Origin of the sequence: Microtetraspora sp. NBRC 16547, from assembly GCF_030268965.1 — a bacterium.
GTDB lineage: Bacteria > Actinomycetota > Actinomycetes > Streptosporangiales > Streptosporangiaceae > Microtetraspora.
The window spans coordinates 1-57671 of the sequence record NZ_BSSE01000016.1; the positions used below are offsets into that span (position 1 = coordinate 1).

A 57671-nucleotide genomic window follows, 5' to 3' on the forward strand; every position below is an offset into this window, starting at 1 on the left:
CTTCCGCCAGTACGGTCGAGGATGTCGCCCGTGCGGGGCAGGCGATTTTCGAGACCATCGATCCTGAGGGGCGTCTGGCCCGGGCCGCGGCCAAGACCGAGCGCCAGCACCTGACGATCGCCGACACTTTCGACGGGATGGGCCGCGTCAGCGGCCTGCTGGATCCTGAGCTGAAGATGCAGCTCAAAACGTGGCTGGAGCCGTTGGCCGTCAAGACCGACAGCGCCGACACTCGCAGCCACGCCCGGCGGATGGCCGACGCCCTGGCCATCCGCCTCTCGGAGGGCGGACGCCGCACGGTCATGCATGTGTCGGTTACCGAGCAGACCCTGACCGGTGAGTCCGATCAGCCCGCCCATCTGGAGGATGGCACCCCGATCCCGGCTGCCGACGCCCGCCGGATGGCCTACAGCGCCGAGCTGCGCCGGGTGTTGCGTGACGCGCGGGGGATCGTCACCGACTTCGGTCGCTCCCGCCGTCTGGCTTCGGCCGACCAGCGGGAGGCGATCATCGCCAAGTACGGCACCTGCTGCCGTGAGGGGTGTGACGTTCCCGCCTATCTGACGGAGATCGACCACATCGAGCCCTGGTATCCCACCGGTCGCACCGATCTGGACAACCTGGCTCCGTTGTGTGCGCCGGACAACAAGTGGAAATCCCGTCATCCGGACAAGGTCGAGATCATCGATCAGGGCGACGGCACTGTGTCCATGCGGTTCCATCGCTATCCCAAATTGCGTGCCCGGCCCTGGGTGAGCAGACGCTGATCACCAACCACCAACCACCAACCGCCGACGCCGGCAACCGCCGACGCCGGCCACCACCACCACCGTCAACGCCGCCAACGACGTCGGCAACCACCGACGTCGGCAACCACCACCACCGTCGACCACCAATGACCAGCGCCAACGATCACCGGCAACCGCCGACGACGACCGCCGACGACGACCGCGGATCGCTGCTGATCAACCATGCTCGACGGCGGTCAACGATGGGCCAGTCGGTGACGGTGCTGGTTGACGATGGCCATCCGTGATCAATAGTCAGCAGCAGCGCCGTCAGTCCCAGGGGCAAGTAGTGAGGGGCAGCGGTCAATGATGGGTGCCGGTGGCCAGTCGATGGCCAGCGGCGTACGCGGCGATCAACGATGGCCGCTGGCGGGCTAGGTGATCAATTAGGAATTGATCGTCTAGCAGGGTAGGGCGGTGCTGCGGTGAGGCGGGCGGCCGTGACGACACCGGAGATGAGACGGAAAACGTGGGATCTCTCGGTAACATTGGCCGTTCACGACGGTGCGGATCGACCGACGAGCGAGGAATGTTCATGGGGTTCAGCCCGGGTTCATTCGTCGTTGAGCGTGTCAGGGCAGAGTGAGCCCGGCCTCCCCCACCAACGAGGAAGTCGAGATGGATCTGCTGACCAACCCGATCAAGCCCTACCCCTGGGGCTCCCGTACCGCCATCGCGGGGCTGACCGGGAGGGCCGCGTCGGGTCCCGAGGCCGAGATGTGGTTCGGCGCCCACCCCTCCGGCCCGTCGCGGCTCAGGCGGGACGGGACCGAGCTGACCCTCATCGACGCGATCGCCGCCGACCCGGTGTCCGAGCTGGGACGGCCGTCGGTCGAGCGGTTCGGCGAGCGCCTGCCGTACCTGCTGAAGCTGATCGCGGTGGACCGCCCGCTCTCCCTCCAGGTGCATCCGACTGCGGAACAGGCGGCGGACGGCTACGCCAGGGGAGACCGGAACTACTGCGACCCCTGGCCGAAGCCGGAGCTGATCTGCGCGCTCACGCCGTTCTCCGCGCTCGCCGGCCTGCGCGCCCCCGAGCAGGCCGCGACGCTGGTCGAGCGGCTCGGCGTGCCGGCGCTGAACCCCGTTGTCGAACGGCTGGCCGATGGCGACATGCTCGGCGGGTTGCGCGTGCTGCTCGACCTCCCCGGCTCCCGGGCGGAGCTGGTCAGGTCGATCGCGTGGGCCGCCTCGGCCGTCCAGCAGCCGGACTTCGAGCTGATCGAGCGGCTGGCCCGGCTGTATCCCGAGGATCCCGTGGTCCTCGCGCCGCTGCTGATGCGCAGGCACGAGCTCGAACCCGGCCAGGCGATGTACCTCGGGGCGGGCGTGCTCCACTGTTACATCTCCGGGTTCGGTGTCGAGATCATGGGGAGTTCGGACAACGTGCTGCGCGCCGGCCTGACCGGCAAGCCCATTGACGTGGACGAGCTGCTGCGGATCACTGACGCCTCCGCCGTTCCGCTGCCGGTCGAGCCGGACGAGGACGCCTACGTGCCGCCCTGTCCCGAGTTCCTGCTCCGGAGGATCATGTCGGGCACCGGCCGCACGCTGCCCGGAGCGCTGCCGCGGATCCTGCTCTGCGTTGACGGTGTGGTCCAGGCCGGAGACGAGGTGAAGCTGCGGCCCGGCGACTCGGTGTACGTCCCCGCTTCCGAGGGGCCGGTCACGATCTCCGGCGACGGCACCGTCTTCTGCGCGGAACCCCAGATCTCATAGAACCTGTACGGCCAGACCGTACCCGCCGAACGCGGCGAGGACGCCGAGCAGCAGGCTGCCGACGGCGTTCATGGCCGCCTCCGCGAACGAGCCCTCCTCAAGCAGCCGCACGGTCTCGAAGCCGAAGGTGCTGAACGTCGTCAGCGCGCCGCAGAAGCCGGTCCCGGCCAGGGTCGCGATCATGTCGCCGGGTTGGGCCCCGACGAGGAAGCCGAGAACGAACGAGCCGAAGACGTTGACCGCGAACGTCCCCCACGGGAACACGGTGTCGTGCCACCGCTGGACCATCCGGTCGATCAGATATCTCGTGGGTGCGCCCACCGCGCCGCCGAGGAAGATCAGCAGGAGGGTCACGCCCGGCGCCCGACGTAGCGGTAGACCTCGACCGGCTCCACGGTGACCAGCCCCTCGGTGAGGAGCTCGTCCAGATCCGACACGAAATCGGTGATCCGTTCCTCGGTGTCCACGATGACGATCGCCAGCGGCAGGTCCTCGCCGATGGAGAGCAGCCTGCTGGTGTGGATGAGCGAGGACGCACCGAATCCCTCGATGCCCCGGAACACGCTGGCCCCCGCCAGGCCCTTCCTGTGCGCGCGGTGCACGATCTCGGTGTAGAGCGGCCGGTGATGGTACTGGTCGGTCTCACCGATGTAGATCGTCAACCGGCAGGCGTCGCCGTGCAGTCTCATCTCGCCTCCTCGCGGGCGCTCCGCCGTGCCGGGACGCGGGCGGCGAGGCGGGCGATCGCCATGCCGCACCAGACCGCGGTCAGCCCGGCGGCGAGGCTGGCCGTCGCGTAGGCCGCCGCCGTCGGCGCGGGCAGTCGCGTGATCTCGACCGTGACGGTGGAGAAGGTGGTGTACCCGCCGAGGAACCCCACGCCCAGGAACGGCCGGACGTACCGGCGCGGCGGCCACACCTGGAGGACGAACACCATCAGCGCGCCCAGCGCGAAGCAGCCGGTCACGTTGGCCACCAGCGTGCCCCACGGGAAGCCGCTCGTCCCCGCTGGCACGGCGGAGCCCACGAGATAGCGCGCGATGCTGCCCAGCCCTCCGCCGACCGCGATCGCGCTCAGCACGCCGAACGTGCGCCATCGCGCTCGCGCGGGCCGCGTGCGGAACACGTCCCGACCGGCCTCGGATGGCGTCATGGCTCCGATGCTATCGACCAGGGCAGATCGCACTTCCCGGCCCGGCAGAGGCACAGGACCAGGAGGTCCTGCCAGGCCGCGGCCTCACCACGCTGGGCCATGTACTGCCACCTCAGGCCCGCCCTCAGGCCCGCCAACTCAGACCCGCCACCGCAGGCATGCCGTCTCACGTACGTGGTCTCGGCACGCCACCTCAGTTGCGCGTCAGGCGCTGTGCCAGGCGCCGGGCGAGGCGCTGCGCGAGCCACCCGTGGGCCACGACCAGCACGCCGAAGGCCGTGGCGAGCGCGGCGAGCAGCGGCAGCCGCCCGTCGTCAGCGAGCAGGAGCGCCTGCGCGTCCGCGAAGCCGGTTCGTGCCGCGGCCCACCCCGTCACCGCCGCGGTGACCCACCGGCCCGCGCGCCGTACGGCGGGACGCGCGGTCGCGGTCGCGGCGGCCGGTAGGGCCAGCACGGCGAAGACGATGAAGATCCCGGCCGTTCCGGCGAGCGAGAAGGCGCTCTCGGTGCCGATGGTGACCGCGATCGCCCGCATGAGCAGGCGAGCGACGGCGCCGGTCAGTAGCCCGGAACACAGTGCGGCGGCCAACGCCGCTCCCGTCGCCGCTCCCATTGTTACGCCCGACGCCGCACCCGAGGCCGCCACCGTCGTCGCTTCCCCAGCTCCCCCGAGCTCCTCGGCCGCGGGGTCGCGTCGTTCCTTCTCCATGCCCGCCTCCACGTCATACGACGAGAGGCTTTATAGGAGGGGACGTTTCACGGGGGCAATGCCGGAAGAGAAACGCCACCGGCTCGTTACCGATCGCGCCTGGGCCAGGGGGCCAGCCGGGTCGTGGAGACGATCTCGGTCCGATCGCCGGGAAGGACGCACTCGGCCACCTCGACCACGCGTCCCATGGTGTCGATCGAGGTCTTGCGGAGCACCAGTACAGGCAGGTCGCCGGCCACGTCGAGGATCTCCGCCTCCTTGGGACGTGGGAGCCGTACGGTGACCTCGTCCACGACGCGGTCGATCTCGATGCCGATCGTGGAGAGCTGGTGCGGCGTCCCGCCCGGCCAGGGCTCGTTCTCCGGCGACAGGAGAGCGGGATTGGCGGCCACCATGTCGTACACGAGCCAGGATCTGGCCAGGCTCAGCGGCGCGCTCTCCCCGCGCGCCCGGGTCTGGTACGAGCGGCACAGCATCCGCGTGCCCTCGGGAACGCCGAACCACCGGGCCAGCTCAGCATCGGCCGGGACCGAGCCGAACTCCGTGGAGAACTCCAGCTCTTCACGGGTCAGCCCGGTGTCCCGTTCGGCCGCGCCGGCCCGGCGCCGCTCGTCCTCGGACAGGAGTGCGCGGTCTTTCTCCCACTGGTAGCGGTCCGTCGTCCGCCGGAGCCGCCGGCGACTTGCGGTCACAGGGATTTCCTTCCCTGTGAGAGCGTTCTACGCCAGGCGCCCTGACGGGCTCACGACTCATGGCTCATGGAGTCCGGGCTTCATGATGTCCGGGCGTGCGGCGCGTAGGTTCGCGTAACTTCGGGGAGTTTCGGGTAGGTTCGGCGGCACCCGAGCTTACGGCACCGTCAGCACTGAAATGATCTTGTCGATGGTCTTCTCGCCGGGCTTGTGCTTGATCAGGTTCTTGCGCAGGGAGGTGAGCTTGGTGTCGTCCGCGGCGTAGGGCCGGTACTCGATCACCTCGTGCGCCCAGCGGTCGGGGTTGGACACCCCGGCCGCCTTGAGCGCCGCGGTGATCTCGTTCTGCGCGGCGTTGTTCGCCGAGACCTTGCCGGGCTTGGCGTTCTTCTCGGATCCGTGCGTCGCCGCGGCCGGCGAGGCCGCCGTGTCCGACGACCCGCTTGAGGAGCTCGCGCCGCAGGCGACGAGCGAGGCTGAGGCTGCGATCGACACCAGGGCCAACGTCAACTTGGCTGATCTCACTGTGTCCGTCCTTCATGTTCGTGGTTGTGCACCTGAAGGCTGGGGGGACACGCCTTGTTGGATCTCTGCCGACCATGAATATCAGCTCGGAAACGCCGGATCCGGACCTTAATCTCGGTGTCGGGTCATTCCACGGTCAGGGGACGACATTGGTGATCTCCCCGCAGACGGTGCGCGGCCTCGACCACGTTCGCGAGCGCCGCCTCGACCTCCCCATATTTACGGGTTTTCAGCCCGCAGTCGGGATTGACCCAGAGCCGGTGCGCGGGCAGCACCCGCAGCGCCGCCCGGAGCGACTCCTCGACCTCGGCGACGTCGGGCACGCGCGGCGAGTGGATGTCGTACACACCCGGGCCGAGCCCGCGCTCGAACCCACCGACCGCGGGCTCGCGCAACAGCCGAGCGTGCGACCGGGCCGACTCGACGCTGGTCACGTCGGCGTCCAGGGCGTCGACCGCGGCGAGGATCTCGTCGGCGTCGGAGTAGCACAGATGCGTGTGGATCTGCGTCCGGTCGCTCGCTCCCGACGTCGCCCGTCGGTACGCGTCCACGGCCCAGGCCAGGTAACCGTCCTGCGCGGTGCGGCGCAGCGGCAGCAGTTCACGGAGGGCGGGCTCGTCCACCTGGATGATGGAGACGCCCGCGGCTTCGAGATCCCGCACCTCGTCGCGTACGGCGTCGGCCACCTGGAAGACGACGTCACGCAGCGGCAGGTCGTCGCGGACGAACGACCACGCGACGATGGTGACCGGCCCGGTGAGCATCCCCTTGACCGGCCGGTCCGTCAGCGACCGGGCGTACCGCGCCCAGCGCACGGTGATCGGTTCCGGGCGGTGGACGTCGCCGTGCAGGATCGGCGGCCGGGTGCAGCGGGAGCCGTACGACTGCACCCAGCCGTGGCGGGTGACCGCGAAGCCGTCGAGGTGCTCGGCGAAGTACTGCACCATGTCGTTGCGTTCGGGTTCGCCGTGCACGAGCACGTCCAGGCCGAGCCGCTCCTGCGACGCGATGGCCCGTGCGATCTCGCCCCGGACCAGGGACTCGTAACCGCTCTCGTCCAGCCGTCCGGAGGCGAGCGCGGCGCGCGCCTCCCGCAACTCTCCCGTCTGCGGGAACGACCCGATCGTCGTGACGGGGAGCACAGGCAGCCGCAGGTGCTCCGCCTGCGCCGCCGCGCGCACCGCGTACGGGCTCCGGCCTTCCCGGGGGGCGGCGACCGGTTCCGGCGAGAGGGACGAGGAGGTGGCGCGGCTCCCGGCTCCTCGGCGCGCGCCGTCCGGGGCGGAGGTGAGGAGGGAGGCCAGCTCGACCACCTCGGCGACCTTCTGCTCGGCGAAGGCGAGGCGCTCCCGCAGCGCGGGATCGAGGTCGGTCTCCCGCTCCACGTCGTACGGCACGTGCAGCAGGGAGCAGGAGGTCCCGACGACGACCTGCGCGGCGCGCTCCCGCACGGCGAGGAGGGCGGCGAGCGCCCGGTCGTGGTCCGTCCGCCACACGTCGCGCCCGGACACCACGCCCGCGACGATGGTCTTGCCGCTCAGATCGACGTCAGGGGCGGGCAGGGAGCCGCGCACGAGATCGAGGCCGATCGCCTCGACGGGCGTCTCGGCGAGGACCGGCAGCGCCCCGCCCGGGTCCCCGAAGTACGTGGCGACGAGCAGGGCGGGCCGGGCCGCCGCCGCGCCGAGCTGCCGGTACGCGGTCCGTACGGCGGCGAGTTCCTCCGCCGAGCGGTCCGCCACGAGCGCGGGCTCGTCGAGCTGCACCCAGGCGACGCCCTCGGCGGCGAGCGCCGCCAGCAGCCGCTCGTACGCCGGGAGCAGGTCGGGCAGCCGGTCCAGCGGCGCAAACCCGGCCGGGGCGTCCAGGGCCGGTTCCGGCAGCAGCAGGAACGTCACCGGGCCGAGCAGGACGGGACGCGTGTCGAGGCCCAGCGCGCGGGCCTGCCGTACCTCGGCGAGAGGGGCGTCGCCCGCGAGACGGAACGCCGTGTCCGGGCCGATCTCCGGCACGATGTAGTGGTAATTCGTGTCGAACCACTTGGTCATGCGCAGCGGCGCGATCCCGGCGGCGCCCCTCGCCATTGCGAAGTAGGCGTCCTCGGGGGCCGGCGCCCGATAGCGCTCCGGCACCGCGTCGAACAGCACGGCCGTGTCGAGCACCTGGTCGTAGTACGAGAACGTGCCGGACGGCAACGCGCCGAGGCCGAGGGCGTGGAGCCGCCGCCAGGTGTCCTCGCGGAGGCGGGCGCCGACCTTGTCCAGCTCGTCGTACGCGATCCGGCCGCTCCAGTAGGACTCGAGGGCGTGTTTCAGCTCGCGCCCCGGACCGATCCTCGGATAGCCGAGGACGGTGGAGGCGGGGAAGGGCGACGGGCGTACGGCGGTCATGGCGACTCCCTGACGAGACCGCGGGGAGCGGTCGGGCGGATCGGACGAGCCGCATCCTGCCCGCGCCGCCGTGTCCCGCCGCCGATCTATCGCCGTTCCTTATGGCTGGGCTTCGGCGCTCTTACGGAGCAGCAGGTGCGCCTGCGGGAAGCGCCGCTTCGTGTCCTCGCGCCCGGCGAGGATCAGCCGGGCCACCTCGACCATCCCGATCTCCCGCAACAGGCCCGCGACGTGGTCCGGCGACCACCGGTAGGCGAGCGCCACCTGGTGGTCGAACGGCTCCGGCGGCGCCGTCGGCTCGTCGTGGGCCTGGAAGCTGAGCAGCAGGAGGCCGCCCGGGGCGAGCACCCGGTGGAACTCGGCGAATGTTTCCGGCACCCGCTCCGGCGGCGTGTGGATGATCGAGTAGCGGGCGAGCACGCCGCTGAGGGCGCCGTCCGCCAGGTCGAGCTCGGTCATCGAGCCGACGTCGAACCGCAGGTGCGGGTGGGTGCGGCGGGCCAGATCGATCATCTCGGGCGACAGGTCGACGCCGAAGGCGGTCAGCCCGAGCGCGTGCAGGTGGGCCGTCACGTGCCCCGGGCCGCAGCCGAGGTCGGCGACCGTGCCGTCGCCTCCGGCCCGTACGAACCCGGCGAACGCCGCGATCGCCGCGCGGTCCAGGTGCTCTTGCTCGAACAGCGGGCGGGCGAACTCGGCGTAGGTTTCGGCGAGCCGACCGTAGGACTCACGAGTGGTGCGCAGATGGTTGGCTTCGATCATGGCTGCGCATCCTAGCCAGACCGCCTCGGGTGCGACGGCCGCTCGATCCATTGCCGTCGCTTATGGATCAGCGGGCGATACTGGAGCATGGATCCCAGCCCTCCCGTGCGCGATATCCGGTGCTTCGCGCTTGTCGCGCGGCACCGCAGCTTCTCGCGGGCGGCGGCGGAGATGGGCATGTCTCAGCCGGCGATGAGCCAGGCGATCGCCCGGCTCGAACGCGCGCTGCGGCTCCGCCTGTTCGAGCGGACCAGCCGGGAGGTACGGCTGTCGCCGTCCGGGGCCGCGCTCCTGCCGCGGGCGGAGGCGCTGCTGGAGACGGCGGACGCCTTCGGCGCCGAGGCCGTCCGGCTGGCGGCGGCGCAGCGGCCGGCGATCCGGCTGGCGTACGCGCCGCTCGTCGGCGGCCTCGCGGCACGGGTCGCCCGGCGGCTGGCCCGCCGCCGACCGGCGATCGGCGTGGAGCTGCGGGCCGCGGGCTGGAGCGCCGCCACCGCCGCCCTGGAGGCCGGAGACGTGTCCGCGGCGATCCTCGCGGCTCCGTTCCCGCTGGGGCTCACCACCGCCGCGCGGTTCCACGTACCGGTCGGCCACCTGGCGGTCCCGGCGGGGGATCCGCTCGCGACGGCGGCGACGGTCCGTCCGGAGCGGCTGGCCGGGCGTCGCGTCCTGGCGCCGCGCGACCGCCCGCCGGGTGGCATGTGGTCCCGGCTCGCCAGCCTGCTGGGCGGGGCGCACCGGCTCCATGCGGTGGCGGACGAGATCGACGACTTCGCCGCGGCGCTCGACCTCGTCGCGGCCGGCGTCGGGCTGCTGCCGGTGCCGCAGCTGGTCGTGGGCTCGATCCGCCGCCACGACGTGCGCTTCGTGCCGTTCGACGCCGGTGACCTGCGCATGACGTACGGGCTCGGGTGGCATCCGGACCGGGTCTCCGGCGAGCTGATGGCTCTGGCCCAGACGGTCCAGGAGTCGCTCTGGACGAGATAGCCGAGCCATGCCGGTACGCGCGGCGACGGTCGTCGTGCGGAGCCGCACTGAAAGCCGGAGCGACGGCGAGCGCCGGTCGCCGGTCGCCGGTCAGGGCAGCGGGAGCTCCAGGGTGATCGTCATGTGTTCGCTCGCCTCGACGCCGACGGAGTAGACCCCGCGCATCGCCGCGACCTGGGCGCGCAGGCGGCTCGCGGCGGCCTCGGCCTCGGCGGCGCCGCGGACGGAGCGTCCCCCGGCGCTGCCCCCGGCACTGCCCCTGGCCTTCGGCCTGGTGGAGGCCTGGTCGCCGCCCCGGCCGCCGGTGCCGCCGGTGTCCGTGCGGCCGTCGCGGGAGACCGTCAGCCTCAGCGTCCTGCCGGTGGTCATCGCGACGGAGACCTCCCGCGCGTCCTCCACGCGGGCGAGCGCGTCCACCAGGATCCGGTAGGCGAGCCGGGCGAGCTCGTCCGGCACCTCCTTCGTCGGCAGCGCCCACACCTCGACGGGAACAGCCGCGCGTTCCGCCCACCCGGCCAGGAGCGATTCCACCGCCTGCCCGAGATCGCGTCCGGTGACGTCTCCTTCCGGTGCGGACGCATCGAAGATCGATGTCATGTCGTTCCCTTTCATGAGCACACCGCATGTGGTCGGCACGGGTGTCGTGCCAGAGCGTCACCGCCCCTTGGTCCGGTATTCCGGAATTGAACGATTGTGCCGAATAGGGGTGATCTCGTGTGCGAAGTCCCGCTAACTAGGGCGTATGGTCCCGACGATTTGGAACATGGCCGGGACGCGTTCCGGCGAGCCGGACCAGACGCAGTACCGCGGCCAGGCCGTCCGGGGTGCCCGGCCAGTGCCGTACGAGCGCGTCCGGGCCGGCCCGGCGGATGACGGAACGCAGCACGGCGGCGACCACGATGGCGTCGTCCGCGTAGCCGAGCACCGGGACGAAGTCGGGGATCAGGTCGATGGGCAGGGCCAGATAGGCCAGGAGCAGCCACAGGCGCACGCGCACACCGCGCGGCAGGTCGGGATCGCGGGCGAGGCGGGTGACCAGGCGGAGCAGGTCGGGAAGCAGGCGGACCGCCTCACCCAGAGTGCCGCCCTTCGGCCGGACGATCGCGAGGAAGATCACGAGGACCAGCCAGAGCAGCAGCAGGCCCCCGATGACACCGAGCATGACGATCACAGGGGTGGGCACGGCGCTGACCTCGCGATGGTGGATTCAGGCGGGCGGTGGTCCGATGGGGAGCGCCGTCACGGTGGTCCCGATACGCACCGTGCCGAGGGTACGCGGCAGGGCCGGGTGCGGTCTCGGTCCTTTACGGCATGGCCTGGCCGGCGGCGGACCGGCCGCGCCACGCCGGCCGCTCCGCCCCGAGTCCGCTCCGTTCTCCTTGATCATCCGCGAGCCCGCCAACAGCCTGCCCCATGCGGATTTGGCGGACGTCCTCCGTTTGGGGGCACGCGTGAGGACGAACAGGGCGAGGATGGCCGACGCGGAGAGGACGACCAGGACGGAGAGGACGCTCACGATGAAGCCCGCGAACAAGCCCGCGAAGAAGCCCATGATGAAGCCCAAGATGACCGTCGGCGTGGCGGTGACGACGGCCGCCCTCGCGGCCGGGGCACTGGTGAACGTCTCACCCGCCGCGGCCTCCGGCGTACGGGCCTCTGGCGTACGGGCCGGGGCGGCCGCGCTGCCGTCCTGCCCGCTGGTCTTCGGGCATGGCGGTTACCCCGAGGGCGCGGACGCCTGGGCGAAGGACCAGGTGCGCCAGCCCAACAACATCCGCGCCGTCAATGACCAGAAGGCCTGGGGAGCCGACGGCGTCGAGGCCGACGTCCAGCTCACGCGGGAGGGGACCAAGGCCGTGATGTGGCACAACACCTCCACCAACGGGCTGACCGGTCCCAAGCAGAACATCACCGATATCTGGTGGGCGGCCGGCGCCGGGAACCTGCGTGATCGTCGCATCGCGCGTGGTCCGTACAAGGGTGAGCAGGTCTACTCGCTCCGGCAGTGGCTGGACCACGTGCGATCCCAGGGGTTGATCGCCCTGCTGGAGATCAAGCCGGAGACGAGGGCCATCCTCAGCGCCCCCGCGTACTCGGCGAATGCCTGGAAGGAGATCTCGGATCCGATCAAGGAGCGGCAGGGATCCCAGCGGATCCTGGTCTATTCGCAGGACTCCTGGATTCAGGGGGAACTGGCGAAGCGCCACCCCACGCTTCTGAAGGGATCCGCTGCCCGGTGGACCGACAGCGTGGCCTGGAACGAGCCAGCCCCCGCCTGGAGCGGAAACGTGCTCCAGTGGCAGGCCGTGCTCAATCAGGCCCCGCAGAGCGTGATGACGAACTACACGAAGGACTATCGGGCCTGGCTGAAGGGCAAGTGCCGGTAACGGCTCCGCGGGTGATCTCGCACCGAACTATTTCCCGAGACGCGGCATCGAACAGTGCATGATCGGAAAAATTGGTAAAGGTGCCGCACTTGCCTCGGCGTTCGTGACCGCGTCAGTGATGGCGCCCGTGCTCGTCCCCGCGCTGGGCGGGGCGGGTACGGCGCAGGCGGAGACGATCAAGATCCCCAAGGGTTTCCTGCTGAGCGAACCCAGGGCCACCAGGTCGCTCTCCCCCGTAGAGGCGTTCGAAGAATGGTGGGAGATCAGCGACAAGCTGTCCAGGCCGCTTGAGCTCGACCCGTGCGGCTCCAAGAAGAAGCCCCGCGACGGCCGCGTCGCGATGCGCACCGTTGTGCAGGGGACCAGTGGTCCCTCATATTTCAGCGAGCAACTCGTGCTCTATCGGAACGTCGAGGCCGCCAAGGCCGCGCTCGACCGGCTCCGGGTGGATGTGAAGCGGTGTGCCAAGGGGAAGCCGCCGGTGCAGGCGCTCGTAGGGGTGCGACACCGCTATGTCGGCACGAGCATCCGCGTCGGCGACGAGGCACTGCTGGTCAAGGGATATTCCTATGACAAGGGATGGCGTGAGCCGGTCGGCGGAGGACGTTACGTCGTCGCCCGCAGAGGGAGCGCGCTGATCCTTTTCACCGCCGACGACTACTACCAGGTCGACGAAACGGTCAAGACGCTCGTCGGGGAGACGAAGAAGATGGCGAAGAAGGTCTGCGGCCTCCCCGGAGTGTGCGAACCGGAGCCGATCACGCTTCCCGACCAGACCGCGTAGCTTTCCCGGACTCCGCACTTCACGCACCGGCGACCGATGCCGACCGACCGGCGCGACCGGGTGAGCAGGAAGATGTTCGACACGGACGAGGGGAACCCGGCCACCACCTGCGTGAAGATCAGGAGGGACATGCCGTTCCCGACGGCACGGCGGGAGGGGCGAGTGCTCAGTTCGCGGCCGGGGCCTCCACCTGAGCGGACGTCGCCCTGATCTCGGCGAGCGCTCGGACGAGGTCCCGGGACGACAGCCAGAGCTTGTACATGATCGCGGCCTCGAAGACGAGCAGAAGGGCCGCCGCGCCGATGGTGACCGGGACGATGAGGCCGAGCAGCGGGCCGATGATGAACACCGCCATCTGGAACTCGATGCCGCTGACCAGGTGGGTGCGGACCCGGTGGTCGCGCAGCCACTCGCGGACGCCGATGTACCAGGCGAAGCGTGTGCGGAACTCCTCCTGCAGGTCGACGACGTCCAGCGTGCGAAGCCTGATCTCGTCGGCGTCGAGATCGGGATCGAGGTCGAGGTCCAGATCGGGGTCCTCACGGAGCAGGCGCGCAGGCAGGGACGATGAATTGGCCGTGGCCGACTCGTCGTACGCGTTCTTCAGCGTGCGGCGCATCTGGCGCCGGACCTTCGCCACCTGGAGAGCGTCGACATAGCGCAGCATGTCGAGGAAGACGATCCCGATGCCGAGGACCAGGTAGAGCGCCTGGTCGGTCGCCTGGTACTGCCCCCACATCAGGGCGAAAGCGCAGGTGAGCACCCGGATCCGGTCGAAGACGTAGTCCAGCCAGCCGCCCAGGACGGTTCCCGTGCCCTTGAGGCGGGCGATCTTCCCGTCCATGCAGTCGAGCACGAAGCTCAGGTGGTAGAGGGCCGCCCCGGCGAGCAGCCAGGCCCGATCCGCCGTCAGGAAGCACCCGGCCGACCCCAGGCCGAGCAGGAAGGCACCCCAGGTGATCTGGTTGGGGGTGATCGAGGTACGGTTCGCGGTCCCGACCACCAGTCGGCCCGCGAGCGGGTCCACCAGGAACACCGTCCACCAGGCGTCCCGTGCCTTGTAGGTCCGCGACCGTACGTCGTCCAATGTGAACTTCATGCAGAGAAAACCTCTTGATCTGGTTCTGCCGCAGAGCTGCTGGGGGCCCAGGCGATCCGCGCGATTCCGTCGACGATGAAATGGCGATAAATTATGTCAATTCCCGTTGTGGTGGGATGGGTCGGGAATGTCAGAATTCATCATCCAGATCGTCCGGATCATCCGTCTCGTCCAGATATTCGTCCAGGTCGAGCGCGTGCGAGTCGTCCCCCAGGTGCGGGTCGTCGTCGGCTCCGAACAGCACTGCCATTTGCCGGAAAATCATCTTGAGCACCCAACTCGGTATCTTGGATGGCGTTTCGTTGAACTCTTCGCTATCCATTCATTAGCTCACGGAATTTCGTCGCTCGCACGACGTTTCGCCGCGAACTCGCCCCTTTTTTCCGGCGAGCCCTTCCCGTGCCGGTCGCCACACCCGCCGCGGAAGGCCGTGGGAAGGCCGTGGGAGAGCCGGACGAGATCGCCGCGGGAAGCCGACGACCGTGCCGGCTCCCGATCAGCCGAACCCACGGTCCCGTCCTGGTCCCGCGACCGCCCGGCAGCCTCTACACGCCGAAGGCCGGGGAAGGAATGTCGGCGCCCTGCACCAGACTGGGCGGAATGAGCGATGATGTGCGGCTGAGGGACGTCGAAGACGCCGATCTGGAGCTGTTCTTCGAGCAGGAGCATGACCCCGAGACGGTCCGGCGGTCGAGGTTCACCCCCCGGGATCGGGAGGTCTTCATGACCCACTGGGCCACGAAGGTTCTCGGGGACTCCACCATTCTGGTGCAGACGGTCACCGTGGACGGCGAGCCGGCCGGCAACGTCGTGTCCTGGTGGGAGCAGGACAGGCGCTTCATCGGATACGGCTTCGGCCGCCGGTTCTGGGGGCGAGGCATCGGCACCAAGGCGCTGACGCTCTTCCTGGAGCGGGAGCAGAGCCGGCCGCTCTACGCCGACCCCTTCACCGGGAACACCGGCTCGGTGCGGCTGCTGGAGAAGTGCGGCTTCGAGCGCGCCGGGACGATCTGGCACGGCGAGAACGAGCACATCATGCTCGTGTTGCACGATAGCTAGCCCGGCTCCCGGCGACGGCAGCGACGGCCTCCGCGGATCCCGTGTCTCTACGAGCAGGTGACGGTGTCCCACAGGTCGGTACGGCGAGCGTCGACGAGAGCGCCGATGCGGGCCAGGACCTCGGCGGCAGGCAGCGCGTCCAGGCGGCGTCCGTCACGCAGACGCAGGGCCACCTGGTCGTCGGCGGCCTCCTTCGCGCCGATCACCGCCTGGTAGGGCACGAGCCGGGCGGCCCTGACGCGGGCGCCCAGGCTGCCGTCGTCCGGCCCCGCGATCTGCGCGCGCAGCCCCAGGTCGGTGCATCGCCGTACGAGCGCCGCGGCCTGGGGCATCTCGGCGTCGGAGACGGGGAGGACCACCAGTTGGGTGGGGGAGAGCCAGGCGGGGAAGGCGCCGCCGTGCAGTTCGATGAGATGCGCGACGACCCTTTCTATGCTGCCGATGATGCTGCGGTGGACCATGACCGGCCGATGTTTGGCGCCGTCTGGGCCGATGTAGTGCAGATCGAACTGTTCGGGTTGGTGGAAGTCGACCTGAACGGTGGACAAGGTGGCCTCGCGCCCGGCGCTGTCGGCGATCTGGATGTCGATCTTGGGACCGTAGAACGCCGCCTCTCCCTCGGCGGCCTCGTACGCCAGGCCGGAGCGGTCGAGGACATCGGTCAGCAGAGCGGCGGCCCGCTGCCACATCTCAGGGGCGGCGACGTACTTCCCGCCCGCCCCGGGGAGGGAGAGCCGGTAGCGGGCCGGGCGGATACCGAGGGCGTCGTATGCCCGGCGGATCATCTCCAGGGCCGCGGTCGCCTCACCGGCCACCTGGTCCAGGGTGCAGAAGATATGCGCGTCGTTCAGCTGGATCGCCCGTACGCGGGTCAGTCCGCCGAGCACGCCTGACAGCTCCGAGCGATACATCCCTCCCAACTCGGCGATCCGCAGGGGCAACTCGCGGTAACTGTGGGAGCGGGAGCGGTAGATCAGCGCGTGGTGGGGGCACAGGCTCGGCCGTAGGAGGACCTGCTCTCCCCCGAGGTCCATCGGGGGAAACATGTCCTCGCTGTAGTGCGACCAGTGCCCGGAGATCTCGTACAGCTCCCGCTTGCCCAGCACGGGCGAGTACACGTGCCGGTAGCCCGCCCGACGCTCGGCGTCGCGGATGTACTCCTCCAGGGTGTGCCGCACGAGGGCGCCGTCGGGCAGCCAGTACGGCAGCCCCGCGCCGATCAAGGGGTCGGTGTCGAACAGGCCGAGCTCGCGACCGAGCTTGCGGTGATCATGCATCGTGGTCTCCTCGCGGACGGTGAGGCGAGTGACCGAACGACGAAGCCCCGGGGCACTCGCCCCGGGGCTTCGGACTAAGGCATCTGTCAGCGCGCCGGGACACTCTCCGGCGTCGTCGTCATGGCAGCGCGCTTCATGTCGGCAACGCTAGCAGACGAATCGATCTCGATGTGGTCGTTCTTCTCCCGGTCATCACCATCTTCGCGGCATCCGCCACCGTTCGCCGGGGGTCGTTTCACCGCGGTCAGTCAGCGATACGCGACTACTCCGGCCTGGCGGGATCGGGATGGGTAGAGAAGGGGCGCTTACCCTGTGCTACTGGGGCGGTTGGGGAGCCATCTGGCGCCGCTCACCGCTACCGGACTCCACGCGACATTGCCGGGCAAGGTGCTTTTGGAGTTCGAAGTTCCGGAACTGATAGAAAGGCCCCTCGGTTCGCAGCAGGCCCAGACGGTGCGCGTCATCCAGGAAGCACATGGCCCGCAGCGGCAGCCGCCCTTTGGTGGCCAGCCGGGGAACCGTCAGGTTGTAGGCGAGCCACGCGTGATGGCTTCCGAGCATGAGCCCGAACAGAAGTCCCAGCAGAAGCCCACCCACGAGCGCGGTCGGCGGGCTTATTCCGGCATACAGTCCGATGACTCCCCCCATGAGTCCGATGATCAGTCCGCTCAGTGCCCGGATGAGCGTGAGGTTTCTGTCGGCCTGCCAGGTTGAGCGTGGAGATCGTGCTTTGGCCGTATCGGTGGGATATTCCACCCACCGGATCAGGCCGACTGTGAACATGAATCCGAGCCAGGACAATAGCCCGATCATGAGTGCACCGCTGGCCTGACCGCGACTCATGAGCCAGCCCACGAGGGCGCCCAGGAGTCCGACGACCAACCCGTCCCTCAGGGAGCGGACGATGAACAAGAGCCTTCCGTGAAGCCGGAAATCGGCATAGCCGGGCAGTTCCGTGAACCATGATCTGATCATGATCATCACGGCGATCGCGGAAATGAGGCCGGTCGCCGCTCCGGCTACGGGCATCTCCGTCAGGACGCCGATCATGATCCCCACCACGAGTCCGCATGTCAGGCTGACCGCCGTCCGGACTGAACGCGTCGGGGTGTACCGCGCCAGGCGCCACCAGGCCACGTCATAGCTGTCCCTGCCGAGCAGCTGGGACAGGTAGGTCAGCCATTGGCGTACCTGTTCGGGATCCCAGGCATGGCGGGGCCGGAAAGGCTCGGTCGGGTCGTCAGCAGGAGGCCGTGAGCTGACAAGGGCGGGGATGAGCTGGTCGCACAGGTGATCGTTCAGGATGGATGGATCACCCCGTCCGAGCTCCAGCAGCGGACTCGGGTCCTGCCGGGAGGTGATGTAGGCGGCGCGGACCAGCCAGAGCCCGAGAGGTGTCGTCGCGACCTCGGCGAGGGCGGGCGCGGCGCCTCGCCGTAGCGCGTCCAGGACGCGCGGCCAGGTGGGATGGAGGCGGGCGGGAAGGCACGCCTGCAGATAGTCGGCGGCCGCTCTGGTGGAAAGAGGGTGTGACTCGATGACCGCCGCCGCGGCGAGAACGTCACCGACCGCTTCGACGGATTCCGCGAACTGTGTCGTACGGCAGGTGAGGATCAGCTGATCGCTGTCGCACATCGACCGGTTCAGCGCCGTCAGAATCCCGGCCCGGGCTTCGGCGGGCAGCTCGTCCAACCCGTCCAGAATGGGCAATACCTCGCTGCGGGTCGCGAGCGCTCGTGCGGTGTCCGGGCCGAATCCCTCGGCATGCAATGCGGGGTAGTCCATACCGAGGCATTCCGCCAGCCAATCCTGGAGTCGAGGGTGGGTTTCGGTGTTCCAGCGTGTCGCGGACAGCAGTACCGGAACGGGCTCACCGGGGAGACGCGTTCTCAGAAGCTCCATGAGCAGCTGCACGGCCAGAGTCGTCTTTCCCGTCCCCGGCCCGCCGATGATCACCAGACGCCGGCATCGCAGTGCGCGGAAATCTTTGGCCATGTTGGCGATGTGGTCGCTCAGGCTGGGAAAGCTCAGGGCGCCCTTGGCGATCAGGCGTGGGTGGTCCATGAGCTCTGCGTGTTCGGTCGATCGCCATGGGACCGGGATGGGCTGGGGATGCCCGAGCGACCGCAGGACCGTCTCGTTTCTCCACTGCTCGGTCACCAGGCCGGCCAGAACGTCCTTGGCTTTGTCGATGTCGGCAGGGGCGGGAGCGGGTGATGGTTTGGTCGACCTTCGCCACCAGGACGTCAGCTGCACCAACCCGTTCGCCACTCCTACGACGCCGGTCGCCGTCGCCAGGACCTGCGCGATGTTCAGGACCTTGAGCCTGACCTCCCCGCTCGGCAGCGGCACCGCCTTCACCAGCAGAAGGATCAGGAGCGCCAAGAGCAGGAACAGGATCCCCACTGCCACCGAGGCCTTGGGATCAGTTCTCCGTTGCCGGTGAGTCCTTCCCACAAGACCAGCATGCGAGTGCGCGGTAACCGAAAGTAACAAGGAACCCTGAAATGAAGACTTGATTGAGCGGAAAACCTCGCGCATTCACTGATGCGCAGGTCAAGCCTCCGGCATCAGCAGGCACGGCCTGCCGGTCCCGGCCCCAGTGGATCACCAGCTGAACAGCGTTCCCAGTGATCCGGGATCGGATCACTCCATGGGAACCCCAGCGGTAGAAGTCGCATTGAGGTGCCGCATTCAGGGCGGCTGGCTGACGGCGCAACGGCGTGAGCGATCGGCGGACCGTCGTGATGGCCCGATCACGGGGGCCGACCGGCGGGGCATTGGGCGGTTTCGCCGTTCCTCCCCGCACTCGGGAGGGTCTTCGCTCCGGGGTGCGAGACCGCCTTCGTAGCTTCCGGCGGCTCTCTGACTCGCGTGATCCCGGACCTACTCGTCTCCGTCATCGCGTTGCGCGGCATTCAACAGTGATCGTTGGGCTTGGATTCAAGCGTCTGCCCCCGTGTTACTGGGGCGGTTGGGGAGTCGTCTGGCGCCGCTCACCGCTACCGGACTCCACGCGACATTGTCGGGAGAGGTGCTTTTGGAGTTCGAGGTTCCGGAACTGATAGAAAGGCCCCTCGGTTCGCAGCAGGCCCAGACGGTGCGCGTCGTCCAGGAAGCACATGGCCCGCAGCGGCAGCCGCCCTTCGGTGGCCAGCCGGGGAACCGTCAGGTTGTAGGCGAGCCACGCGTGATGGCTTCCGAACCTGAGCCCGAACAGAAGTCCCAGCAGAAGCCCGCCCACGAGCGCGAGTGGCGCTACGAGTGCAAGGTGTGCGGACAGTACGGCTTTTAGTGCAATGCCTCCCACTACGAGTCCGATCATCAGACCGCAGAGCACCCGGAAGAGGGTGAGTTTTCTGTCGGCCTGCCAGGTTGAGCGTGGAGATCGTGCTGTAGCCGTGTCGGTGGGATACTCCACCCACTTGGTCATGCCGAAAATGGCCACGAATACGATCTCACACGCCAGCACGAGCATGACTGCAGCACCTGCAGCACGTGCAGCACCGGCTTCACTAATTGCGAGCAGCAACCCCACGAGTGCGGTCAAGAGTGCGATGATCAGCCCAGGTATCAGGAGGTGGACGAGAAGCGAGAGCCTTCCATGGAGCCGGAAAACGGCATAGCCGGGCAATTCCGTGAACCATGATCTGGTAATGATCATGATGAGAAGCGCGTATATGACGCCGGCCCCCGCTCCGGCTATCACGCTGGCGCACGCGCTGGCTACGGCATTTGTCAGGAAGCCGATCGTAATCGCCACCACAAGCCCACACGAAAGGCTGACCGCCAATCGGACTGAACGTGTCGGGGTGTGCCGTGCCAGGCGCCACCAGGCCACATCGCGGCTGTCCCTGTCGAGCAGTTGGGATAGATAGGTCAGCCATTGGCGTACGTGTTCGGGGTTCCAGGCATGGCGGGGCCGGAACGGCTGGGCTGGGTCGTCAGTAGGGAGCCGTGAGTTGACGAGGGCGGGGATGAGTTGGTCGTGCAGGTGATCGTTCAGGGTGGAAGGATCACCCTGCCCGAGGTCCAGTAGCGGACTCGGGTCTTGCTGGGGGGTGATGTAGGCGGCGCGGACCAGCCAGAGCTTGAGGGGCGTCGCTGCGACCCAGGCGAGGGCGGGAGTGGCGCCTTCCCGTAGAGCGTCGAGGACGCGAGGCCAGGTGTGATGGGGTCGGGGAGGAAGGCACGCCTGCAGGTAGTCGGCAACCGCTTCGGCGGAAAGAGGGGATGACTCGATGACTGCCGCTGCAGCAAGAGCACCGACCGCATCGACGGATTCCGCGAACTCGGTCGTACGGCAGGTGAGGATCAGCTGATCGTCGTCGCACATCGACCGGTTCAGCGCCGTCAGAATCCCGGCCCGGGCTTCGGCGGGCAGCTCGTCCAACCCGTCCAGAATGGGCAATACCTCGCTGCGGGTCGCCAGCGTCCTTGCGGTGTCCGGGCCGAAGCCCTCGGCATGCAATGCGGGATAGTCCGAGCTGAGGCATTCCGCCAGCCAATCATGAAGTTGAGGGTGGGTTTCGGTGTCCCAGCGTGCCGCGGACAGCAGTACCGGAACCGGCTCACCAGGAAGTCGCGTTTTCAGAAGCTCCATGAGCAGTTGCACGGCCAGGGTCGTCTTTCCTGTTCCTGGCCCGCCGATGATGACCAGGCGCCGGCATCGCAGTGCGCGGAAGTCGTTGGCCATGTTGGCCATGTGGTCGCTGAGGCTGGGAAAGCTCAGGGCACCCTTGGCGATCAGGCGTGGGTGGTCCATTAGTTCTTTATGTTCGGTCGATCGCCACGGGACCGGGATGGGCTCGGGATGCCCGAGCAACCGCAGGACCGTCTCATCTCCCCACTTCTCGGTCACCGAGCCGGCCAGAACGTCCTTGGCCTTGTCGATGTCGACAGAGGTGGGAGCGGGCGGTGGTTTGGTCGACCTTCGCCACCAGGACCACAGCAGCGCCAACGCGTTCGCCCATGCCACGAAGGCAGCTATGGTCGCCAGGACCTGTGCGATGTTCACGCCTATTTGCCAGGGGTCCTCGCTCGGCAGCGACAGTCTGGCGTCCAGCACCTTCCTCGCCAGCAGATAGAGCAAGATTGCCAAGACCGAGAACAAGATCGACACTGCCAAGGTCTTGATCTCAGGTCTCTGTTGCCACCCCGCCTTTCTCATAAGACCAGCATGCGAGTGCGTGGTGGCCGAACGTAACAAGGAACCCTGAAACGAAAGCTTGATTGAGCGGAAAACCTCGCGCATTCACTGATGCGCAGGTCAAGCCTCCGGCATCAGCAGGCACGTCACCATTAGGAGCTACGCGTACGGCTCGGCGCGTACGGCCCGCCGGGGAAGCGGGCGTCTGGACGTCACCCCGCAGAAACCGCGGTCGCGCGCGGCGGCCTGTCCGCGGGGGCCGGGCAGGACCAGGTTGCCATCCGTGATCAGCATGAAGCGCTCCAGGCCAGGCACGATGACGTGTACCGCGGTGATCTCCTCTGTGACCGTGGCCACCGTCCGCCAGTAAGGCGTGTAGCCGTGCACGGTCAGGAGGGCGGACAGCTCGCGCAGCTGGCGACGGGGGTGCTCCGGCACCCAGCCGTCCGATATGAAGGGAACCGTGCGGGCGCTCCGCAGGTGATCGATGAGGTCGAAGCGCCCGCATGCGTACAGCTCTGGATAGCCGGCGAGGCCCGCCAGCTCACCACGGTGTGTGGCGTCGGACCACGGCAGGGTTTCCGCCAGGGTGCTCTGAAGGAGTTCGGTGAGGGCCCGCCAGGCGGCGTAGGCGGGGCTGAGCGAGGTGCCCACGCCACGCCGGTGTGGCCGGGAGAGGGTCGGGGCGGCGTAGGCGAGCGTGGTGGGCACTCCCACGTCGCTGACGATGTCCAGCAGATACACCGGCGAGCCGATGAGCTGCTCGGTCGCCGCGTGTACGCGCTCCAGCTCGGTCGGGAGAGTCGCCGGGTCGATCACGGCGGGGCGGAAGTCGGCTGCGCCTAGGAAAGCCCGCAGCAGGAGTAGGGACAGCGCGTCGCGTTCGATGGTCTCGTTGAGCGCGTGCAGCAGTGCCTCATCCGCGGTGACGCCGATGGCCGAGCCGCTGTTGCAGCTGTAGCGCATCAGGTTTGCGTAGTCGCAGGCGTCTCCCGCCTGCTCACGCAGCCGACCGGCATGGGTCTCCACATACCAGGGTGCCGACAAGAACAGCGGCACCGGCGTCCCGGGTCCTCCACCCAGGGGGCGATACCGCAGGCACGCCACACGCTCGGCGGGGGTCCGCGCCAGCAGCACCATGGATGCCTCATCCCGCAGCGGCCCGGCCGTGATCTCGGCTGCCTCGACCAGCTCCACGGTCGCGGGATCGAACACGGCCGGGCCGGTCAGATAGTGCTCAAGCGCCTCGAACAGCGCTCCTACGCGGGCCTCCTCGCGCCGCCCCTTGCCCGTCCCCAGGGCCATCGGCGGCACGTCCCCATCGTGTGTGAGCAGGCGACACGCCCACGCGGTCGGATCGCGGCCCCGGCCCAGATCCGTCAGCTCCGGCTCCAGGCCCAGTTCCCCCAGCGCCGCCGTCACCCGCCTCGCGGCCTCCGGCAGCGGCACCACACGCTCCACCCCGGACGGCGACCTACTCATCCGGTTTCACGCAACTTCCGCATCAGCTCAGCGCGCCTTTTGCCTGCTTCACCCGCATTTGAGGCGCGAGAAAGGGATGATGGGCGCAGTTTGACGGTAGCGCAGATTTCCTGGATCTATTTCGTAATTATTATCGTTTGCTCGTTATTCACATTCAGAAGTTCCTCCAGCTGCTCACGCTCGGCCTCGGTCAGTTCCTGGCCGGTTCCGTCCAGCGACTCGGCTCTTGTGTAGTCGATACCGCGGCCCATGAGGCTCGCCTCCCTCCAGATGTCGTCGCACTCACGATTCCCGGGAAAGTGTCTGACGAAAACTGTAAAGAGGGCATATGCGACAAAAGCTCAATCCATGCGTCGGATCAGATGTCGGTCGTCCGAGCGGGCGGGCGGCGACCAGGCACAGTAAGGACGCGGAGACGGGTCCGCCGGGGAGCGCGAGTTCATCGCTTTGACGGTCGACGCGGTCCTGCCGAAGCGCGGCGTCCAGCGGGTACGCGATCGCGCTCAGCGGCTGCCGGGGCAGGTCGGGCTGCCGGCGGCCGATAGCGGGCGCGGTACTCGTCCCAGTTCCAGCTGTCCAGGAAAGTCGAGGCGGCCACGCGGCCGTTGTTGTAGAGAAGCAGCTTCTGCTGGTCGCTCAGGTCGAAGTCGGTGATGCCGACCGTCTCCGTGTCGACTTCGATGGTGCGGGCCTTGACCCATGGCTGGTTGAGGCGGGTCTGGTCGTGACCGACGATCGCGGTGCCGATGAGGGACATCAGCAGCCGCACCGCGGGCACGCGGGGGGTGCCGACAAGAGGCAGTTTGAGCGCGTCGTCCTGGAACGCGGGCAGCAGCTTCACGCCGAAGGTGGGCCAGCGGGGCTCCTTCCCGTCAGGGCGATCCAGCGTGTCGATCGGGAAGTTGGACAGCACCCCGCCGTCGACCAGGGTCGAACGTAGTCCGGTCTCGGGATTGGTGATGGTGACCGGCTCGAAGAAGAACGGGATCGACATCGAGGCGCGGACCGCGTCGACAACCCGCTGCTTGCCGGGCTCTTTCACGCCATAAACCGTCCGGTAGTCCCATGGCAGGCGTACCAGCTGGCCCAGGGTGACGTCGGTGGCCATCACCACCAGGTTGTATCGCTGATCTTCGCTCATCCAGGGTGCCGGATTCTCAAGCGCCAGATCGTCGAATGTTTCGACACCCAGGTCCGCCAGCTGGTTTCCCAGCCATTCCCGCAGATAGTCACCCTCGTATATGCCCCGCTCGAACAGAAGGGACAGGAGGGAGAAGCCCTTACCGGCGAGCGGAATACGTTCCACAGCGGATTTATCCCGGAATTTGCTCCAATCGACCTCCCCCATGATCTGCCGCATCCGCTCTGCGGGCATGCCTGCCGCGACCAGGGCTCCAGCCACCGCCCCGGCGGAGGTGCCGGCGACGCGGGTGTCGGCGGCACGCCCGAACCGGTACCCGGCCTTTTCGAGCTCATACAACGCCCCAACCAGGGCGAGACCTTTGACGCCTCCGCCTTCGAGTACCAAGTCAGCCGGCTTTTCTCTGTCAGCCATTGGTCGTCGCCTTTCCTGGCTCTCTCCATCGCAACCGGGTATACCGCGATCCGGTCGCGTTCATCCCTGCCGGGTGGAGCCCTGGCGAGCCCGCCGGGCTGAGGCCGTATCTATTCCGGTAAATCCCTGCTCACGATGAAGTGGAGAAAATACGGGCACATGGGCGACCCTTGAGTCCCCTCTTCCAGCGGGACGGAATTCACGCCCCTGAACGGCAAAGATTCGGCATCTGCCATTTTGCTGAAGGAATGAGATCAGGTCGAGTGGCCACGTCCGCGTGATCGGCCGGGGATGATGCGCGTCCCAAGGGCCGGGCCACGGGTGCCCCGGGAACGGGTAAGCGCATGGAGCCGTCACCTGTCTCCGGAGTGAAGAGTCAACCAGCCCGTATTCGTGTTCCGGTAAATAGAGTGACATTCTTCGATCGGGTGGAAGTCTTTGAAAGAATGATATTTCCATCGCTTGTTCCGATATTGCCTGATTCTGTTCTCGTCTCATGGATGATGGAACGGTGGTGTGCTGGGGTGTGAACTGGCGTCCTGTGCGCCTACCGGCCGTACTGGTGATTCACACACCGCCCTGTGCGCTCGCGAGTTCGCGCTTCTATTCGCGCCTGGTGTTCCAAACGGAGGTTGCCGGTATTTCGAACAGGATGGCCGGCCCTGCGGCAAGAGGGCCGCGCTGTCGCCGGTTCCGGTGAACCACGGAATCGCGGAATCGGAATCACCGAAAGAGATCCTTGCGCCGCGCCCGAACGCCCTCGCGACCGATGAGGGCGAGCACCGGTTGGAGAGTCACATGCACGAGACCAAGCGGCACGAGCGCCCTGTCGGCGAAGCTCCGGTGACGCCGGCAGCACCCAAGGCCGAGCTGTACGAGCGTTATGTCGGCGGTTCTCCCGAGGTTGAACGACAGATCTTCGAGAAGCTCGCCCGCGACCTCATGCAGGTCCAGTTGAAGATCATGAAGCGCAGCGGTGCCGCCGGCATCGACCGGACCTTCCACGCGAAAGCGATCCTCGCCGTCGAGAACGCCAAGCTGCGGTTCCGCCCGGACCTTCCCGAAGACCTGCGGGTCGGCTTCGCCAAGCCCGGTGCCGAATACCCGGTCATCGTCCGGCTGTCCAACGCGAGCGGCGCCCGCCAACCGGACTTCGCACCTGATCTGCGAGGTGCGGCACTGCGGATACAGGCAGGGCCCGATCAGGCCCATGACCTCCTCATGACGAGCTATCCGGTCTCCCACGCGCGGAACGCGCGTGAGTTCGTCGCGTTCGCGGAGGCCATGGCAGGCGCGGACTCGACCCTGCGCAAAGGGGTCGCGCTGTTCGTCAAACTGCCCATGGCGGTGGGCTGGTCCACCGCCGCGCGCATGCGGCGGAACGTGACCGCGGGCACCAGGCGCAAGGTGAGCAGCCTCGCGCTCGAGACGTACTGGAGCCGCGGCGCGATCCTGTGGGGGGACGCCGGACCGGTGCGTTACCGGCTCCGCCCCGTCGCGGGCGCGCCGGCGGCACCCCCTCCGTCGCAGAGCGATCCCGACTACCTGGGGCATGAGATCTCCGCGCGGCTGGCAAGGTCGGACATCGTCTTCGAACTGTGCGTACAGCGCTACGAGGACGCCTGGCGCACGCCCATCGAGAACGGCGCGGCCGACTGGACGGAGGAGGACGCGCCCGTCATCCCGGTGGGGACGCTGACGATCCCGCGGCAGGACCTCGACACCGCGGACGCGCGTGCCATCGCGCTCCGCGTCGACCAGCTCGCCTTCGACCCGTGGAACACCACGGACGAGTTCCGTCCCCTCGGCAACCTGAACCGCGCCCGCAAGGCCGCCTACGAGGCAAGCAGCGCCCATCGCCGGGGGTACCGCTTCATCACGCCGCGGCCGAAGCGCAACGTCGTCGTCGGAGGGCTCCTCGAGACCGGATTCAGCGCCCTCGACCGCGTCGTCCCCTGGCACAGGCTGCCGACCTGGCTCGGGCTCCTCAATCTCGAAGCGTTCCGGCAGGTGCTGCGCACCCACAACCTCATCGACACCGAGATACGCGAGGCTCCACCGAAGGCCCACCCGGTGCCGCCGCCCATCGACGAGCACCTGCGGGTCAGGCGCAGTTATGACGGCACCTACAACGACCTGTCCGCACCGATGATGGGAGCCCTCGGCGCGGCCTTCGGCCGCAATCTGCCTCCCGTCTACCAGCCAGATCTCTTCGACACGCCCAATCCGGTGACCGTCAGCAGGGAACTGCTCCACCGCGACACCTTCATCCCGGCACGGTCGCTGAACATCATCGCCGCCGCGTGGATCCAGTTCCAGGTGCACGACTGGGTCAACCACAAGCGCTACCCGGCCGGGAAGAAGAGCGTCGAGGTGCCGCTGCCGCCCGGCATGACCTGGCGCAACAGCCCGGGTGGAAAGCCCGAGAAGGCCATGCGTTTCGCCGAGAACGAGGGCGTTTCCCCGGGCGGCGCTGAGCCGCCGATCCTGTTCGCCAACACCGCCTCCCACTGGTGGGACGGCTCGGAGGTCTACGGCGGGGACGAGGCCACCGCGAAGTCCCTGCGCGAGCCGGACGGCGGCGCGGCGCTGCACCTGGAGAACGGCCATCTGCTGCCCGGCCCGAACGGCATCCCGACCACCGGTTTCAGGGAGAACTGGTGGCTCGGCCTCAGCGTCATGCACACGCTCTTCGCCCGTGAGCACAACGCCGTGTGCGAGGCCCTGCGGAGCGAGTACCCCCGCATGGACGAGGACAGCGTCTACCACACGGCGAGGCTCGTCGTCTCCGCCCTGATCGCCAAGATCCACACGGTGGAGTGGACCCCCGCGATCCTCGCGACCGAACTGATCGATATCTCGCTGACGGCCAACTGGGAGGGGCCGCCGAAGAACTGGCTGACCCAGCTCGGGCTGTGGCTGGTCGACGCGCACGCGCTCACCGGTATCCCCGAGACCCTGCCCGACCACCACGCCGCGCCCTACTCGCTCACCGAGGACTTCGTCACCGTCTACCGGATGCACCCGCTGATCCCGGACGACTTCGAGATCGCCGACCACCGATTCGGCCAGACGCTCGACACCCTGGGATTCAACGACGTGCAGGGCGGCGCCACGGAGGCTCTCATCCGCAAGGTCGGTCTCACGAACTCGCTGTACTCGCTCGGCATCGCCCACCCGGGTGCGATCACCTTGCATAACTATCCGCGCGCGCTCCAGGCGTTCGAGCGGGACGGAGAGGTGATCGACCTGTCCGTGGTCGACATCGTGCGTACCCGCCGTCGCGGTGTTCCGCGCTACAACGACTTCCGTGCCGGTCTGCACAAGCCGCGCATCCGGCGCTTCGAAGACCTCGCCTCCGACCCGGATACGGTGGCACGGCTCAAGGACGTCTACCGTACGGTCGACGACATCGACACGATGGTCGGGCTCTACGCGGAGAACCCGCCCAAAGGGTTCGGCTTCAGTGACACGGCCTTCCGTATCTTCATCCTCATGGCCAGCCGGCGGCTGCAGAGCGACCGCTTCCTCACCGTCGACTTCAGGCCCGAGATCTACACCCCGCTGGGGCTGGACTGGATCAACCGCAACGGCATGAAGAGCGTCATCCTGCGGCACTGTCCCGAACTGGCCGGCTTCCTGCCGAGAACGGCCAGCGCGTTCGCGCCGTGGCGCCCGAGCACGCCCGACAAGCACGTTCCCGACGCCGGGCGCGACTGAGCGCGACTGAGGAGAGCGAGGCCGACATGTCCGTGAAGCGAGAGGTCAAGCAGCAGGGGTTGGCAGATCTCCTCTCCCGGCCACTGCTGGAGACGATCTGGAAGCGACGCACCCACCGGATCAGCCGTGGCGCGTCCGTGCCGGCCGGTTCGATGAGCTACCGGTCCCCGCATCGGCCGATGCCGCTGGAGGAACTGGAGGAGGCGACGCTCATCGCTCTCACCGGCTGCTCCGGCCTGACCATGCCGGACCGGCCGTTCGAGGACCCGCGCGACGGGAAGCCCATCATGGCCAAGCCGAACCTCAACATGGGCGGGCGGACGGCGGGCAGCCCCGACAACGCGCAGGGCACCCACTTCTTCATGATCAACGACACCGGCACCTACTACCTGAGGAAGCTGCCGCCCTCTCCGGACCTGCCCTTCAACGCCGACACGCTGGTCGAACGGGCGCGCCAGGCCAAGGTGAGGGTCCTGGACCACCGTCTCGACGTCGCCGAGGGGATGCGGGACTTCCCGGCCTACCTGGACTCCAACCGCTTCCTGTCCAACCTTCCGGGCACCACGGTCTTCCTGCCGGTCGTCGACCTCTCCCACCAGTACATCAACGCGCTGATGTACCTGCTCACCCAGCCGGATGGGGCCAGGCCGACACTCGTGGACGACCGCAACTTCTACCGGCCGGCCGGCGTGGGGAAATGGGTGAGGAGCGGGTTCCTGAACGCGGATCTCAAGCTGCCGCTGGGAGCCCTGGGGCCGATGCGTACCCAGATCGAGGCCGACCTGCTTCTGCAGAACATGATGCTGGTCGCGGACGCGATGGGGCTCGGCGCCTGGATCCACGCCGCGATCCATCCGCAGATCATGTTGGGTGACCCGAAGTTCTCCCGGGCGTACGGCCGGATGCTGGGCTTCGACTTCGTCACGCCGCGCTTCCGGCCCGCCGACGTCCTGCGCTGGCACGTACCGCTACCCAAGTACGCCGCCCTGCGCTCCCACCCGGTCGGGCTCCGGGTCGACGGAGAGCACCTCATCAAGGCCGCCTGCCCGCCCAACTTCCCTTCCATGGAGAAGGCCGTCGAGGCCGTCGTGCAGGCGAAGTTCGGTCCGGACGGCATCTACACCGATACGGAGACCTTCGCCCGCATCTACAACGGTGACTACGGGCGGCGCTACCTGGCCGAGGCGAGCGAGTACGACCAGCGGGTGGTCGACTGCGCGCGGGACATCTGCGTGTACATCCACACGACTCACGGGCGGTTCCCCGCGCATGCGGATGCCATTCACGTGCCCGGCATATGGCTGCAGACGCACCATGTCGAGTCGGAGTATTACGAGCAGTTCTTCGTGAACGGAACGACCAGCGCGCACGCCCGGCATGCCGCCCAGTGGCACGCGTAGCCGCATCCGACCGTGAGATCCCGGCGTGAATCCACCGACGGCCGGGTGTCCGGAGGAAAGGCGACCGAAGGGGACGCAATCGGGTCCATCGAAGTCCGACCGACCACGCCTCGCCTGGGAGTGATTGAGGGGGCGATATGCAGGTCTACGAAGCTCTCGTCAAGGGGCTCGAAAGCGCGGGAGTCGACACCGCGTTCGGCGGTAATGGCGAGAACATCGCCAGTTTGACGCTGGCGCTGCGGCGTTCGCGGAAGATCCGGCCGATCATGACGCGGCATGAGCAGGCGGCGTCGTTCATGGCGTGCGGCTACGCGATGTACACGAACCGGCTGGGTGTCTGCTTCGCGACGGTCGGTCCCGGAGCGTTCAACCTGTTTTCCGGCCTTGCGGTCGCACTGTCGGACTCCTATCCGGTCTTGGCCATAACAGGCTTCGTCTCTCTCGATTGGCGCGGACGCGGCGCGGTGAACGACACGTCCGGATTGAACCGCACACCCGACTCGCAGGCGATGTTCGCTGCGACGACCAAGAGGTCATACCTGCTCACCGACGTCGCCGACACGTGCGACGTGCTCGAGGAGGCCGTGAACGTCGCGTTCGAAGGGCGGCCGGGGCCGGTGCACATTCACGTGCCGCAGAACCTCACCAACCGCGGGGTGACTGTGGACAACTACCATGACGTCGGTATCGATGTGGCGCCGGTGCGGCCCGACCCGGAACAGGTCGAGATGATCGCGGACGTGCTGGCTGACGCGTTGCGAGACGGGCGCCGGGTCGTCCTCCTCGCCGGCTTCGGCGCGATCCGCAGTCACGCGGAGGCGGCGGTGCTGCGCTTTGTCGAGCGATTCCAGGTGCCGCTGGTGACCACCCTGGACGGCAAGGGGGCCATCGCCGAAACCCACCCGCTGGCGTTCGGGGTGTTCTCGGAGAGCGGTCACGCGAGTGCCTTGAAGGCATTCCGCGAGGCCGATGTGGTCCTGGCCGTCGGCAACTCCTTCAGCCAGCATGCGACCTTCGGGCTGCGGAAGGAGCTGTTCGACGGCAAGGTGCTCATCCAGGTCAACATCGCGGCGAGCGAGATCGGCAAGACCTACGTCCCTGAACGCCTGCTCGTCTCCGACGCGTGTCTGGCGATCGAGGCGATCACCGACGCCCTGGAGAGGAGGGTCGGTCCGGTCAGGTCCGCGCCCGTCGTCGGCCGGGACGACGAGGCGCGACGCATCGTGCGTCTTCCCGGCGAGATCCACCCAGGGCAGCTGGCGCAGACGATCGGCCGGATGCTGCCGGAGCGCGGCGTCGTCCTCGCTGACGCCGGCGCACATCTGGCCTGGCTGGGCTACTACGTGGACCTCGAAAGCGGCCAGAACTTCCGCAAGACGGGTACCTTCGGGCCGATGAGCGGGCACGTCAACGGCGCGATCGGGGTGAAGCTGGCCCAGCCTGACCGGACGGTCGTCGTCGGCTGCGGCGATGGCTGCTACTCGATGGCCGGCTTCGAACTGATGACCGCCGTGGAGAACGACGTGCCGGTCATCTGGGTGATCTTCAACGACGATGAGTACAAGATCGTGAAGCTCTACCAGCTCGCAAACTACGGCGAATCAGGCCTGGTGAACTTCAAAAACCCCGACTTCGCCGCGTACGCGCGAATGTGCGGCGCGGACGGCTACCGCGTGAAGACCATCGAGGAGTTCGAAGACGCGTTCCGTGCGGCATTGGCCTCGGGCCGACCCACGGTGATCGACGCCAAGATCACCCGGTGGGCACTTCCGCACTACAGCTCCTCGCCTGAAGGCACGATCCCCGGCGTCTGGGAGGCGCTCGAGAATCGGCTCCGCCATGAGTGACGCATGACGATTTCGCCGTGCGTCACCGGTCCGGGCGGCTCGGGGACGAGGGAGGGGAGGAGAGATGAAGGTTTACGAAGCCATCGTCAAGGGGCTGGAAGACATCGGGGTGCGGGCCGCTTTCGGTGGCGCCGGGGAGAACGCCGCCGGGCTGATGCTGGCGCTGAAGCATTCGCGGCAGATCCGGCCGATCATCACGCGACACGAGCAGGCCGCGTCCTTCATGGCCTGCGGGTACGCGATGTACACGAACAGGCTGGGCTTCTGCTTCGCCACGGCCGGGCCGGGGGCGTTCAACCTGTTCTCCGGGCTGGCCGTGGCGATGTCCGACTCCTACCCGGTCCTCGCCGTCTCCGGATACGCGTCGAGGAAATGGCAGGGATGGGGCTCACTCAACGAGACCTCGGGGGTGAACCGGACGCCCGACTCGCAGGCCATGTTCGCGGCCACGACCAAGAAGTCCTTCCTGCTCACCGACATCGCGGACACGTTCGACGTGCTCGAGGAAGCGGTCAACATCGCGTTCGAGGGGCGGCCCGGGCCGGTGCACATCCACGTTCCCGAGGACCTGACCGAACGCGGTGTCGAGGTCAGGAACACCCGGCCCCTCCGGCTCGACGTCGCGTCGGCCCTGCCCGATCCGGCACGCGTGGAGGAGATCGCATCGGTACTGGCGGACGCCATCGCGAGCCGGAAACGCATCGTGGCGCTCGTGGGCTTCGGGGCCGTCCGGAGCGGAGCGGGAACGGAGATCAGGCGGTTGATCGAGCGGTTCCAAATCCCGCTGCTCACCACTCTCGACGGCAAGGGCATCGTGTCCGAGGGGCACCCGCTGTCGGTAGGCGTCTTCGCCGACAGCGGCCACGCGAGTGCCTGGAAGGCCTTCCGCGAGGCCGACGTCGTGCTGTGCGTCGGGAACTCCCTCAACCAGCACGCCACGTTCAACTACCGCGAGGGGCTGTTCGACGGCAAGCTGCTCATTCACGTGAACATCTCCGAGACCGAGTTCCAGAAGGCCTACCCGCCCGACTACGCGCTCCTGTCCGACGCGCGCCCGGCGGTGGCGGCCCTCATCGACGCGCTGGAGAAGAAGGTCGGCGAGGTACCGGCCGTCGAGGTCGACGGCAAGGACTACGAGGCCCGGCACATCACCCACCTGACCGGGAAGATCCACCCGGGAGAGCTCGCGCAGGCGATCGGCCGGATGCTGCCGGAGCGCGGCGTCCTCCTCGCCGACGCCGGCGCGCATCTGGCCTGGCTGGGCTACTACGTGGAGCTCGAGGAAGGCCAGAACTTCCGCAAGGCCGGTTCGTTCGGGCCGATGGCCGGGCACGTCAACGGCGCCATCGGGTTGAAGGTCGCACATCCGGAGCGGACGGTCGTCGTCGGCTGCGGCGACGGGTGTTACTCGCTGTCCGGCTTCGAGCTGATGACTGCCGTCGAGCACGAAATCCCCGTCATCTGGGTCATCTTCGACGACGAGGAATTCAAGTTGATCAAGCTCTACCAGATCTCGGCGTATGGAGAGACCGGGCTCGTCGAGTTCCGGAACCCGGACTTCGCGGCGTACGCGCGTGCGTGCGGCGCGGACGGCTACCGAGTGGAGACGATCGAGGAGTTCGAAGACGCGTTCCGCGACGCCCTGGCCTCCGGCCGTCCCACGGTCATCGACGCCAGGATCACTCGATGGGCCGTCCCTCACTACAGCCCCTCGCCCGACGGCGTGATCGCCGGTCTGGTTGAGACCGTTGAAGCCCGCTTCCGTGACCGCTGACCGGCACCTCGTCCCATCACCGGCGCACCGAGAAAGCTTGGCCGGGACCGGCCAACGCCGTATGGCGGCTGATCACGCTGAGGAGCCGGTCACCGAAGGTGAGGCCGGTTCCGCCGCCGACGACGGCGAGCCGTACGGGCAGATGTCGTGATCACGACGCTACGGAGGACCGCGGGGCGCGGAATCAGTCATCTTCCCGGTTGGTCATGCCTGAGCGGGCGTAAGTACGATCGCGGGGTGCTGCACGGGCGAGACGGCGAACGACGAACGGTTGACCGCCTGCTGCAGGAGGCCCGCACGGGCACCAGTGGCGTCCTGCTGATCCGCGGAGAGCCGGGCATCGGCAAGTCCGCGCTCCTCGATCATGCCGCCACGACGGCCGACGGGTTCACCGTGCTGAGGGGCGCCGGTGTCGAGTCGGAGGCGGAGCTGCCCTTCGCCGGGCTGCACTTGCTTCTGCTGCCCGTACTCGACCACGTCGAAGGGCTGCCCCCGGTGCAGGCCGCGGCCCTGCGCGGTGCACTGGGCATGGCCGACGGCCCGGCCGCGGACCGGTTCCTCGTCGGCGTGGCCACCCTGTCGCTCCTGGCGGAGGCCGCGGGGCAGCGCCCGCTGCTGTGCCTGGTCGACGACATGCAATGGCTCGACAAGGCGTCCGCTGACGCCCTGCTGTTCGCCGCGCGCAGGCTCAGGGCGGAGGGCGTCGTGCTGCTGCTGGCGGCACGCGAGGAGTTCGCGCCCGCGGGCCTGCCCGAACTGCCACTGTCCGGGCTGGAGGACAGGGCGGCGGCGGCGCTGCTCGACGAGCACGTCCCCGGCCTCGCCGGCGAGGCGCGCGAACGTGTTCTGGCCGAGGCGGGCGGCAATCCGCTCGCCCTCATCGAACTGCCGGTGACCGCCGACCAGGCGCACTCCCCGCTGGGCCCGCTGCCGCTCACCCGGCGCCTGCAGGACGCCTTCTACGACAAGGTCGCCGGACTGCCGGACGGGGCACGGACGCTGCTGCTCGTCGCCTCGGCTGAGGACACCGGCGAGGTCGCGCTCATCCTGCGCGCCGCGCGCCGATTCGGCGTGGACGACGACGCGCTGGAGGTGTGCGAGCAGGCAGGCCTTGTCCGTGTGATCGGGACGACCCTGGTCTTCCGGCATTCGTTGGCTCGCTCTGCGGTCTACCAGGCCGCCGGTTTCGCTCGCCGCTGTGCCGTACACCGGGTGCTGGCCGAGGTCGGCGACGCCGAGCGGCGCGTCTGGCACCTGGTCGCGGCGGCGACGGAGCCCGACGAGCGGCTCGCCGCAGACCTGGAGAGCTCGGCCGAGCGCTTCCGCGACCGCACGGGCCACGCCGCCGCCGCGGCCGCGCTGGAACGGGCCGCCGAGCTCACCCCCGACGAGAGCGCGCGCACCCGCCGCCTGGCCGCCGCCGCGCAGGCGGCGCTCGACTCCGGCCAGCTCGAACGAGGACGGCTGCTGGCCGAGCAGGTCGCCGCACGCACCGCCGACCCGCGCCTGTCGGCGGAGATGGCCATGGTGAGAGCCGATGTCGAGTTCGAGCGCGGGGCGCTGGAGGCAGCCAGCGCCATGCTGATGGCCGCCGCGGAGTCCGTTGTCGCGACCGACCCGGCGCCGGCGAGGACGATGCTGCTGCAGGTGATCCGCAATAGCTGGTACGCCGGGGACCCGATGCCGGCCGCGGACGCCACCGCCCGGCTGGGTGGGCTCCCGTACGACAACGACCCCCGCCGTCCGGCGCCGGCCATGGCGCAGGGCATGTCGGCCCTGCTCGCCGGTCGGCCGGCGGTCGCGCTGCCCCTGCTGCGCGAGGTGGTCGAGGGCGGCAGGCAGGTTCGGCAGGGCATGCACGGCCTGCGGAACAACGCGGCCCAGATGGCGCTGCTCATCGGCGATCACAGCACCGCGCTGGACATCGCACGGTCGCTGTCCGAGGAGTGCGCCTCGCTCGGCATGATCACCTGGCTCCCGCACGTCCACCTCGTGCTGGCCGCCGCGGAGCTGCACCTGGGCCGCCATCTGGATGCGATCGCCACCGCCGCTTCGGGCGAGAGCATCGCCACGCAGACAGGCCAGTCCCACCTGGAGGCTCAGCTCTGCGGGGTGCGGGCCTGGCTGTCCGCGGCGGCGGGCGATGAGTCGTCCTGCAGGGAGCTGGCCGGGCGCGCCGGGAGCCTGCCGTACGGGGCGGCCTGGGCACAGTGGGCGCTCGCCCTCCTGGATCTCGGGCTCGGCCGCTACGACCAGGCGCTGGATCGGCTCGACTCGGTGACGAGGCATCAGGCGGCCGCTGTCCCCGATCAGGTGGAAGCCGCGGTACGGCTCGGCCTTCCTCATCGGGCGGAGCGTTCGCTCGCGCTGTTCGAGGAGTGGACCGCGGCGGCGGACCAGCCGTGGGCGCGTGCCGCGCTCATGCGCTGTCACGCGCTCCTCTCCGACGACGAGGAGAGCTTCATCCGCGCGCTGGCGATGCACGAGCGGCCCTTCGACCGCGCCCGCACCCAGCTGCTCTACGGCGAATGGCTCCGCCGTGAGCGGCGCAAGCACGACGCCAGGACGCCTCTGCGCGACGCGGCCGAGACGTTCGAGCGGCTCGGCGCCCGGCCCTGGGCCGAGCGGGCGTGCGGTGAGTTGCGTGCCACCGGCGAGACCTTGACGAGGGCTCCGGGGAGTGACCTGCTCGGACGGCTCACACCTCAGGAGCTCCAAGTGGTACGGCTGGCCGCGACGGGCGCCACCAACAAGGAGATCGCCGCCCAGCTCTTCCTCAGCCCACGCACGGTCGGCCACCACTTGTACAAGGTCTACCCGAAGCTGGGCGTGACCACCAGGACCGAGCTGGCCGGGCTCAGCCTGCCGTGATCCGCGAAGACGCCTCGATGAACGGACCGGCCGCCGCGACAGCCGCGACAGCCACGACCGTCGTGATCACATCAAGCATCAGGACGTGGCCTACTTCATCATCGTGGCGGTCATCCGCTCGCGGATCGGGGGCACCGCGTCGAAGAAGCGGAAGAGCGTCTTGGTGAAGGCCCGCTGCAGCGAGCCGGCGCTGACACCCATCTTCAGATTGCGCATGGCCAGGGCGACCGCCTTGAACGCGTAGTCACGCATCTCGGCCTCGTAGCCACCGACGGCTTCCACCAGCGACATCGTGCCCTTGGTGTACTCGACGAGGTTGCGGGACAACAGCCGCGCGTCGAGGATCGCGGTGTTCGCGCCCACGCCCGCGGTCGGGGGCATGTTGTGGATCGCGTCACCGATGAGCGTGATGTTGCCGGTCTCCCAGCCGTCGACCGGGGTCGAGGTCTTCAGGGGGAAGATCGAGATGCTGCCGAGGTCACTGCGCGCGATCAGCTCGTGCAGCCGTGGGCTCCAGCCCTCGGTCGCCTCGAAGGCGACCTGCCGCAGCTCCGCGCCGTCCATGCGCTCCAGCTTGTCCCTGTCGCCGAGCCGCTCCCAGGTGGTGACGAGGTTCCACATGATGTAGTCAGAGGTGTTGTCCATGAGCAGGCCGTCCGCCGGCTCGCGGGCGACCGAGCTGCGGGAGCGGAATTCGTGCGCGGCCATGAACACCGTCTTGCCCTGTGGCCCGAACAGGAAGCCGGAGCCGGCGAACAGCTGGGGTGGCAGCAGGCTACGCGTCTCCTCGTCGAGGGGTACCTTGGCCGACACCGACAGGGCGCCGGTGTCCAGCCGCTTCGCCTGCGGCAGGAACTGCTCACGCACCCGGGAGTTGACGCCGTCGGCGGCCACCAGCAGGTCACCGTCGGCGTGCGTGCCGTCCTCGAAGTGCGCGCGTACCCGCCCGCCGGGCAGTGGCTCATAGCCGGTGAACGTCTTGCCGAAGTTGACGACGTCTTCGAGACCGGACAGCAAGACCTCACGCAAGGAGATGCGGCTGACGGACTTGAAGCTGTCGATGTAGTGCTCGGGAGCGTTCGCATCGCCGATGACCAGCAGCTTGCGCATTTGGTCGTCATAGAAGCCGAGCGTGGTGTTGGGCTTGCCCGACGTGGCGACGAAACGGTCGTACAGCTCAGGCGGCAGGCAGTCATGAAGGGCTCTGCAGCCCTTGGGCGTGATGTGGATGCGGTAGCCCTGCAGCCGGTCGTCCTTGGCGCGGTCACGCTCGTAGAGCGCGACGCTGACACCGGACCTGCGCAGACCTTGGGCGAGCGTGAGCCCACCGATCCCACCACCGATGACCAGCACACGGAACGGCATGGTTTTCCTCCTGCGAGACGAGGGTGATCCCGACCCCCTTCACGCTAGGAAGCCGCCGGAATCGTGGAATCAGTCATCCGACTGGGGTGCGACACGTGTTTCCCTACCTTGGCTGCTCAGCCGGCGCACACTGTGCGGCGCAACGCTCGGCCGAGAACATCTGCGGCGGTCGCGGCAAGACATAGCTGACCACATTGCAGAAAGGGCTCTCATGACCGGACAAGGTCCCCCATGGTGACTGACACGCTTGACGCGGTGGACGATGCCGGGACCATCGCGCGCTCTCTCGACGACCCAGAGGCGTTCGCGCCCCTGTTCGACCGCTACAGCACGATGCTCTATCGGTACGTTTCCTTCCGGCTCGGCGCAGAAGTCGCTGAGGACCTCGTCGGAGAGACGTTCCTGATCGCCTTCCGGAGGCGTGGGTCGTACGACCTCTCCTACCGCGACGCCCGGCCGTGGTTGCTCGGAATCGCGACCAAGCTCGTCACCCGGCACCGCAGGGCCGAAGTGAGCCGCTATCGCGCCCTGGAACGGCAGGCCCCTGTCCAGACCGTCGACGGGCCGGAGGAAGCGGTCACGCACGACCTCACCGCTGAGGGGTCACGGCCGGCTCTGCTCCACGCGCTCGCGCAGCTGTCGCGAGGCGACCGGGATGTGCTGCTCCTCATCGTCTGGAGCGACATGACCTACGAAGAGGCGGCCCGAGCACTCGACATCCCGATCGGCACGGTGAAATCGCGGCTCAACCGAGCCCGCCGCAAGGTGCGCGACGCCCTGGGCGGCGTCAACCCGTTGAAGGAGGACCTCGATGGATGAGCTGAAGACCCTCATCAAAGAGCTGGAACATCAGCCTCCCCAGTCCCTGGCCCGGCAACGGCTCCGGCTTCTTGAAGAGGCCAGGACCCGCAAGCCCCGATGGAGGCGGTTCCTCCTCCCCGGTCGGGCAGCGCGGGGGCTTGCGCGAACGCGAGGACTGTCAGGACTGTCAGGACCGTCAGGACTTCGCGGACGACGACTCGCGCTGACCGGCGCCCTGGCGGGGATGGCCTTCGGGGCAAGCCTGGTCGCCCCGACACTGATCGGATCCACAGCACCCGCCTACGCGGTGACCGAGAATCCAGACGGCACGATCACCGTCGAGATCAGGAACAGGTTCTACATCAAGGACTTCAACGAGAAGCTGGAGACGGAGTTGCGCGCCTTCGGCGTCCCGGCGGTAGTGGACGTCGTGCCGTATGGCAAGAAGTGCAAGGAACCACGCGCTCGATACCGGCCGTGGGAGGAGACCCAGGACCTGACCAGTTGGAACCCCAGCCCGGACGCACTCGGATTCACCCTCCACCGCGACCAGATCAAGTCCGGCCAGACTCTGGTGATCACGTACTTGCTCAGTGACGACGACGCCTCCTCCGCCGCGCTGCGTTACGAGGTCGCGGACGGCCCCGTAGCCGCGTGCCAACTGGAAGCAGACCCCGACAACCTCTGATGGCACCCGAACCGCCCGCGCGAGTGATCGTGCTGCGGTGCCGCACCGTGGCGAACGTCGACTCGATCCAAGGGGAGCTGCTGGTGCTCCCTCTTGCCGGGGAGGTGCCTCCCTCGCTTTCGGGAGTCGGCGCCCGATATGCGGTGGCTACGGTCGCAGCCATGGTTGATTCTTTTCGCCCACGACGCTGGCCGGCGTACGCGGTGGCCGTGCTGTTCCTCGGTTACGCCGCGGGGAAGGCCGCCTTTGCCCTGCAGGCCCGGCTCGGGTTTCCTGGCGGCCCGCCCGTATCGGCCGCCGAGAGCGCCGGCTACTTCATGGAAGCGGCCACGGCACAGTGGCTCGCGACCGCGTCTGGCGTGTTGGGTGCGTGCGTCGCCGTCGCCACGGTCACGGCGCTGGGGCGCAGGGTGCCGAGGATGTTGATGCTGCTGGTACTGGTCGGCATGCTGCTGGCCGTCGGCGGCGGCGCGGGGATCATGATCGTGGATGGGTTCGTCGGCATCGGTGTGGGCTGGCAGTGGTACCACGGGGTCCTCGGGGTCGTCGTGATCGGGCTGTTCCTGGAGATGATCCGGTCCTACGCGGTGGCGACGAGACGTGTCGCGGGATGAACGGGCGTGGGGCGCGTACGGGGCGGCGGCGTGCGCGGTGGCCTACGGATCGATGAAGCTCGCGCAGGCGCTGGGGGCCAATGCGCTGGCCGACAAGGACCCGCTGCCCCCGGAGCTGCGCGAACGGCTGCTCGCGCGTGATCCGCTGTTCGTGGCGAGCCACTGGGTGCTGGCGGGTGCCGCGATGGTCGGCGTAATCGTCGCGCTGGCCACCGTCCGCCCCCGGAGTGCGGTCGTCCCGCGACGGCTGCTGCTCGCGATCGCCTGGACGCTGGGGGTCTTCATGATCGCCCGGTCGATCGGCGTTCTGGGGTTCGGCTTCGCCGGTGACGTGCTGCTGCTGACCGGGGTCCGCCCGCCACCCGTCGAGCACGCCGCGCTCGCTCGCAACCTGGCACGCTGGGATCTGCTGCTGTGGTCGCCGTTCTTCCTGCTCTGGGGAGTGTGCTGGACGATGGCGGGATGGCGGCTGGGCAGGCGCGGGCCCGCTCGCCAACAGGAGGCGGAACGTCGGTGACTCCTGGCTACTCGGGTCGAAGTCGTCGAGAAGATCGCCTGATCAGAGGCGGTATCCGGTTCCGGAGATTCCAGAGGCGTCCATGGTCGTCCAGGGCTGTTGTCAGCCAGTACGGGCCTCACTGCGCCGCCATTCGCACCAGACAACGTGCGACTCAAGCCGCATCAGGCGGGCGGCATCGGCCAGCAGAGTCCAGAACTCGGTCGGCTGGGGGTGCGAGTCACCGAGATCCTCAAGCAGGAGAAGGGCCATCTCCCATTCGTCGTGTTCCAGGTATTCCAGCACATCGGCCACGCTGATGCCGGCTTCCTCGGTTCGGAAGTCAGCCGGACAGAACTGGGCGGCCTTCAGAAGCAAGGCATCCTGGAACTCCACAGCCTGATCGTGGCAGGCTCTCGAACTCTAACCCTACGGATTAAAAGCTCGATCTCGCGCTGTTCTGGATAGTTCAATGCAGGTCAGGAGGCATGTGTGGTTCCCCTTGAACGCCCTTGGACGGCATGGAACTGCAACGGAAACTGCAACTGGCCACGGCAGTGCAGCGTCCGTTGATCAGCGCGGTGAACGCTTACCTAGAGCCGCCAGCAGAATGCCGACTGGCGTAGTGACGGCCATCAGCGCCAGGAAGGGCAGCATATCGATACGGATATTCATTTGCGGTTGGTAGGTGCTCATGTACCACTCGTCAAGGGCAGCCAGGAACCAAGCCGCAGCCGGTAACAGCAGATAGTGAGAGCCCGGTCGTGTGCAGCGTAGGCCCAGGTGGAGCGCCGCAAATATCAACCCGCCGAGAGTTAAAGGCAGAGTCTGATACAGCATGCCGATCACGTCGTAGATCATACATCTTCCATCCTGGTAGATTAAGCGGAGCTGTACCAATATAGGCTGAAATCGGCTCTCTTGATGCTCGACCTGACATGTAACATCATCTGCCTGCGACGATTCCGGACCTCATCTTAAAACCATCAGTAAGAGGTACCTCTGACGCGAGAGTGCAACACCTCGAACCAGTCGGCGGCCATATCTGTTTCCGTGACCCGTCCGATGAGCGCCAATGCCGAACTAATGCTCTCGTCCGGTTCCACGTGATTTTCGTGGACTTCTGGACCGCTGATTTCAAAGCGCAGCCCCTCCATCATTCGGTCGAGTGCGTATGGATGACTGCCGACCCGGTCGTCGGGCCACCTGGGGTCGAAGGCGACGACCATGCGCTTGTCGCGGGAAGGCCGTTGCCTGTAGCTGTCCCACTCAAGAGGGCCAATACCGGGCGGGAAGAGCCTTCTCGCGGTACCGCCCCGCTCCGTCTGGCTCAACGAACCATGCGTTCCGGTCAGGAAGGACGCTGAGCACGTCGTGGAGTTGGGTGCCTACGTAGTGAAGAGCAACGCCATCCTCGGTCGCGTGGCCCGGTGGGAGTTCACCGAGGGTGATGAGTTCCCGGTAACGCTCACGCCTTGGCTGGTCGCCGAGGTCGTCGTGGACTCCGTTGCTGAACGGAAGGAAGCCCAGTCCGTTGTCAACGGCATCGAGATCGTCGCCGAAGGAGTCGGTGACTCCGCCCAGGTGCCAGCACAGGCTCCCCGCACTCTGTCCGGACAGCACCACCCCGGCTTCCCAGCACTCCCGCAAAATCTCATCGACGTGATGCGCGCGCCACACCGCCAGCAGGTTGACCACGCTCCCACCGGACACGAAGATCACATCTTGGGCGCGCAGATGAGCCCGGACATCGGCCACATTCGGCCTGACGAACAACTCCAGATGCGACAGATCAGCATTCCCAAGCGACGCGGCGCGCTCATACCAGCGAGCGATGTACTCCCTGGAGTCACCGACTGCCGTGGCGATGAGACACACCCGGGGTCGCCGCATATCGGCAAGCTGCACGGCCTGCCATAGCTGGGAACCCATCCGCTCCGGAGGGAAGCCGTCGGGCGGGTACAAAACCCCCGAGCACGCCAGAATCTGCCGTTCTCTCACCACGAACACATGATCGTGCCTGGCGGAGGCCTCTCACAAGAGATCTTGAATCTTCCTGCACGATTGATCGTCAGGCATGCCGCCGAGGAACGGGGGTCCGGATTGTCGATCGCTCCCAAGCCCGTACGGACCGTCATCAGGCGATGGTAAGGGCGGCATACGAAAGCGCTCTCTATTCGTTCCGAAACGCAGCAGGTGAGACGGATAAGCGGGTGCTATTCCGTAACTCGCAGTGGCAGTATGCCGGTGTGGATGCGATCTTGTGTGCGGCAGGCGATTTGTTGAACACCGAGCTGTTCGATCCGGTCGATCTGGGGGGCAGCACGCGCAGCACCGTGTTGCGTTGCCGGGTGGCCGGCGGCGGCTGCGTGATCGTTAAGTCGTTCTCCAGTGAGCTGGAGGGCCTGCGTTCCTTCGCGTCTGAGGCGGCAGGACTCTCGCTGCGACTGGCCGGCCCTGAGCTACTGGGCGTGGACCCCGCGGTACCGCTGCTGGTGATGGAGGATCTCGGGGGTGCCCCGACGTTGGCGGATGTGTTGCTCGGGGACGATCCGGAAGCCGCCGCCACGGGCTTGGTGACCTGGGCCCGCGGGCTTGGGCGATTGGCTGCCGGCTCGGTGCACAGGCGCGCCGATCTTGTGCGTCTGCGCGACCGCTATGACAAAGGCGTGCCGTCCTGGGAGGACGAACCGTGGATCGAACGGAACTTCACTGACCTGCTCACGCTGCTCGGCGAGGCCGGAATCGATGCGCCGGAGGGACTGGCCGAGGAACTGAATGGGATCGGAACGGCGATCGGGAAGGAATATCCGGCGTTCACTCCGGGAGACACCTGCCCGGACAATGCCCTGCTCACTTCGGAGGGCCTGCGGCTGATCGACTTCGAGGCCGCCTGCTTTCAGTCGGTCTTCCTGACGGCCGCATACTGCCGTATGCCGTTCTCCACCTGCTGGTGCGTCTTCGGAATGCCGGCTGATTTGGCGGACGACATCGAGCGCGCCTTTCGCACGGAAATCGTGACGGCATACCCGGTGCTGGCTGAGGACCTGGTGTGGCAAACCGGGATACGGCGGGCGATCGCCGTCTGGACCGCGGACGCGACGGTGGCGCTGCTGCCGCGCACTCTGGAGGACGGGCCGCTTCACCGGACCCGCCGACCGGTTCCGACGAGGCGGCAACTGCTGAGGCATCGCTGGGAGGTCGCGAGCGCACTTGAGGAGTTTCCAGCGTTCGCGGAGACGATGCGGCTCCTGCTGCGGGAGGTTGCCGGACGGTGGGGGGTGGCCCCGCTGCCAAGGTATCCAGCCTTCGCGGATTGAGAGGTCGTCTGAGGTCCGGCGCGCAGGAGAAGCGATCTGTGGGCTGACACCGCCGCTTCCATGAGGCGGCGAACTCTTGATCATCCTCCATAGGCGTCTACGCACAGCCCAAGATCGGCGTCTTGGAACGCATCCCCAGGATTCACCCACTGTCGACCCAACCTTTGGTCTCCTCTCCGGCGTCGGTAACGGTTGAGAGGAGTCACGTTGGACCGCAATGACAGCTTCCGTGAGTTCGTCACGGCGCATCAGCAGTCGCTGATGCGCACGTCATACCTGCTCACGGGAGACGCCCACCTCGCCGAGGACCTGCTGCAGAGTGTTCTGCTCAAGGTGCTCCGACGCTGGCCCAAGCTCTCGCGCATCGACAGCCCGGAGGCGTACGCGCGCAAGGCTTTGCTGAACCAGCACATCTCGTGGCGGCGGCGCCGGGCAAGCACCGAGCTCCCGAGCACCGCGCCGCCGGAACGGTCCTACTCAAGCGAGAACTCCACGGTCGTACGGCTCGCCGTGCGCCAGGCGCTCATGCGGTTGCCTCCGCGGCAGCGGGCGGTGATCGTACTGCGCTTCTACGAGGACCGCACTGAGCGCGAGACCGCCGAGTTGCTCAACTGCTCGATCGGCACCGTGAAGAGCCAGGCCCACGACGCGCTGGCCCGCTTACGCGGTCTAGCGCCCGACCTGGCGCCGAAGTTCGTTGAATTGGACGACATCCAGGAGGCGCACCGATGACCTGGCTACGGGGAGTGCTGAACGACCTGGCCGACGACTCTCCTGAGGTAGACCTGGCCGAACAGACCATCAACATCTACGAGCGCAGGCGGCAAACCGGCATCTCACTGGTCGCGGCCGCGCTGGTGGTCGTCACCGCGCTCGGCGCGACAGCCGTCGTACGGCTGCTGCCCACCCAGCCGGACGCTGCGACCAGCCCAGGTATGGTCGCCGACCTCCCAACCCGGGGGGTCGGCCCGCTGAGCTACGCCTACAAGACGTTCTGCCAGCCGGACGACGGCAAGGCCCCGCCGCACTGCAGGGAGGGCGGCTGGAGGGTGGTCACCCAGACCGGCGGGACCTACCACGTGCCGCAGGCGCTTCCCAGCCTCAGCGCGTACCGCGGCGTGGGACTGCGGGACAGTCCACTGGCGATCAGCCAGGACGGTCGCAAGATCGCTTACTACAGTGCCAAGGAGAGCACCTTCGTGGTCCGCGACCTGGCCTCGGGTGAGCAGCTGACGGCGCCGACCAAGATCCCGGAGGCGTGGCTCGGCAGCATCTCCCACCTGCTGCTGTCCGGCGACGGCCGCTTCCTGGCCTTCACCAAGAACCCGGCGTTGAAAGATCCGGCCATGCTCATCGACATGCGCGAGCGCATGGTCCGACCCCTGCCGAACGGCTGGAGCCCCATCGGCCTCTCAGGCGACGGCAACACGATCACGCTCGCGGAGTACGCGCCCAAATCGCGGCTGCAGACGATATCGAGGCTGTGGACGACCTCCACGGCAAGCAACGCCACCACCGTCGACCTGTCACAGAGCTACTTCTTCAGCCCACTCGCCCCCGACGGAAAGACCGTCATGGCGATCGAGAATCGCAGCACGCCCTCCGATCCCTGCCGTAAAGGCGACCTCGTACGTCTCGACGTGCGGACGGGTAAGGCGCTCCAGACGGTCACCGTGAGCGGTCTGCCCGCAGACGTCCACCAGATCTCATTGCGCACGTGGCTCAACGCCACCGAGGTAACAGCCCTGACCACCCCCACCCGATGCAGGCCGGCGCCCGAGCAGGACGACCCCGGCCCACTCAAGGAACAGGGAGACCCGCCCTACGTGACCATGACCGCCTATGCGGTGAACATTAAAACCGGCAAGGCCCGACAAATCGCCACCCACACCGCGCAGAGCTTCTTCGACATCGTCCTCCCCGGCCCCACAGGGGCATTCTGACCTTCAGGCGGGGGAGGAGCGGACCGAACACGGGCCGATCCTCCCCACGGCGTTCGGCAATCCGTCGCAAGATCACATGCTGGTGCGCAATCAACCAGGACGATGCCGCTGGAGATCCCGGATGCGTTGGCGCGGGGAGGAAGATCCGCTTTGTTCCGGTCTGCGGCCTCCGGAACAGCGATGCTCCAGCAGGCTTCGAAGACCGGGAATCCATAATGGCAAGCCTGCTGCAAGCGGGCTTCGCACAATGGCTGGCATGAAAGCCTCCCCCGCCGGACGCCTCGGCGTGCCCCTCCGGCTTGCCGCCGGCGCAACCCTCGTGCTCCTGACCATCACCGGATGCGGTGCCGGCGTTGACACGCTCCGGAACGATCAGCCCGTTCCGGAACGCGTAATCAGCACAGCGACCGCCGAGACCACCCCGACCGCCGAGACCGCCCAACCCACGGAGGACAGCGAGCCGGCCAAGACCAAGACCGAGACGGGCGACCCGACCCAGGCCCAGACGGCAGTGCAGCCGGGTGGAGCCCTCGTTGACGGCAGCACCGTCGCGGCCGAGCTCACCCGCGCCGGGCAGAGGGACAAGTTCACCCTGGACCTGGGCGATGCGAGGGAGTTCTACGTCACCGATATGGCCGGCGACGACATCCAGTTCCAGGTGTTCTCCGAGGTCGACGGCCAGCCGGTCAGCCCGTCCGGCACCGCTCTCAGTTGGGGCACATCGGTCGTCAAGTTGACCAAGGCGGGCAAGCACCGGCTGGAGGTCTTCGGGAACACGAACGTCATCGGGCCGTACAGCTTCAGGATCGCGACGGTGAAGGTCCGCACGTTCCCGGCGACGATCGGCCTGAAGATCGGCGAAGGCAGCCCGCCCGGCGCGGGGCGGCTGGACGTCCCAGGACGCATCGACCGCTTCGAGTTCGACGCGGACGGTGCGTCGGCCATCAAGATCCTCGGTGGGACCGGGGCGTGCACGGTTATCGAACTGGAGCTCACAGAGGCCGCAGAGAAGAACATCGCCAGTCCACGGCAGCCCGTCCCACTCTGCGGATACGAGTTCGACATCCCGCTCTCCAATGGAGACGGCCGGTACGCGCTCGTGGTCAGATCAGGCACGGCGAAGACCGGGGCCTACTCGTTCCAGATCGCGCGGGCGGGTTGAGCCTTGACCGGGCGTCTGGTCGTGGTGCCGAGCGTGGTCACGTGCCGGTGCCGATCCCGCGTCAGGACCGGCTCAGGCTCCCGTGATACTCCAGCGCGCCGGCGCCCTCCTGGCCCACGAAGTCCAGCGTCGCCGGGTCTTTCAGGGTGAGGGTCATGTCTCCACCGACACACTGATTCCGCTGTACGCGGGTCAGGTCGAGCACGTTCCCGGTCCTGACCTGGGTCAGCATGACCTGCTGCTCGCACGCACCGACCCGCCACGTCCCTGTCGGCTGGTCACGCAGCAGGGTGAGCGTGACGTCGGCGGTCTTCTTCCGATCGTCCTGCGAGACGACCTGGCCCGTCCACGTTCCGGCGAACGACTCCGGGACTCCGCGGGCCGAGGGCGGCGTCGATGGTGCCGCGGAAGCCGGGTGCCCCTCGGAGTCACTGCCGCTGTCGATGCCGCTTCCGGTGCTCGTGCCGGTGCCGGTGCCGGTGCTCGTGCCGGTGCTGGTGCCGGCCTCCGGCCGCGCCGCGCCGTCGCCGGAGGAGCCGCCGAGTGTCCCTGTGCCGTACAGCACCGCCGCCGCCGCGAGCACCGCGGTGACGCCGGTGACCGCGATCAGTACGGCACGGCTCCGCCGGGACGCCGTATCGGAACCGCCAAGCCGGTGGGTGGGGGCAGGGCCGTACGCGGGGCCGGGTGGACTCTGGGTCTGGGACGAATCGGTGGGGAGCGGTCTGGTCGGCGCGGGACCGGTCGCGACCGGAACCTGATCCGCCGCGCCGCTCCAGTCGGAGGGAAGGTAGGCGGTGGGCACGGGCCCGACGTCGGGGACCGTGACGGTGGAGGCTTCGGGGTCGACCAGGCGGATCATGAGCGCCCGGGCGGAGGGGCGTACCTCGGGATCCTTGGCCAGGCAGACGGCCAGCGTCTCCCGCAGCGGCGACGGAACGTCCGTGAGGTCGGGCTCCTCGTTGAGGATCCGGCCGAAGACCGCGGCGACGGTGTCGCTGCCGAACGGCGCCCGCCCCGTGGCGGCGTAGACCATGGTCGCGGCCCAGGAGAACACGTCCGCCGCGGGCGATCCGTGCACACCCTTGAGCTGCTCGGGAGCCATGTACGGCGGGGTGCCGGACAGCGCCGAGGGCATCGTGCTCGCGTCGAGCAACTGGGCGATGCCGAAGTCGACCACCCGTGGGCCGCCCGGGCCGAGCAGCACGTTGGCCGGTTTGAAATCCCGATGGATGACCCTCGCACTGTGGATGGCGGTGAGTGCGGCAGCCGTGGCGACCGCGAGGCGATCGAGGTCTCCCTCACGCAGGGGACCTTCGTCGCGCACCCGATCCTGCAGTGAGGGACCCGCGATGAACTCGCTCACGATGTACGGGTCTGGCCGGTCGGTCTCCGCCGCCCACACCCGGGCCGTGCAGAAGGGGGCCACCCGCAGTGTCGACTGCAACTCCCTGGCCAACCGGCGGCGCGAGGCGGGATCCGCGCCGCTACGAAGTACTTTGATCGCCACCCGCTCGCCGGACCGGCTCTGCCCTTCGAAGACGATCCCCTGCCCGCCCTCGCCCAGGCGCCCGACGACCTCGAACTCTCCCAGCACGCGCGGGTCTCCCGGCTGCAGCGGGCCAGCGGGCATCGGCTCCTCCATGCGCGGTGATCTCTTCACAGTAGCGATGCGAGACCCGACCCACCATGGTCCTAATCAGGGCGATGGCCAAGGAACCGGAATGGCAGGGGCTCGGGCTACTGGCGCTTCGCCGCGGCGGCCACGAGACATGGGAGTCATCCGTGTTGGCAAAGGTCTGGATGATCTAGGAAGCAATAAGGTCCGCACCCAGGTTTTCCCTGGTCAAACTCGATCTGTGGCTTGCGGAGAAACCACGCCTCCCCAAAGAGATGCGCGACCTTTAGAGGTCGGGTGTCAGGCCCGACTGGGAGAACACCACAGTGGTCGGTGGCGACGACGTGTATGACCAGTTGCGCGCTCTTAAGGCCGATCAGAACCTGGGCATCACCGGCAGCGGGACGCTGGTGCGATCGCTGCTGGCGGAGGGGCTGCTTGACGAGCTGCACCTGTTGGTAATTACGCTGATCCACAAAGGGCGCTCGACATCAAATTGTTACGTTGAGCCGGGCTCCAGGGCCCGCCGAATTGAACGCCCACTACTAAATTATGGTCAGCTATGGTGACCGCATGAGCCCACCGCCGGATCGCGGAAACTGGCGGCGCGAGGATGCCATCGGCCGATTTTCGCGCCAGATCGATCGTGCCCGATCGGGCGCGCTTGTCAGAGGCGTGCGGGGGCGCCCCGCCGTGCTCGTTGAAGTGATTGTTCTGCTGCTCGGGTTTCTGTTCTTCACGTACTTTCACGCCCTCGCCGGCAAGGACATTGCGTCTGCCACCGCCAACGCTCTTGCCCTGCAGTCCGTGGAACGCGCCCTCCACGTGGACATCGAGCAGATGGCGAACGAGTGGCTCACCGAACATCCGGCCCTGATCCAGCCGGCGGTGTACTACTACCGCTTCTACTACGTCGTGCTTGTCGGTGTGCTGCTATGGGTTTTCGTCTGGCACGCCGATATCTACGTCAAGGTCCGCCGGACCCTTCTCGCGATAATCGTCCTCGTTCTGCCGGTCTTCTGGGCGCTGCCCATGTCGCCCCCGAGGTTCGCCCTGCCGGGTGTCGTCGACATCATCGCTCAATACGACATCCTGGGGAGCCATCCCTCACCGGGGGCCGGGAGCGGCCAGAATATCTACTCGGCCATGCCCAGTCTGCACGTGGGGTGGTCGGCGTGGTGCGCGTATGCCGCGTGGTCCGCGCTCCGGGCCTCTCACCCGCGATTGGCGCTGTTGTCGTGGGTGTTCCCGCTCGGCATGGCAGCAAATGTGCTCGTCACGGGAAACCACTACGTGCTCGACATTGCTGGAAGCGGCGTGTTGCTTATCGCCTCCATCGCTGCCGCATCAGTGTGGGGCCGCCTCGTCGAACGATGGCGCAGGGCGAGATCCGGCATTCGGGCTTAAGACTGCACGCTCAGTGGTCCTGGGCGCTAATTCATTTCCTCCCCTGCAAACGGGCTCGTTCGGCCTTCGCTCCCCGTCAAGATGCAGGCTAACGCCGGTCACCGCCAGCCGGTATGCGCGGGTTGCGGGGGGAGTCTGATCATTCTGTGCTTGTTGAGTCTATGATTCCCATATGTCCCGATCTGCTATTCCGCCTCTGCTGGTCCTCGGTCTCGTCGCTGGCTGTGGGGTGGCCCAAGGCGGCAGCGCGGACGGCATCGTGTTTTCGAAGCCGGAGGTCTCGGCGTCGGAGAACATCCAGGGACGTTGGTGGACGTGGGCGGCCTCCGAGGACGAGAGCACGAACCCTGTGATGGACACGACCGGAGAGTTCTGCGAACGAAACCAGCCAGAGGATGTGTGGTTTCTCGCTGGGACCTTCGGCGGTACCTATCGGCGGACATGCAGGGTGCCCGTGGGACGACCGGTGGTCTTCCCGCTGGTGAATCAGATTTGTACCGAGGAACAATGCAGGGAGTTCATGGCCACGGCGACGGGCAAGGCGACTCTTGATGGCAAGGTGATAACGCCAGAACGGATGGAAGGCGACAACGTCGCCGTGACGGGTGTAGCGGGTAATCCTCTGACCGCTGAGGAGGGAACTACCACCTCCTACGCTTGTGGCGTCTGGGTGCGCCTCCCACCGCTGAAGCCCGGCCGTCACAAACTGACCATTCGCGGGTCCTCCGGCGACTTCCGCACGGGCGTTGACTACACGCTCATCGTCCAGCCCGCCCAGCAAGCATGAGTACACATGAAAGTTCGGCGAGTGGTAAGCAAGGCTCACCGGCTACGACCCTGCCGGCTCCTGTGTCGGCTTTGCCCACAACAAGGATGACCATCTGTACCGCGTGACAGTGAGGCGCGGTACAGGCGGGAGTTTCGGCGATGCCGTGACTCGGTCGGCGGTGACCAGCAACAACTGGTCCCCACGCACACAGCACCTCAGGAAAGATCCGTTATCGTGCGTTGCGTAGCTTGAGAATGTATGTCGCAGTAAGCGCAACGGCACGGTCTTCGTCATGTGACAGATCTGCGAGGGCACGTGATGCCGTGATCCCCGGGATATCGGCGAGCGCCTGTGTCAGCCGTCGACGTGCAGACGATTCAACGGTGCCGTGGGTGAGGCAGTCGACGAGCCTGGTGGCGATCTGATCCGCCAACGCGGGATCACTTGCCAGGGCGCTCAGTGCATCGGCTGCATCGACGTCGTTCGTCCCCTTGACGATCATGTCGACGAGCGTCGGGACCGCGTCGGCTACTCCACGTGCCCCGAGTGCCAGAGCTGCACACCTGCGGACCACGATGTCGGCGTTCGTGAGGGCGTCCTGCAGCAGTGCGGTCGCCTCACCGTTCGAAATCTCGGCGATGGACTGGATGGCACGTTTCCGCACCTCGGCTACTGGTGAGCCGAGGCCCTCCGCCAGCGGTGCCAATCCGGCATCGCCCGATTGCGCCAGAGCCCATCGAAGGGCTCCGGCGACGTTCGGGTCCGTCTCGCTCAACGCTGCCTCTACCAGGGCTTCCACTGGCACCGGAACCTCTTCGACTGAGGACAAGGCCGCGCGTTGGCGCTTCCCAGCGCTCTCCGACCCCAAGGCCTGGAGGAGCGCAACGATCTGGAGGACGTCCTCCCAGTCGGCGGGTTCCGCGGCACCGACCCGACGGAGTCGCGTGAGCAGCTCCGTCTCACCCGCAATACGTTCTCGCGTCTGGCGGATGAGGTCGTCGACGAGCTCCGAGGGCGTGAAGCCGGGATCATCCAGCGCGCGCCCGACTTCCCGCAGCGACAGCCCCAATGACCGCAGGCTCTCGACATGGAAGATTCGCCGGATGTCCTCGCTGGAGTACTCGCGATAGCCAGCCTCGGTACGACCCGTTGGCCGCACCAGGCCGAGCGAGTCGTAATGCCTGAGCATGCGGGCGCTGACCCCGGACCGTCGTGCCACATCACCGATCAACACTGCCTATCACCTCTCCTGGCTGGTCGTGCCGAGGGCCACGATGCGCTTCGCCTCCTCGATCGCGAACTCGAATCCGGCATCCGGGTTGCGCAACAGCCGTTCCGTGGCGATCGCGTGCTGACGCACGCGAGGGTCGAGATCCATCATCGCGGCGCGCAGGGTCGGCATGATCGCCTCACCGAGCGCGATCAGCGCCCGGCTGAGGCTCAACTGCGTCTCACGCTCGCCGCGCCCGAGCTGTGTCGCCAACACTCCGGCCAACTCGGGTTCTTCACCTTCGGGCACGAGTACGACCGCTGCTCGCCAGGCGCTCCGCGCCACCTCGTCGTCGGCGTCGGTCAGAAGCGCCCGTGTGATCGCCGGCCACGCTTGCCGATCCCCGATCTTGGACAGCGTGTGCAACGCCTGGCTTCGTGCCTGCGCACGCTCCGAGCGGAGTTCATCGATGAGCTTTGGGACCGTCATTGATGATGAGTGGCGGGTGAGTGCCCACGTAAGCATGTCGCGCACGTAAAAGTCGGGCTCGATCGCGCATCGTTCGATGAGCTTGTCGATGAACCGCGGGTCTTGGGTCGTGCCGACCGCCAGCGCTGCCTGCAGCCGCACCGACGAGCTGCTGTTCTCCAGCCCCTGGAGAGCTCGCATCGTGTTCGTGTCCTCTTTCGGCATGGTCATCGGGACCTCCTTGGCTGCAGTGAAGACCTTGTCACTGTGTCAAGGTCAAGCGGGGCCACGCAGAAGAAACTGGTCCTGAACAGCTTGTGAGCTGCAACTACAGAGAGCGCCGAGCGAACAGAAATGGACGAATTTCGATCACTCTAGTCCGCGAACGGCCTGGATGATCTAGGAAGCAAGAAGGCTCGTTCCCAGGTTCTCCCTGGTCACGGGCCTTCTTTGTCTGGCGCGGCCGGGAGGACTCGAACCCCCAACCTTCTGATCCGTAGGGAAGGGCAGGCCCCTCTTTGATGGCTCGCCGCCCTGCTCGACCGGTAGATACGGGCCGGTGAGGTGTGATCGCGTCCCCACCGGACCCACACGAAGCCCGAAGCGCCATTCGGAAGATGACCATCTTGTGCGCTTGATCGCCGGCCAGCAGGTTGATCCGGTCAGGCTTCCGCCTTGGTGAACTCTTGAACAATTCATGACCGAGCTGTTACCTTCACCAACCAACCCTAAAGGTTGGTTTCGGGGCGATTTCGGGCTTTCGGAATCGGGGCCAGCCAGACCGCGGCGATGGATGCCGCGGCATCACCGTTCAAGGAGCAACGCATGCAGCATTCCCTGCCCAAGCGACGCCTCGCGGCCACCGCCGCGGCGTTCGCCATGGTGGGTGCCGTCTTCCTTGGAGGCGCGACCGGCTCGGCCAGCGCGGCCGCCACCGACGAGCCGACGTCGACACCGGTCAACGTGGACATCCCCGACGGGATGCTCATGAGCTACGTCGTCAACGCCCGAATCGCCAACCCCGGCCAAACTCGTCTCGTTGAGCGCGCGGTCGAGGCCGCCGGAGGCGTCGTCGTCCAGTCCTGGCCCCAGATTGGCGTGGTCGTCGCCCACTCCGACCGCGCGGCCTTCCGCGCGAACGTCACCGCCGAGGGGGGCAACGCGGTCGCCTCCGTCGGCGCCACCCGCACGGCCGGGGTCTCCGAGGGGACGCCGACCGACCTGGCCCCGCCGTGGGGCCCCGGCGCCAACGGGTACAAGAAGGGTGCCAAGAAGCCGGACAACGGCGACATCCCGTCCGACCCGCAGCCTGGCGAGGGCCTCGACCCCAACGAGGGCGTCCAGTGGGACATGCAAATGATCAAGGCCCCGCAGGCGCAGGCGATCTCCGACGGCAACCGCAACGTCCTCGTCGGGGTGCTCGACAGCGGCATCTCGCCGACACACCCGGACCTCAAGGCCAACATCGACGTCGCGAACTCGGTCAACTGCACTAACGTCGGCCGTCCGGACCAGACGCCGTTGGCTTGGGGCCCGACGACGAGCGACCACGGTACGCACGTCGCCGGCACCATCGCCGCCGCCCGCAACAACATCGGCATCGTCGGTGTCGCGCCGAACGTGCGTATGGCGTCCGTCAAGGTCGTCAACAACGACGGCTTCATCTACCCGGAGTACGCCATCTGCGGCTTCGTGTGGGCGGGCCTGAAGCACATGGACGTCACGAACAACTCCTACTACGTCGACCCGTTCGAGTTCTGGTGTGACGACCAGCCCGACCAGGCCGCCAGCAAGGAGGCCGTCCGGCGCGCCGTGAAGTGGGCCACCGAGCAGGGCGTCGTCCACGTCGCTGCGGCGGGCAACTCCAACTACGACATGGCCAACAAGACCGTGGACAGGGGCAGCCCCAACGACGCGCCGAGGCCGACGGTGCGCACGATCAACAACCGCTGCAACGACATCCCGGCTGAGTTCGAGGGTGTCGTGACGGTCGCATCCCTGCAGCGCGTGGGCACCACGCTGGACAGCGTCCGGTCGTCCTTCTCCAACTACGGCCTCGGCAAGATCGACGTCGCGGCTCCCGGCTCGTCGATCTACTCGACGACGTGGAACACCCGGACGGGGGCCGACGGCTACGGCACCAAGAGCGGTACGTCGATGGCGAGCCCGCACGTCGCCGGCGTCATGGCGCAGATGAAGTCGGCGCACCCGTCCTGGTCGCCTGCCGAGATGGTCAGCGAGCTCAAGGCGCGGGCCGAATCCAAGCCGTGCCCGCAGAACACCGCGGCCTGCGTCGGCACCGTCGACGACAACAGCTTCTTCGGCGCTGGTGTCGTCGACGCACTCGCAGTCATCAAGTGAGCTGACCCTGGTAGCACCTAAGTGACACCACCACGCTGGGCCTGCACCGTCATGACGGTGCAGGCCCAGCGCCATACGGCGGCCAGGAGTTGGACCGGTGTCCTCCCCACGCCCGTGGGGGTGAGCCGCGGCGGCGCACCTGGCCGATCAAGCAGGGCGGCCTCGCTGAGCCATCGTGCGTCGTGGCCGGGGCCCAGCGCGCCTGGGCGGCCTGCCGTACGGCGTGCGCCTGCCGTTCCAGCGCCCGCCTGGCCGCAAGGTCACGGGTTTGCGCGATCTTGGCTCCAACGCGCCCCAGATGGCCGTCTTACGGCGACCCCATCAGCGCACGCGCCGTGCTGCGGGGATCCCTCCTTCGGGGGTGTCGCGGAGCAGCCAGACGGGGTTGGACAGAGCGAGGACGGTCCCCGTACGATTCCGCACCTCGACCCTCACGAACCGGGGCGCGGTGGTGTCGATGGGCAGGTCGACGAAGCCCTTAGTGCTCCATGCGGCTGAGGACATCTCGGTGTAGGTGGTGCCGGGTTCGGGCTTCGACGGTCCGGCGAGGTCGACCGTTCCCTGCACGATGCGCACGACGCTGTCGGCCGGAAGGCCGGTGAGGATGGCGCGAACGGTGCGGGTCGCGGCGGTCGAGACGGTAACGGATCCCATGGGTGCGGCTCCGTCGACCAGCAGGTCGATGATGCCAGAGAAGCGCGCGGGGTCGCCGAAATAGACCTGGCCCGCGGACAGGCTGGTGAGCAGGTCGGCCAGTTCACGGGTGGGCGCGTGCGCCCACGTGACGAAGTTGGAGTCCTGGCCGAGCCAGTTCTGGCCGGAGTGGTCGTCGCTGACACCGGTGCCGGTGAGGAAGATCCCGTTGCGGGAGCAGACGTCCCAGAGCTGTGAGTGCCGGTCGAGGTCGACCCCGCCGCGGCTGGGGTAACCGACTTCAAGGATGTCGCAGCCCATGGCCCGGTCGGCGAGAACGGTCTTCGCGACGGACGCGCGGAGTGCGTCCTGCTGGGCAGGCGGGAGTTCGGCAGGGTGAGAGGTGCCGAAGGGGTGGTTGTAGGAGGCGAGGCCACCCATCGATTGGATCATCGAGACGACGGCAAGCCCGGCCGCGGGGTTGGGGTCGGCGACCGGCCCGGATTGGCTGAAAGTCGGCATGGTGATCTTGGGGCCGAACCAGTTGACGTGCGTGGGCTTGACGAGTGAGACCTCGAGGCCCTGGTACTGGCGCACCGCGGGGAACTTCGCGGAGTAGCCGGCCATCAGCGCCGCCTGCACCTGCAGAACGGCGTCATCCGAGCGTGCCGGGCGGGAGATACGCAGCAGGTCGAACCACCCGTCGGCAAGACGTTCCTTCTCGCTGACCGCACCCAGGGTCAGGGCCAGCATCGCGGCGTCGCGGCTTTCCAGGTCCGGCCAGAACCGCGCGATGTCGTCGGCCGGAGACATCCGCAGAGTGGTCCACTGCCCTTGCCTCGCGGGCAGGTGCACCACGGCGTTCAGCCCTGTGCACGTACGGGACTTGCCCTGGGTGCCATCCACGATGTAGGTCAGCGTGTACTTGCCCGCAGGCCGGCCAGCCGTCGCCGGTCGCCAGCTGGTGGTGACCACCACGGCGAGGTAGGCGTGTGGCGACACCTCGGCGGGGAAAACATCGACCTCGATGGTCTGGTCGTACAGCGAACGCTGCAGCACGGTGTTCGTGGCGCTTCCCGAGATGCGCACCGCCGCCGCGTCGCGGCCGGTGGAGGTCGCCGAGAGCCGCACCGAGCCACGCGTGGACGCGTCGCCGGGGGAGGCCATTGTTTTGTCCCAGAGGACCTGGGAGGAGGCAAGGGTTCCTTCGCGCTTCTCGGCCCAGGAGCACGCCACACCGTTCACCTTCTCCGATGGGCCGTCCATGTGGATCACGCCGGGGTAACCGTGCTCGGCCATCCGGAAGTCGTGCTCGGTCCACCACATCACGTCGATGCCACTGCGGGTCGCCTGCTCGAGGTGGCCCTGCATGCTGCCGGCGCCCTCGCTCCAGGAGGCGTGGATATGCATCGCCATCGAGATCGGACGAGCGGCGGAGCCGTCCGTGGTGGCAGCCGCAAGCGCGGGCTGAGGCCCTAGCGCTAGACGCCCAGCTCCAAGGGCGGTGACCGCCGCAGTCGCCTTCAACAGATTGCGCCGTGATAGCGGGCTCATCATGCTCCATCCTCGTGATACGAATCACGACAAAGGTGTTGTATATGGATGAAGCGGACATGGCCGTTCGAAGAAGCACATCGCAAATCGGGGGAAACGCGTGTCCTGCCCCCGGGACAACTTCACTCCCGGTACTCTACGGAACCGCCTTCATGAGGCAGAGCGCCGCATTGGCGGGGTGTCCACGCATTGGGGCGTTGGTATCCGACCGGAACGATGGCGGAGCTTCTGCGTGAAGTCGTCCGGCGTGAACTTGCTATGCGCGAGGAGTGTCAGGCATTCGTGCTGCGCATGAAACGTCGCTTCTCGTGAGTGTCGTGTTCGAGATTTGAATCGTCCGTATCCCGTCGTTCACGGTCATGCCAGGTACAGGCAAGCCGCAAAGAGCGGTGTGCGGGCCGATACCACCCCAGCCAACGCCCGCCGCCCCGACCGGAAGCACAGGACACGCGATGGCCACGCCGGCCTCGATCAGCCGGGAGTTCGCCATCGGCCAGACTCCCACAGTCATGGCCCTGGGGGATCAAGGCAGCGAGGCGGGCAACGCGAAGGGTGGGAAGTGGTCGGGGCCGAGGAATGAGACGATCTCGGATATATGTTCGCCACGCAACGTGAAAACGGTGATCGACCAGGCGACGTGCGGTCCGGTAGCGTCGCCGCCGACGTAGAACGCCACGGCGGGCTGGCCGTTCGCGCTGGTCGCAAGAGCGCCAGCTTGGGCATCTGGTCATCGGGACCTGCACGGCAAAGTCGATCACGGTTTCCAAGCCGTGATACCAGTGCGCCAGCGGCGGCATCGGCATCCTTGGTCAGCAGCGCCACCAGGGCGTCGGCATCGCCGTGTTCCAGCGCCGCCGCGAACCCGGCCGCGAGCCTCCGCACATGGGCATCGCCGATCTTCCGCAGCGCCTGCTGCTGGGTGCGCGAGGGAACCTTCTCCGCCACGAGCTTTCGGGCCCGCGCCAAGGCGGAGTTCACCGACGTGGCCGAGGTGCCCATCATGGCGGCGTTCTCGGCGGCGGAGAAGCCGAGAACGTCGAACAGCAGCAGCGCGGCCCGCTGGTTGCCCGGCAGGTGCTGCAGGGCGGCGACGAAGGCGAGTTCGACGGACTCACGCTGCTCGTTACGTGCGT

The 57671-nt window shown here is 67.6% G+C and carries 51 protein-coding genes (1 of these 51 running past the window's edge); 24 read left to right on the top strand and 27 right to left on the bottom strand.

Annotated elements, in window-relative coordinates:
- The 3 genes from QSK17_RS21405 to manA form a co-directional block, all read left to right on the top strand.
- The coding region (locus QSK17_RS21405; RefSeq protein WP_285706777.1) for an HNH endonuclease signature motif containing protein at positions 1-767 on the top strand (767 nt) is incomplete at its 5' end.
- Between the two features lie 128 nt (positions 768-895).
- Positions 896-1036: a hypothetical protein gene (locus QSK17_RS21410; RefSeq protein ID WP_285706780.1), complete on the top strand. Its 141-nt coding sequence runs from the start codon at positions 896-898 to the stop codon at positions 1034-1036.
- A gap of 370 nt (positions 1037-1406) precedes the next feature.
- Complete coding sequence (manA, locus tag QSK17_RS21415; protein ID WP_285706781.1) at positions 1407-2507, top strand: mannose-6-phosphate isomerase, class I; 1101 nt, start codon at positions 1407-1409, stop codon at positions 2505-2507.
- Here the strand turns inward: manA and crcB are convergent.
- The 8 genes from crcB to QSK17_RS21455 all read right to left on the bottom strand — a co-directional run bounded on the left by crcB (position 2502) and on the right by QSK17_RS21455 (position 8738).
- Positions 2502-2861 (bottom strand): fluoride efflux transporter CrcB, encoded by a 360-nt coding sequence (gene crcB / locus QSK17_RS21420; protein ID WP_285706782.1) that lies wholly within the window; start codon positions 2859-2861, stop codon positions 2502-2504. The two genes, manA and crcB, sit on opposite strands and share 6 nt — an antisense overlap.
- Positions 2858-3196: a DUF190 domain-containing protein gene (locus tag QSK17_RS21425; RefSeq protein WP_285706784.1), complete on the bottom strand. Its 339-nt coding sequence runs from the start codon at positions 3194-3196 to the stop codon at positions 2858-2860. Before QSK17_RS21425 ends, crcB begins: the two co-directional genes overlap by 4 nt.
- Positions 3193-3660 carry a fluoride efflux transporter FluC gene (locus QSK17_RS21430; protein WP_285706786.1) on the bottom strand — a complete coding sequence of 156 codons (468 nt, stop codon included), beginning with the start codon at positions 3658-3660 and terminating at the stop codon, positions 3193-3195. The genes QSK17_RS21425 and QSK17_RS21430 overlap by 4 nt, the downstream gene beginning before the upstream one ends.
- Before the next feature lie 193 nt (positions 3661-3853).
- Positions 3854-4369: a hypothetical protein gene (locus tag QSK17_RS21435; RefSeq protein ID WP_285706788.1), complete on the bottom strand. Its 516-nt coding sequence runs from the start codon at positions 4367-4369 to the stop codon at positions 3854-3856.
- Positions 4370-4455: 86 nt separating this feature from the next.
- Positions 4456-5061: a UTRA domain-containing protein gene (locus QSK17_RS21440; protein ID WP_285706789.1), complete on the bottom strand. Its 606-nt coding sequence runs from the start codon at positions 5059-5061 to the stop codon at positions 4456-4458.
- Positions 5062-5217: 156 nt separating this feature from the next.
- Complete coding sequence (locus QSK17_RS21445; RefSeq protein ID WP_285706790.1) at positions 5218-5556, bottom strand: hypothetical protein; 339 nt, start codon at positions 5554-5556, stop codon at positions 5218-5220.
- A 155-nt stretch (positions 5557-5711) separates the two neighbouring features.
- On the bottom strand, positions 5712-7976 hold the full coding sequence (gene metE / locus QSK17_RS21450) for a 5-methyltetrahydropteroyltriglutamate--homocysteine S-methyltransferase (RefSeq protein WP_285706791.1): 2265 nt from the start codon (positions 7974-7976) through the stop codon (positions 5712-5714).
- 99 nt (positions 7977-8075) lie between these two features.
- Positions 8076-8738 (bottom strand): class I SAM-dependent methyltransferase, encoded by a 663-nt coding sequence (locus QSK17_RS21455; RefSeq protein WP_285706792.1) that lies wholly within the window; start codon positions 8736-8738, stop codon positions 8076-8078.
- An 87-nt stretch (positions 8739-8825) separates the two neighbouring features.
- On the opposite strand from QSK17_RS21455, the gene QSK17_RS21460 reads away from it, so the two are divergent.
- The gene (locus tag QSK17_RS21460; protein ID WP_285706793.1) at positions 8826-9725 is read left to right on the top strand and encodes a LysR family transcriptional regulator; all 900 of its coding nucleotides are present in this window, start codon (positions 8826-8828) and stop codon (positions 9723-9725) included.
- A 90-nt stretch (positions 9726-9815) separates the two neighbouring features.
- On the opposite strand, the gene QSK17_RS21465 is transcribed toward QSK17_RS21460, so the two are convergent.
- Complete coding sequence (locus QSK17_RS21465; protein ID WP_285706794.1) at positions 9816-10322, bottom strand: hypothetical protein; 507 nt, start codon at positions 10320-10322, stop codon at positions 9816-9818.
- A gap of 136 nt (positions 10323-10458) precedes the next feature.
- The gene (locus tag QSK17_RS21470; RefSeq protein WP_285706795.1) at positions 10459-10908 is read right to left on the bottom strand and encodes a YkvA family protein; all 450 of its coding nucleotides are present in this window, start codon (positions 10906-10908) and stop codon (positions 10459-10461) included.
- Positions 10909-11176: 268 nt separating this feature from the next.
- Between QSK17_RS21470 and QSK17_RS21475 the strand changes: the two genes are divergently transcribed.
- On the top strand, positions 11177-12112 hold the full coding sequence (locus QSK17_RS21475) for a glycerophosphodiester phosphodiesterase (RefSeq protein ID WP_285706796.1): 936 nt from the start codon (positions 11177-11179) through the stop codon (positions 12110-12112).
- Positions 12113-12215: 103 nt separating this feature from the next.
- Positions 12216-12896, top strand: coding sequence for a hypothetical protein (locus QSK17_RS21480; protein WP_285706797.1), 681 nt, complete (start codon positions 12216-12218; stop codon positions 12894-12896).
- A 166-nt stretch (positions 12897-13062) separates the two neighbouring features.
- Here QSK17_RS21480 and QSK17_RS21485 read toward each other — a convergent pair whose 3' ends face one another.
- The gene (locus QSK17_RS21485; RefSeq protein ID WP_285706798.1) at positions 13063-13995 is read right to left on the bottom strand and encodes a CDP-alcohol phosphatidyltransferase family protein; all 933 of its coding nucleotides are present in this window, start codon (positions 13993-13995) and stop codon (positions 13063-13065) included.
- Between the two features lie 130 nt (positions 13996-14125).
- Positions 14126-14317: a hypothetical protein gene (locus QSK17_RS21490; RefSeq protein WP_285706799.1), complete on the bottom strand. Its 192-nt coding sequence runs from the start codon at positions 14315-14317 to the stop codon at positions 14126-14128.
- Positions 14318-14595: 278 nt separating this feature from the next.
- Between QSK17_RS21490 and QSK17_RS21495 the strand changes: the two genes are divergently transcribed.
- Positions 14596-15054: a GNAT family N-acetyltransferase gene (locus tag QSK17_RS21495; protein WP_285706800.1), complete on the top strand. Its 459-nt coding sequence runs from the start codon at positions 14596-14598 to the stop codon at positions 15052-15054.
- A gap of 47 nt (positions 15055-15101) precedes the next feature.
- Here the strand turns inward: QSK17_RS21495 and thrS are convergent, their stop codons facing one another.
- The 5 genes from thrS to QSK17_RS21520 form a co-directional block, all read right to left on the bottom strand.
- Positions 15102-16421, bottom strand: coding sequence for a threonine--tRNA ligase (gene thrS, locus QSK17_RS21500; RefSeq protein WP_285706972.1), 1320 nt, complete (start codon positions 16419-16421; stop codon positions 15102-15104).
- Positions 16422-16646: 225 nt separating this feature from the next.
- Positions 16647-18743, bottom strand: a complete 2097-nt coding sequence (locus QSK17_RS21505; RefSeq protein WP_285706801.1) for an NACHT domain-containing protein — start codon at positions 18741-18743, stop codon at positions 16647-16649.
- Positions 18744-19293: 550 nt separating this feature from the next.
- On the bottom strand, positions 19294-21453 hold the full coding sequence (locus QSK17_RS21510) for an NACHT domain-containing protein (RefSeq protein WP_285706803.1): 2160 nt from the start codon (positions 21451-21453) through the stop codon (positions 19294-19296).
- Positions 21454-21639: 186 nt separating this feature from the next.
- Entirely contained in the window at positions 21640-22929 is a 1290-nt protein-coding gene (locus tag QSK17_RS21515) for a YcaO-like family protein (protein WP_285706804.1), read from the bottom strand.
- Positions 22930-23401: 472 nt separating this feature from the next.
- The gene (locus QSK17_RS21520) at positions 23402-24517 is read right to left on the bottom strand and encodes a patatin-like phospholipase family protein (RefSeq protein WP_285706805.1); all 1116 of its coding nucleotides are present in this window, start codon (positions 24515-24517) and stop codon (positions 23402-23404) included.
- Positions 24518-25315: 798 nt separating this feature from the next.
- Here QSK17_RS21520 and QSK17_RS21525 point away from each other — a divergent pair.
- The 5 genes from QSK17_RS21525 to QSK17_RS21545 all read left to right on the top strand — a co-directional run bounded on the left by QSK17_RS21525 (position 25316) and on the right by QSK17_RS21545 (position 36129).
- A complete protein-coding gene (locus tag QSK17_RS21525; protein ID WP_285706806.1) occupies positions 25316-28237 on the top strand; it encodes a peroxidase family protein in 2922 nt (973 codons plus the stop codon).
- A gap of 26 nt (positions 28238-28263) precedes the next feature.
- Complete coding sequence (locus QSK17_RS21530; protein ID WP_285706807.1) at positions 28264-29637, top strand: hypothetical protein; 1374 nt, start codon at positions 28264-28266, stop codon at positions 29635-29637.
- Positions 29638-29774: 137 nt separating this feature from the next.
- Entirely contained in the window at positions 29775-31484 is a 1710-nt protein-coding gene (locus QSK17_RS21535) for a thiamine pyrophosphate-binding protein (protein ID WP_285706808.1), read from the top strand.
- 64 nt (positions 31485-31548) lie between these two features.
- The gene (locus QSK17_RS21540; protein WP_285706810.1) at positions 31549-33258 is read left to right on the top strand and encodes a thiamine pyrophosphate-binding protein; all 1710 of its coding nucleotides are present in this window, start codon (positions 31549-31551) and stop codon (positions 33256-33258) included.
- 237 nt (positions 33259-33495) lie between these two features.
- Complete coding sequence (locus tag QSK17_RS21545; RefSeq protein ID WP_285706811.1) at positions 33496-36129, top strand: AAA family ATPase; 2634 nt, start codon at positions 33496-33498, stop codon at positions 36127-36129.
- Between the two features lie 90 nt (positions 36130-36219).
- Here QSK17_RS21545 and QSK17_RS21550 read toward each other — a convergent pair whose 3' ends face one another.
- Positions 36220-37494, bottom strand: a complete 1275-nt coding sequence (locus QSK17_RS21550) for an FAD-dependent oxidoreductase (protein ID WP_285706812.1) — start codon at positions 37492-37494, stop codon at positions 36220-36222.
- 231 nt (positions 37495-37725) lie between these two features.
- Here QSK17_RS21550 and QSK17_RS21555 point away from each other — a divergent pair, with 231 nt between their 5' ends.
- From QSK17_RS21555 to QSK17_RS21570, 4 genes are all read left to right on the top strand, one after another.
- Positions 37726-38313 carry an RNA polymerase sigma factor gene (locus QSK17_RS21555; protein ID WP_502889266.1) on the top strand — a complete coding sequence of 196 codons (588 nt, stop codon included), beginning with the start codon at positions 37726-37728 and terminating at the stop codon, positions 38311-38313.
- Complete coding sequence (locus tag QSK17_RS21560) at positions 38306-38983, top strand: hypothetical protein (protein WP_285706815.1); 678 nt, start codon at positions 38306-38308, stop codon at positions 38981-38983. The genes QSK17_RS21555 and QSK17_RS21560 overlap by 8 nt, the downstream gene beginning before the upstream one ends.
- Positions 38984-39144: 161 nt before the next feature.
- A complete protein-coding gene (locus QSK17_RS21565) occupies positions 39145-39597 on the top strand; it encodes a hypothetical protein (protein WP_285706816.1) in 453 nt (150 codons plus the stop codon).
- Complete coding sequence (locus QSK17_RS21570) at positions 39584-40114, top strand: DUF3995 domain-containing protein (RefSeq protein WP_285706817.1); 531 nt, start codon at positions 39584-39586, stop codon at positions 40112-40114. The genes QSK17_RS21565 and QSK17_RS21570 overlap by 14 nt, the downstream gene beginning before the upstream one ends.
- A 102-nt stretch (positions 40115-40216) precedes the next feature.
- Here QSK17_RS21570 and QSK17_RS21575 read toward each other — a convergent pair whose 3' ends face one another.
- From QSK17_RS21575 to QSK17_RS21585, 4 genes are all read right to left on the bottom strand, one after another.
- Entirely contained in the window at positions 40217-40489 is a 273-nt protein-coding gene (locus QSK17_RS21575) for a hypothetical protein (RefSeq protein ID WP_285706818.1), read from the bottom strand.
- Positions 40490-40666: 177 nt separating this feature from the next.
- Positions 40667-40954 (bottom strand): hypothetical protein, encoded by a 288-nt coding sequence (locus tag QSK17_RS21580; RefSeq protein ID WP_285706819.1) that lies wholly within the window; start codon positions 40952-40954, stop codon positions 40667-40669.
- 125 nt (positions 40955-41079) lie between these two features.
- The gene (locus QSK17_RS36235; protein WP_352231825.1) at positions 41080-41322 is read right to left on the bottom strand and encodes a DUF6461 domain-containing protein; all 243 of its coding nucleotides are present in this window, start codon (positions 41320-41322) and stop codon (positions 41080-41082) included.
- A 40-nt stretch (positions 41323-41362) separates the two neighbouring features.
- The gene (locus QSK17_RS21585; RefSeq protein WP_285706821.1) at positions 41363-42097 is read right to left on the bottom strand and encodes a Type 1 glutamine amidotransferase-like domain-containing protein; all 735 of its coding nucleotides are present in this window, start codon (positions 42095-42097) and stop codon (positions 41363-41365) included.
- 245 nt (positions 42098-42342) lie between these two features.
- Here QSK17_RS21585 and QSK17_RS21590 point away from each other — a divergent pair, with 245 nt between their 5' ends.
- The 4 genes from QSK17_RS21590 to QSK17_RS21605 all read left to right on the top strand — a co-directional run bounded on the left by QSK17_RS21590 (position 42343) and on the right by QSK17_RS21605 (position 46518).
- The gene (locus tag QSK17_RS21590; RefSeq protein ID WP_285706823.1) at positions 42343-43413 is read left to right on the top strand and encodes a hypothetical protein; all 1071 of its coding nucleotides are present in this window, start codon (positions 42343-42345) and stop codon (positions 43411-43413) included.
- A 207-nt stretch (positions 43414-43620) separates the two neighbouring features.
- A complete protein-coding gene (locus tag QSK17_RS21595; RefSeq protein ID WP_285706824.1) occupies positions 43621-44145 on the top strand; it encodes a SigE family RNA polymerase sigma factor in 525 nt (174 codons plus the stop codon).
- Complete coding sequence (locus QSK17_RS21600; protein ID WP_285706825.1) at positions 44142-45356, top strand: hypothetical protein; 1215 nt, start codon at positions 44142-44144, stop codon at positions 45354-45356. Before QSK17_RS21595 ends, QSK17_RS21600 begins: the two co-directional genes overlap by 4 nt.
- 256 nt (positions 45357-45612) lie before the next feature.
- A complete protein-coding gene (locus tag QSK17_RS21605; protein WP_285706826.1) occupies positions 45613-46518 on the top strand; it encodes a hypothetical protein in 906 nt (301 codons plus the stop codon).
- Positions 46519-46579: 61 nt separating this feature from the next.
- On the opposite strand, the gene QSK17_RS21610 is transcribed toward QSK17_RS21605, so the two are convergent.
- Positions 46580-48151 carry a serine/threonine protein kinase gene (locus QSK17_RS21610; protein WP_285706827.1) on the bottom strand — a complete coding sequence of 524 codons (1572 nt, stop codon included), beginning with the start codon at positions 48149-48151 and terminating at the stop codon, positions 46580-46582.
- A 311-nt stretch (positions 48152-48462) separates the two neighbouring features.
- On the opposite strand from QSK17_RS21610, the gene QSK17_RS21615 reads away from it, so the two are divergent.
- From QSK17_RS21615 to QSK17_RS21625, 3 genes are all read left to right on the top strand, one after another.
- Positions 48463-48705: a dihydrofolate reductase family protein gene (locus QSK17_RS21615; protein ID WP_285706828.1), complete on the top strand. Its 243-nt coding sequence runs from the start codon at positions 48463-48465 to the stop codon at positions 48703-48705.
- Positions 48706-48709: 4 nt separating this feature from the next.
- Complete coding sequence (locus tag QSK17_RS21620) at positions 48710-49543, top strand: phosphatase PAP2 family protein (RefSeq protein WP_285706829.1); 834 nt, start codon at positions 48710-48712, stop codon at positions 49541-49543.
- Between the two features lie 172 nt (positions 49544-49715).
- Positions 49716-50330 (top strand): signal protein, encoded by a 615-nt coding sequence (locus tag QSK17_RS21625; protein WP_285706830.1) that lies wholly within the window; start codon positions 49716-49718, stop codon positions 50328-50330.
- 211 nt (positions 50331-50541) lie between these two features.
- Here QSK17_RS21625 and QSK17_RS21630 read toward each other — a convergent pair whose 3' ends face one another.
- Both QSK17_RS21630 and QSK17_RS21635 read right to left on the bottom strand, forming a co-directional pair.
- A complete protein-coding gene (locus QSK17_RS21630) occupies positions 50542-51546 on the bottom strand; it encodes a HEAT repeat domain-containing protein (RefSeq protein WP_285706831.1) in 1005 nt (334 codons plus the stop codon).
- Positions 51547-51552: 6 nt separating this feature from the next.
- On the bottom strand, positions 51553-52221 hold the full coding sequence (locus QSK17_RS21635; protein WP_285706832.1) for a HEAT repeat domain-containing protein: 669 nt from the start codon (positions 52219-52221) through the stop codon (positions 51553-51555).
- A gap of 594 nt (positions 52222-52815) precedes the next feature.
- Here QSK17_RS21635 and QSK17_RS21640 point away from each other — a divergent pair.
- Entirely contained in the window at positions 52816-54351 is a 1536-nt protein-coding gene (locus tag QSK17_RS21640; RefSeq protein WP_285706833.1) for a S8 family peptidase, read from the top strand.
- A 321-nt stretch (positions 54352-54672) separates the two neighbouring features.
- Here the strand turns inward: QSK17_RS21640 and QSK17_RS21645 are convergent, their stop codons facing one another.
- Positions 54673-56400 (bottom strand): CehA/McbA family metallohydrolase domain-containing protein, encoded by a 1728-nt coding sequence (locus QSK17_RS21645; RefSeq protein WP_285706834.1) that lies wholly within the window; start codon positions 56398-56400, stop codon positions 54673-54675.
- Between the two features lie 645 nt (positions 56401-57045).
- On the bottom strand, positions 57046-57671 hold the 3' portion of the coding sequence (locus tag QSK17_RS21650; protein ID WP_285706835.1) for an RNA polymerase subunit sigma-70. The gene runs 445 nt beyond the window's last position; the window shows 626 of its 1071 coding nt (coding positions 446-1071); its start codon lies off the right edge, out of view; its stop codon occupies positions 57046-57048.

Excerpts from the sequence above, each read along its gene's own strand:
- QSK17_RS21485 (WP_285706798.1), bottom strand. The coding sequence starts at position 13,995 with ATGAAGTTCACATTGGACGACGTACGGTCGCGGACCTACAAGGCACGG.
- QSK17_RS21490 (WP_285706799.1), bottom strand. The coding sequence starts at position 14,317 with ATGGATAGCGAAGAGTTCAACGAAACGCCATCCAAGATACCGAGTTGG.
- QSK17_RS21495 (WP_285706800.1), top strand. The coding sequence starts at position 14,596 with ATGAGCGATGATGTGCGGCTGAGGGACGTCGAAGACGCCGATCTGGAG.
- QSK17_RS21435 (WP_285706788.1), bottom strand. The coding sequence starts at position 4,369 with ATGGAGAAGGAACGACGCGACCCCGCGGCCGAGGAGCTCGGGGGAGCT.
- QSK17_RS21540 (WP_285706810.1), top strand. The coding sequence starts at position 31,549 with ATGAAGGTTTACGAAGCCATCGTCAAGGGGCTGGAAGACATCGGGGTG.
- QSK17_RS21605 (WP_285706826.1), top strand. The coding sequence starts at position 45,613 with ATGAAAGCCTCCCCCGCCGGACGCCTCGGCGTGCCCCTCCGGCTTGCC.
- QSK17_RS21560 (WP_285706815.1), top strand. The coding sequence starts at position 38,306 with ATGGATGAGCTGAAGACCCTCATCAAAGAGCTGGAACATCAGCCTCCC.
- QSK17_RS21580 (WP_285706819.1), bottom strand. The coding sequence starts at position 40,954 with ATGATCTACGACGTGATCGGCATGCTGTATCAGACTCTGCCTTTAACT.
- QSK17_RS21535 (WP_285706808.1), top strand. The coding sequence starts at position 29,775 with ATGCAGGTCTACGAAGCTCTCGTCAAGGGGCTCGAAAGCGCGGGAGTC.
- QSK17_RS21410 (WP_285706780.1), top strand. The coding sequence starts at position 896 with ATGACCAGCGCCAACGATCACCGGCAACCGCCGACGACGACCGCCGAC.
- QSK17_RS21555 (WP_502889266.1), top strand. The coding sequence starts at position 37,726 with ATGGTGACTGACACGCTTGACGCGGTGGACGATGCCGGGACCATCGCG.
- QSK17_RS21620 (WP_285706829.1), top strand. The coding sequence starts at position 48,710 with ATGAGCCCACCGCCGGATCGCGGAAACTGGCGGCGCGAGGATGCCATC.
- QSK17_RS21565 (WP_285706816.1), top strand. The coding sequence starts at position 39,145 with ATGGTTGATTCTTTTCGCCCACGACGCTGGCCGGCGTACGCGGTGGCC.
- QSK17_RS21530 (WP_285706807.1), top strand. The coding sequence starts at position 28,264 with ATGTCCGTGAAGCGAGAGGTCAAGCAGCAGGGGTTGGCAGATCTCCTC.
- QSK17_RS21640 (WP_285706833.1), top strand. The coding sequence starts at position 52,816 with ATGCAGCATTCCCTGCCCAAGCGACGCCTCGCGGCCACCGCCGCGGCG.
- QSK17_RS21425 (WP_285706784.1), bottom strand. The coding sequence starts at position 3,196 with ATGAGACTGCACGGCGACGCCTGCCGGTTGACGATCTACATCGGTGAG.
- QSK17_RS21625 (WP_285706830.1), top strand. The coding sequence starts at position 49,716 with ATGTCCCGATCTGCTATTCCGCCTCTGCTGGTCCTCGGTCTCGTCGCT.
- QSK17_RS21600 (WP_285706825.1), top strand. The coding sequence starts at position 44,142 with ATGACCTGGCTACGGGGAGTGCTGAACGACCTGGCCGACGACTCTCCT.
- QSK17_RS21635 (WP_285706832.1), bottom strand. The coding sequence starts at position 52,221 with ATGACCATGCCGAAAGAGGACACGAACACGATGCGAGCTCTCCAGGGG.
- QSK17_RS21465 (WP_285706794.1), bottom strand. The coding sequence starts at position 10,322 with ATGACATCGATCTTCGATGCGTCCGCACCGGAAGGAGACGTCACCGGA.
- QSK17_RS21610 (WP_285706827.1), bottom strand. The coding sequence starts at position 48,151 with ATGCCCGCTGGCCCGCTGCAGCCGGGAGACCCGCGCGTGCTGGGAGAG.
- QSK17_RS36235 (WP_352231825.1), bottom strand. The coding sequence starts at position 41,322 with ATGGTCGTCGCCTTCGACCCCAGGTGGCCCGACGACCGGGTCGGCAGT.
- manA (WP_285706781.1), top strand. The coding sequence starts at position 1,407 with ATGGATCTGCTGACCAACCCGATCAAGCCCTACCCCTGGGGCTCCCGT.
- QSK17_RS21550 (WP_285706812.1), bottom strand. The coding sequence starts at position 37,494 with ATGCCGTTCCGTGTGCTGGTCATCGGTGGTGGGATCGGTGGGCTCACG.
- QSK17_RS21525 (WP_285706806.1), top strand. The coding sequence starts at position 25,316 with ATGCACGAGACCAAGCGGCACGAGCGCCCTGTCGGCGAAGCTCCGGTG.
- QSK17_RS21455 (WP_285706792.1), bottom strand. The coding sequence starts at position 8,738 with ATGATCGAAGCCAACCATCTGCGCACCACTCGTGAGTCCTACGGTCGG.
- QSK17_RS21460 (WP_285706793.1), top strand. The coding sequence starts at position 8,826 with ATGGATCCCAGCCCTCCCGTGCGCGATATCCGGTGCTTCGCGCTTGTC.
- QSK17_RS21645 (WP_285706834.1), bottom strand. The coding sequence starts at position 56,400 with ATGGCGATGCATATCCACGCCTCCTGGAGCGAGGGCGCCGGCAGCATG.
- QSK17_RS21430 (WP_285706786.1), bottom strand. The coding sequence starts at position 3,660 with ATGACGCCATCCGAGGCCGGTCGGGACGTGTTCCGCACGCGGCCCGCG.
- metE (WP_285706791.1), bottom strand. The coding sequence starts at position 7,976 with ATGACCGCCGTACGCCCGTCGCCCTTCCCCGCCTCCACCGTCCTCGGC.
- QSK17_RS21520 (WP_285706805.1), bottom strand. The coding sequence starts at position 24,517 with ATGGCTGACAGAGAAAAGCCGGCTGACTTGGTACTCGAAGGCGGAGGC.